The organism is Alterluteimonas muca, from assembly GCF_021191595.1.
GTDB lineage: Bacteria > Pseudomonadota > Gammaproteobacteria > Xanthomonadales > Xanthomonadaceae > Luteimonas > Luteimonas muca.
The window spans coordinates 564,796-622,466 of record NZ_JAIWPS010000001.1 but is presented as its reverse complement, the minus strand read 5'-3'; the positions used below and the strand labels follow the sequence as shown (position 1 = coordinate 622,466).

Below are 57,671 nucleotides of genomic sequence, written 5' to 3'. Positions count from 1 at the left end.
GTGCTTGCCATGCTCACCGCAAGCGTGGTGCTGGCCCGCGAGGCCTCGCTGGCGGTGGCGGCGGTGAACCACGAGATGGACGATGCCCACGCGCGCGCGAATCGCCTGCGTCGTCCACCACCGGCCCCCTGACCCGGCCCCCGCAGCGCCTCAGAGCGGCGGCTTGCCGCGCTTGCGGCGGAAATAGTTCGTCAGCCGGATCCCCGCCTCCCCGGCCAGCACGCCGCCGGTGACGTCGATGCGGTGGTTGTGGCGCGGATCGGCGAGCAGGTCGAACACGCTGCCGGCGGCACCGGTCTTGGGATCGGTGGCGGCGTACACGACGCGGGCCACGCGCGCATGCACCATCGCCATCGCACACATCGCGCAGGGTTCCAGGGTCACGTACAGCGTGGTGCCGAGCAGCCGATGGTTGTCGAGCCGACGGCCGGCTTCGCGCAGCGCCACGATCTCGGCGTGCGCGGTGGGATCGCGCTGGCTGATGTTGAGGTTCCAGCCTTCGCCCAGCACCTCGCCGTTCACCGACACCAGCACCGCGCCCACCGGGATCTCGTCGTGCTCACGCTCCGCACGCTCGGCCAGTGCAAGCGCGTGACGCATCCAGCGCTCGTCATCGTCCGTGTGCGCGGTGGCTGCTGCGGTGATCCGGGGTTCGTCGTTCAAGACAGCGCCGGGGCGACGGAAGGGGACTGGAATTCTAGGTTCTTCTCTGGATCCCGGCGCGCTTTGCTGAGAGTCCTGGCGGCCCGCCGCGGCCACAGGGGGATGCCCAGCCGGATACTCCGCGTCCTGCTCCCACATCCGGCCGCCGGCCATCCATGGCCGGCTCTGGACATCCCCCTGCGTCCGCGGCGGGCTCCGAACTGTCGTGGCATGGGGAAGAAGATCGAAAGCGAAGAGCACCCGAGCTGCACACGCAGACGGTCCCGCGGTGACCGCCCTGCTCTTTGTACCGAAGCGTGGGCAGGCAAGAGCCCGTCGCGTGCACCGGGGGGTATGCTCCCAGCCGGCCATGGATGGCCGGCGGCCGGCCGTGGTAGCTGGACGCGAACTCCGGCCGGGGAAGCACACCCCCGGTGCGCGCGACGGGCAGCGCGGATCACAACGGAGCGACTCCAGATGCATCCAGCTGCATGTCAGCCTGAGTGCGCAGCCGCGACGACGGCATAGGGCACGGCAGAGCTCACGTCTGCCTCACCTGCCGCAGTTGCTCTTCCCGGCCTCGACGGATGTGGTGGCGCGTGTCGAGGCTCAGCCGGCAGCCCACAGGCGCACGAGCGCGCCGTCCCGTCCCTGCACCGGATCCTGCGGCGGCACCGGGACCGCGGCGATGCGTGCGCGGATTCCGTCCGTCGGCGGTGCGGTCCGCAGGTCGTAATCCTGCTGCCCATCGGGATAGCCGCCGACGACCAGGAAGTCGGGGCTGCAGCGCACCCGGCAATGACCGGTGCCCGCCGGAAGCACGACCACGTCGCCGGCACCGATCTCCACCCGCTCGCCATCGGGACTGCCCAGCAGCACCGTCGCGCTGCCACGCGCCACGCCCAGCACCTCGTGCGAGGTGGAGTGGTAGTGGTGGTAGTCGAAGATGCCCGCGCGCCACTGTGCCGGCCAGCCGTTGGCGGCGAACAGCCGCTCGAACGCCGAGGCCGTCCCCTCCCCGTCGGCACCACGTGCCACCGCGCGGTACAGCAGCACCGGCAGCCGCGGATTGTTCGGGACCCGGTCCGTCGGGGCCAGCAGCAGGGTGTCGGGTGCGGAAGGCATGTGGGCGTCGCTCATCGGTGGTGCCGGCGATGGTGGTCCACCCCGGCGTCGACGGCATGTGGACCGTCGCGCGCCCGTCAGCCGCGCGCGCCTGCGCCGGCCGTCACTCCCACTCGATCGTCGCCGGCGGCTTGCCGCTGATGTCGTAGACCACGCGCGACACGCCACGCACCTCGTTGATGATGCGGTTCGACACCCGGCCGAGGAAGTCGTACGGCAGGTGCGCCCAGTGCGCGGTCATGAAGTCGATGGTTTCCACCGCGCGCAGCGCGATCACCCATTCGTAGGCGCGCGCATCGCCGACCACGCCCACCGACTTCACCGGCAGGAACACCGCGAACGCCTGGCTGACCTGGTCGTACAGGCCCGAGCGCATCAGCTCCTCGATGAAGATCGCATCGGCACGTGCCAGCAGCTCGGCGTACTCCTGGCGCACTTCGCCCAGGATGCGCACGCCCAGACCGGGACCGGGGAACGGATGCCGGTAGACCATCTTGTGCGGCAGGCCGAGTTCCACGCCCAGCCGGCGCACCTCGTCCTTGAACAGCTCGCGCAGCGGTTCCACCAGGCCCATCTTCATGTGCTCGGGCAGGCCGCCGACGTTGTGGTGGCTCTTGATGACGTGCGACTTGCCGGTCTTGCTGCCGGCCGACTCGATCACATCCGGATAGATCGTGCCCTGCGCCAGCCACTTGGCGTTGGCGAGCCTGCCGGCCTCCTCGTCGAAGATCTCGACGAACAGGTTGCCGATCACCTTGCGCTTGGCCTCCGGGTCGGTGACGCCGGCCAGCGCCTGGAAATAGCGCTCGTGCGCATCGACGCGCACCACGCGTACGCCCAGGTGCTCGGCAAAGGTGGCCATCACCTGGTCGCCTTCCTGGAAGCGCAGGAGGCCGGTATCGACGAACACGCAGGTCAGCTGGTCGCCGATCGCCTTGTGCAGCAGCGCGGCGACCACCGAGGAGTCCACGCCACCCGACAGCCCGAGGATCACCTCGTCGTTGCCGACCTGCTCGCGCACGCGCGCAATCTGGTCGTCGATGATGTTGGCCGCGGTCCACAGCGTGCGGCAGCCGCAGATGTCGACCACGAAGCGCTCCAGCAGCGCCCGCCCCTGCCTGGTATGCGTGACTTCCGGATGGAACTGCACGCCGTACCAGGGCTTTTCGTCATGCGCGAAGGCGGCGACAGGCACGCGGTCGGTGGTGGCTGTGATGGTGAAGCCGGGCGGTGCCTGCGAAACGTGGTCGCCATGGCTCATCCACACATCGAGCCGACGCGGCGTGCCCGGATGGTCGTACACGCCTTCGAACAGGCGGTCCTGGCCAACGATCGTGACCTCGGCATGGCCGTATTCGCGCGCATCGGCGGCCTCGGTGGCGCCACCGAGCTGCTTGGCCATCGTCTGCATGCCGTAGCAGATGCCCAGCAGCGGCAGGCCGCTGTCGAAGACCTCCTGCGGTGCAGCGGGGCAGCCATCGACCGTGGTCGATTCCGGCCCGCCCGACAGGATGATGCCCTTCGCACCGAAGCCCGCGATCTCGGATGGATCGTGGTCCCAGGCCCAGACCTCGCAGTAGACGCCGATCTCGCGGATCCGGCGGGCGATCAGCTGCGTGTACTGCGCGCCGAAATCGATGATGAGGATCCTGTCTGAGTGCAGATCGGTCATTGCGGGTCGGGCTCGGGAGGTGCGGGCGTGGAAGAGGATGGCGACTGGCCGGAGCCGCCGAAGGTGCAGGCCTGGCGCTCGGCGTCCCAGCTGCCGCCATTGCCGGTGCACGAGCGCACGACCTCGTGGCCGCGATACCACTGGAACGCGACCAGCACGAGGGCGACCAGCGCCAGCACGGCCATGCCGGTGCCGAGCCGGCGTTTGCGCGGCGGGCGCGGCGTGGAGGGCGGAGCGGATCTGGAGGAGCGGTCGGGACGGGCCATCTCAGCCCATCCGGTAGTTCGGCGGTTCCCTGGTGATCTGCACGTCGTGGACGTGGCTCTCGCGCTGGCCGGCGCCGGTGATATGCACGAACTGCGGCTTCGTGCGCATCTCGTCGATGCTTGCGCAGCCGACGTAGCCCATGGTCGCGCGCAGCCCACCGATCAGCTGGTGGATCACGCCCGACAGCGGCCCGCGGTACGGCACGCGGCCTTCGATGCCTTCCGGCACCAGCTTCTCGGCGGACGACGTGTCCTGGAAATAACGGTCGCTCGAACCCTTCTCCATCGCGCCCAGGCTGCCCATGCCGCGGTAGCTCTTGTAGCTGCGGCCCTGGTAGAGCTCGGTCTCCCCCGGGGTTTCCTCGGTGCCGGCGAACAGGCCGCCGATCATCACCGTCGACGCACCGGCGGCGAGTGCCTTGCCAATGTCGCCCGAATAGCGGATGCCGCCATCGGCGATCAGCGGGATGCGGTCCTGCAGCGCCGAGGCGACCATGTCGATCGCGGTGATCTGCGGCACGCCCACGCCGGCGACGATGCGCGTGGTGCAGATCGAACCCGGGCCCACGCCGACCTTGACCGCGTCGGCACCGGCGTCCATCAGCGCCAGCGCGGCATCGCCGGTGACGATGTTGCCGCCGATCACCTGCAGCTGCGGGTAGCGCTTCTTCACCCAGGCCACGCGATCGAGCACGCCCTGCGAATGGCCATGCGCGGTATCGACGATGATGACGTCGACGCCCGCGGCGGCCAGCCGCTCGATGCGCTCCTCGGTATCACCACCCACGCCGACCGCGGCGCCGACCAGCAGGCTTTCCGAGAGGTCCTTGGCGGCGTTCGGGTTGTCCTGCGCCTTCTGGATGTCCTTGACGGTGATCAGCCCGCGCAGCTGGAAGTCGTCGTTGACCACCAGCACCTTCTCGATGCGGTGGCGGTGCAGCAGCTCGATGACCTCGTCATCGCTGGCGCCTTCCTTCACCGTGACCAGCTTCTCCTTGCGGGTCATGATGTTGCGCACCGGGTCGTCGAGCTTCTTCTCGAAGCGCATGTCGCGGCCGGTGACGATGCCCACCAGTTGGTCGCCGTCGACCACCGGCACGCCGGAGATGTTGCGCGCGCGGGTGAGCTTGAGCACTTCGCCGATCGAGGTCTGCGGGCCGACGGTGAACGGTTCGCGGATGACGCCGGCCTCGAAGTTCTTGACCTGCAGCACCTGCGCCGCCTGGCGCTCGGGAGACATGTTCTTGTGGACGATGCCGATGCCACCGAGCTGCGCCATGGCGATCGCCAGGCGCGCCTCGGTGACCGTATCCATGGCGGCGGACACGATCGGCATGTTCAGGCGCAGGTCGCGGGTGAGACGGGTGGCGAGCGAGACGTCCTTGGGCAGGACGGTGGAATGCGCCGGGACCAGCGAGACGTCGTCGTAGGTCAGTGCTTCGGCCTGGATGCGCAGCATGGGCGTTCCGCAGGAGAGGAAGCGCGCCATTGTACCGCCTCGGCGGCGGCTACGCAGGACGCCGGAAGGTGCTGCGGCCACGGATTACACGGACATACACGAATGAAGCGGTCGGCCGTGCGGGCCTGTGCCGGAACGAAGCCGAACCGCCCGGATCCCGCACCGAAACTCCCGCCCGATCCGCCTTCATCCGCGTCGATCCGCGGCGGGACGCTCAGGCGTCCGACGCCTCCGCGGCCTCGAGCGTGTTCTGCATCAGCGTGGCCACCGTCATCGGCCCCACGCCGCCGGGCACCGGGGTGATCCAGCTGGCGCGGCGGGCAGCGGCAGCGAAGCCGACGTCGCCGACCAGGCGGCCGTCGTCGAGACGGTTGATGCCGACATCGATCACCACGGCACCCGGCTTCACCCATTCCCCGGGCACGATGCCGGGCCGCCCCACCGCGACCACCAGGATGTCGGCTTCGCCCACGTGGCGCTCGAGCACCCCGGCCGGGGTGAACTTGTGGCAGCTGGTCACCGTGCAGCCTGCGATCAGCAGTTCCAGCGCCATCGGCCGGCCGACATGGTTGGACACGCCGACGATCGTCGCGCTTTGCCCACGCACCGCGCGGTCGGTATAGGCCAGCAGCGTGGTGATGCCGCGCGGCGTGCATGGGCGCAGGCCGAACTGGCGCAGCGCCAGCCGGCCGACGTTCTCCGGGTGGAAGCCGTCGACGTCCTTCAGCGGGTCGATGCGCTGGATCAGGCGGCTGGCATCGGCAATGCCCGGCAACGGCAGTTGCACGAGGATGCCGTCGACATCGGTATCGGCGTTGAGCCGGTCGATCAGCGCCTCGAGTTCGGCCTCGCTGGTGCCCGCCGGCAGGTCGATGTCGATGGCGCGGATGCCGACCTTCTCCGCGGCGCGGCGCTTGTTGCGCACGTACGACTGCGACGCCGGGTCCTGCCCCACCAGCACCACGGCAAGCGTCGGCCGCGGCCTTCCCGCGGCGACCCGGGCATCCACCCGCAGCCGCAACTCGTCGAGCAGCGAGTCGGCGATGCGGCGGCCATCGAGGATGCGGGCGGTCTGGTCGGGCGCTGGAGTCATCGGGCAGGTCGGATACGCGGTGGCGCATTGTCGCCGATGGTGGCCGCGGTTTGCAGGCGCCGCGTACGCGCGCGATGCTGGCGTTCCACCCCGAAGCGCCCTCGCGATGACCGATACCACCACCGAAATCGAAGCCGCGGCGTTCCGCCACTTGCTGCAGCACCTCAACCAGGACCGGCCGGACGTGCAGAACATCGACCTGATGATCCTCGCCGGCTTCTGCCGGAACTGCCTGGCCGACTGGTACCGCGAGGCGGCGGACGCGCGCGGCATCGCGCTCGACAGGGAGGCCGCCCGCGAACGCGTCTACGGCATGCCGTTCGCCGAATGGAAGGCGCGCCACCAGCGCGAAGCGACGCCGGAGCAGCTGGCCGCGTTCGAGGCGGCCCGGCAGGCGCATCCTTGATCCACACATGCGTACCGCCCTCTCCCTGGCCGCATTGCTCGCGCTGCTCTACATCGGCGTGTGCCTGTTGATGTACGCGCAGCAGCGCAGCTTCATCTACTTCCCGCAGGCCACGCGCTCCAGCGCTGCCACAACGGATTTCGCCCTCGATCGCGGCGATGCCACCCTGCGCGGCTGGATCGTCAATCCCGGGCGGGAGGACGCGGTGCTGTACTTCGGCGGCAACGCCGAACGCGTCGAGCACAACCGCCGCGACTTCGCCGCGTGGCTGCCGGCGCACAGCGTGTATCTGCTGGCGTACCGCGGCTACGGCGCCAGCGACGGCAGCCCGGACGAGCCGGCCCTCGTCGGCGATGCACTCGCGCTGTTCGACGAGGTTCGCCGCCGCCATCCGCAAGGGCGGATCGCGGTGATCGGGCGCAGCCTGGGCGGTGGCGTCGCCGTGCAGCTGGCGGCGCAGCGTGAGGTCGACCGGCTGGTGCTGGTGACGCCGTTCGACAGCCTCGCCGCGGTCGCCGCGACCCACTATCCGTGGTTGCCGGTGCGCCTGTTGATGCGCGACCGCTACGAGTCCGCCTCCGCCCTGCCAGGCTATGCGGGCCCGGCGCTGGTCCTGCGCGCGGGGGCCGACACCGTGGTGCCGGCGGTGCACGCGGACCGCCTGGTGGCGTCGCGCCCGCAGCACACGCAGGTGCTCGACTTCCCGCAGGCGGGCCACAACGACATCCACCTCGATCCGGGCTACGGCGACGCGATCTCGCGTTTTCTGCGACATCCGGGAGCCGCAGCGGACCCGGCCGGGATGGATCAGTCCGCGCCGCCCGCTGCCGCACGCGGGCAGCGCGGAACCCGGGTATCGCCGGCGACGCAGTAGACGCAGCACCCGGCAGGCGTCCCCGCCGGCTGCACCGGGAATCCGGCCGGCAGGGCCCGGGCGGGCGCGGCCGGCGGCGGCGGGGGCGGCGGCACCAGCGCTGCCAGCGCCTCCCCGGGCCTGAGTTGCAGCAGCACGGTCCAGTCCTGCCGGTTGGCGTTGCAGTGCGCGGGGTGGTCCGGGCTGCACGGCAGGTCGGCAGGCTGGCGCACCGGGAGGTCGCGGAATTGGCCGCCCGGGGTCAAGGGCAGCATGCGCATGGTGACGCCGTCGAACACGTTGCCACCCACCAGCCACGCCAGCCCACGGTGCGGCTGTGCATCGACCACGATGTCGCAGTGCATCCCCAGCCCTTCGTCGCTCGCGGCCAGCAATTGCGCAAGGCCGGCGAAGCCGAAGGTCCGATCGGCGGAGCGCGCATAGCACAGCAGGTCACCACGCGCGGGGCGCGCCGCCTCGGGCGCGACCACGCGATATGCGTTGGCCTCCGGCTGGCGATAGGCATCGCGCACGTAGGACACGTGGCTGGCGGAGACATTGAATCCCGGCAGCCCGGCCTGGCGCACCACCCAGGACACGAACGCCGCCGACCACGGCGTGTCGATGAGGAAGGTCCGGCACGCCGGCAGTGCTGCATCACCCATGCCTGCGTATTCGCACTCCGCAGCACCGGATCGATGCGCCACGGCAGCAAGCAGGCCGCTGCCACGCCAGTAGCCGGCCACGCGGCGCCAGGCCTGCTCGCCATTGGCCAGCTGGCTGACCTCGGCTTCGCGCACGCTGGAACCGCCCACGCGGCCATCGGCATCGATGAACGGCCGGTACCAGAGCTGGTGTTCGTCGCAGGCGATCGCCGCGACCCGCGTGGCGAAATCGACAGCCCCGGTCTGCGCACGCAACAGCGGACAGGGATCCGCGGCACTGGCAGTGCCCGGCACCAGCAGGCAGGCCTGCAGCAGCAACAACAACCACCAGCGCGACGACATGCGGAACACCTCGATGGATCGGAGCGGAACCCGATCCTGCCGATGCCGTCGTGAAGAACGCCGACAGGCGCTGGCGCTCAGCTCCCGCCGGCGCAGAACGCCGCGTAATCGATATAGCCCGGGAATGCACGTCCCGGCGCGCACAGCGGGCAGTCGGGGTCGGCGGCAAGCCGCGTTTCGCGGAAACGCATCGCCAGCGCATCGAAGTGCAGCAATCGCCCGCGCAACGGCTCACCGATGCCCAGCAGCAGCTTCAGCGTCTCGGTTGCCTGCAGCAGGCCGATCACGCCGGGCAGCACCCCCAGCACGCCGGCCTCGGAACAGTTGGGCGCGGCCTCGGGCGGCGGCGGCTCCGGGAACAGGCAGCGGTAGCACGGCGCCTCGCCGCGGCGGCCGCCGGTGTCGAACACGCTGGTCTGGCCTTCGAAGCGGTGCACCGCGCCGTAGACCAGCGGCTTGCCGAGTTTCACACAGGCATCGTTGACCAGATAGCGCACCGGGAAGTTGTCGGCGCCGTCGATCACCACGTCGACACCTTCGAGAAGCGCTTCGACATTGGCGCTGGTGACGCGCTCGGCCACCGGTTCGATGCGTGCGCGCGGGTTGAGCGCCGACAGCGCGGCCGCGGCCGATGCGACCTTGGCATGGCCGATGCGTGCGTCGGTATGCAGGATCTGCCGCTGCAGGTTGCTGCGGTCCACCACGTCGTCGTCGACGATACGCAGCCGGCCCACACCGGCGGCGATCAGGTAGTACGCGGCCGGCGAGCCCAGGCCGCCGGCGCCGACCATCATCACGTGGGCGCGTTCGAGCCGTCGCTGGCCTTCCACGCCCACCTCGGGCAGGCGCAGGTGGCGCGCATAGCGCTCGTGGAAATCGAGGTCGACATGCGCGGCCGGCGCTGCCATCGGCAGCCCTTCGGCCTGCCAGCGGCTGGTGCCTCCGACCACCGACGCGAGCCGGTGGTAGCCGAGCGCCTGCAGCCGCTGCGCGCCCTGCAGCGAACGCGCACCGGACTGGCAGATCAGCAGCAGTTCGTCACCGGCCTCCGGCGCCGCCCCGGCGATGCGCGCATCCAGCTCGCCCAGGGCGATGCCGGTGGCGCCATCCGCCATTCCCAGCTCGCGCTCGTGCTGTTCGCGCACGTCGACAAGCCGCGCGCCGGCGCGCTGGCGTCGCAGCGCTTCGCGCGGGGTGATTTCCTCGATGCTCATGGTGCGATTATCGCCCGCAGCGCCGCAACCGGCGGTTAGCGGCCAGCGCCGCGCGGCGGAGGCGCGCGGCGACTCAGTACGCGATGACGTCCACGACCGTGCCCGCCGGATAATGCCGCGCACCTTCGTCGAGCACGATCAGCGCGTCGGAATCGGCCGCCGCGCGCATCCGGTGCGAAGCATCGGCCGGGTTCGGCTCGACATGGAGCATGCCGTCGCCGTTGTCGCGCAGGCGGCCGCGCAGGAATTCCAGACGCTCGTGTTGCTTGTCCCAGTCGCGCGACAACCGTGCGCTTCGCAGCGGGCGTGGCGCCCTGCCCTGCAGGCCGTCGGTGAGCCGGCGCCCCAGGGTGAGCCACGTGGCCAGCACCGATACCGGATTTCCCGGCAGGCACAGGAACAGCGCATTGCCGAGCGTGCCGCCCTCGGCGAACAGCACCGGCATCCCGGGTTTCAGGCGCGCCTTCCAGAACACGATGCGTGCGCGCTCGCGCAGCAGCTGCGGCAGGTGGTCCTTCTCGCCGGCGGACACGCCACCACAGGTCAGCACCAGGTCGAAGGCGTGGCCGGCATGCAGCAGTGCCGAGTAGGTCTGCGCGGGGTCGTCGGGCAGCGTGGGCCATGCGGTCGGTTCGAGGCCGGCTTCGCGCAGCAGCGCCATCAGCTGCACGCGGTTGGCGTTGTAGATCATCCCCGGCTCGAGCGGCATGCCGGGCTCGGTGAGTTCGTCGCCGGTGGTGAACACCGCCACCGTCGGGCGCCGGCGCACCGCGACGTCGGTCATGCCCTGGGCAGCGCACAGTGCCAGGCGCGTGGCGGTCAGCACGTCACCCTGGGCCACCAGCAGGTCACCGACGCTGCAGTCCTCCCCGGCGCGGCGGACGTAGCGACCCGCGGTTTCGCCGCGTGGAATCCGCACGTGGCCGTCCACCAGCGACACGTCCTCCTTCATCACCACGCTGTCGGCGCCAGGCGGCAGCGGTGCGCCGGTGGTGATGCGCACGCACTCGCCCGGCGCCACCGCCAGCTGCGACACCGGCCCGGCGAACCGGTCGCCGACCAGCAGCAGGCCCGTATCGGCCGCGAGAGCGATGTCCGCATGCCGGTAGGCGAAGCCATCCATCGCGGCATTGTCGAACGGAGGCTGCGGCAGCACGGCGTGCAGGTCTGCGCCGAGCACGTGGCCATGTGCGCGCGCAAGCGGCAGGCGCCCGACGGGCAGGCGATACGTCGCCGCGACCGCGTCGATCAGCCGGCAGGCTTCGGCATATGCCACGCGGGTGGGAAAGTCGTCGCGCGCGGGCATCATCGTGCCGTGGTCACTTCCGCTTGACGTGGCGCATCAGGCGCCGGCGCTGGGCGACCTGGCGATCGCTCAGTTCGTTCTTGCGGTCCTTGTAGGGGTTGTCGCCTTCCTTGAACACGAACCGCACTGGCGTACCCACCAGCTTGAAGCGCTTGCGGAAGAAGTTTTCCAGGTAGCGGTGGTAGCTCTGCGGCAGCGTCTTCAGGCGGCTGCCGTGGATCACCACGGTCGGCGGATTGGTGCCGCCGGGGTGCGCGAAGCGCAGCTTCGGCACGTGGCCACGCACGGTGGGGGGCGGGTTCGCGGTATACGCCGCCTCCAGCGCCTTGGTGACCTCGGAGGTGCCGAGTTCGCGCGTGGCCGACAGGTGGGCGCGGTGGATCGCCTTGAACAGTTCACGCAGGCCGGAGCCGTGCACGGCGCTGATGCGCACGTGCTCGGCCCACGGTACGAAGGTCAGCTTGCGCGACAACAGCGCTTCCACCTGCTCGCGCTGGTAGGTGGTCAGGCCATCCCATTTGTTGACGGCGACCACCAGTGCACGGCCGGCATCGAGCACCGCACCCAGCACGGTCGCGTCCTGGTCGGTAACACCTTCGTTGGCGTCGAGCATCACCACCGCCACCTGGCATTCCTCGATCGCCTGCAGGGTCTTGATCACCGAGAACTTCTCGACCGCCTCCTCGACCCGGCCCCTGCGGCGGATGCCGGCGGTATCGATCAGCCGGTACAGGCGGCCGTCGCGTTCCATGTCCACGGCGATCGAGTCGCGCGTGGTACCGGGTACGTCGGAGGCGATCATCCGCTCCTCGCCCAGCAGGCGGTTGACCAGGGTCGACTTGCCGACGTTCGGGCGGCCGATGAAGGCGATGCGGACGCGCTCCGGATCCTGGTCCAGGACCTCGCCGCTACCCTCCTCCGGCAAGCGCTCGAGCACGTCGTCAAGCAGGTCATCCAGGCCGAGGCGGTGCGCCGACGACACCGCGGTGGCGTCTTCGAAGCCGTAGCGCGAGAACTCGGCGATCGCCTGGCGCGCATCGATGCCGTCGGTCTTGTTGACCACCAGCAGGGTCGGCCGCGAATGCCGGCGCAGCCACTGCATCAGTTCGTCGTCGAGCGACGACGGGCCTTCGCGGCCATCGACCACGAACAGCACCAGGTCGGCTTCCTCGGCCGCGGCACGTGACTGCCGCGCGGTGGCGCCGGCAAGGCCTTCCTCCTCGCCACCGATGCCGCCGGTGTCGACCAGCACGAACGGACGCTCCGGCATCAGCCGGCAGATGCCGTAGTTGCGGTCGCGGGTGACCCCCGGCTCGTCGTGCACGAGCGCATCGCGGGTCCGCGTGAGCGCGTTGAACAGCGTCGATTTGCCGACGTTGGGGCGCCCGACCAGGGCGACGAGAGGCAGCATGTGGGCAATCCGCGAAAAAGACGGGAGATGGAAACGGCATCGGCCGCAGCGATGCGGCCGATGACCATCTTAGGGATCCTGACGCCCGCGCGCAGGATCCGGAGGAGCGCGAGGCGGGGTTACTGCCCGATGCGCCAGGCGCTCAGGTCGCCGTCGACGTTCTGCACCACGAGGATCCCGTCAGCCACCACCGGGGTGCCACGCAGGGCATCACGGCCGGCCCGGGCGCGGGCGGCGAACTGCCCGCTGTCGAGCTGCAGCCAGTGCAGGTAGCCGTCGTAATCACCGACCACCACATAGTTGTCATGGACCACGGCCGAGGAGAGGTCGCGACGGGCCAGGCCGTCCTGCTGCCACATTGCCGATCCGCTGCGCTTGTCGAGACCCCACACCGTACCGGCCGGGTCGGACACCGCCAGCAGGTTCGGTGCCAGGCCGAGGCGGCCGGAGCCACCGCGGTCGCTCACCCACAGCGGACGGCCGGTCGGGCCGTCGATCGCCATCGTGGTGCGCTTGTAGCTGGTGGCGAACACCGCGGTGCCGTCGAGCACCGGGGTGCCGTCGATGTCGGCCATGCGCTCGAGCTCGGTGCGGCCATCGGGCGCGCCCACCAGCTGCTCCCACAGAACACGGCCGTCGGCGATGCTCAGGGCGACCATGGTGCCGTCATCGTTGCCGACGAACACCACACCCGGGCCCAGCAGCGCGGAGCCGTGACCGCGCACGGTCAACGTCGGCAGCTCGCGCACCCAGAACCAGCGCCGCGCACCGGTGGCGGCGTCGAACGCGGTCACCCGGCCGTCGTTGGAGCGCACGATCACCGTGCCCTGTCCGATCACCGGTGCGGCCAGCACCTCGTTGCCGACCTGGGCCTGCCAGCGCTCGGCACCGGTGGCCGCGTCCAGCGCGATGACTTCGCCATCCAGCCCGCCCACCACGACCAGGCCGTCGCCATGGCCGGGCCCGCCGGACAGCCGCAGGTCGGACGGGTAATGCCACACCTGCGACCCGCTCTGCAGGTCGATCGCGCGCACGCCACCGCGCACGGCCGCGGCGTACACGCGGCCATCGCCGACTGTGGGCGCCTGGCGCACGCCGATGCGGCCCTCGCCCTTGCCCGCGTTCGCGGTCCAGATCCGGGTGGGCGTGGCAGTGGCGGTGAACTCGACCAGCGGCGCCGGATCGGTGGTGTTGGGCTTGTCGTCGTCGTCGCTGAACCAGCCGCGGACGGTGCCGCAGCCGCTCAGCGCAACGGCGCCCAGAAGGAGGATCGCGCCACGCAACGCGGCAGAACGCTTGGCAGACTTCATCAAGAGGCCTCGTCGGGGGTCGGTTCGCCGCCTGCGGCAGCGAGCTTGATTTCGATCAGGCCGCGGCCGGGAGAGGCGACGTCGGTCTGCGCGAGGGCGCGCGTATACGCCGTGCGGGCCTCGGCGTCCTGGTCGAGCGCGGCGTGGGCATCGCCCAGTGTTTCCAGCCCGGTGGCATCGCTTGCATCGCGCAGCAGGGCAACAGCCTCTTCGGCGCGCCCGGCATCGATCAGCAACAGGCCGAGTCGCTGGCGGCGGATGGGTTCGAGTGCGGGGTCGTTCGCATCCGCGCCCTGCAGCGTCTGGATGGCCGCCTCGTGCTGCCCGGCCTCCACCTGCGCACGTGCGAGGTCCAGCGCGGCGAGCACGCCGTAACTGCCGCCCTGCAATGCCGCGACCTGGCGCTGGGCGTCGGCGAGATCGCCACCCGCCAGATCGGCGACCATGCGCTGGTAGGTCATGCCGGCGTCCACGCGCTTGGCGTGCTGGTTGCCCTGCCACCAGCGCCAGCCGCCCACCAGCGCGAATGCCACCACGATGCCTGCGAGGATGCCGAAGCCGTTCTCGCGCAGCCAGGTACGGACGCGTTCACCCTGTTCGTGTTCGTCCGGAAGATCGTCGATCGCCATGCTGTCTCTCGCCGCACGCGGGACGTGCGACCTGTTGTTCTTCTATGGAGCCCGCATGTGCACGCGGGCCGGTGGGATACGCCCCGCGGGCGTGCGGATCACTCCGTGACCGGCGTGAGCGAGCCGTCGGAGGATACCTCAAAGCGGGCCACGTTCGCCCGCTTGAATCCGTCGAGATCCTGGATCTCGCCATTGCGGCGGACCTCGACGCCACCCGCATTGCCGAGCACCACGCGGCCCACCTGGCCGGGCTCGTAACTGCGGGAATCACCGGCGCGCAACAGCGCCTGCTCGATTTCGCGGCCATCCGGGCCGATCACCTGCACCCAGCTGTCGCCGCGGAACTCCAGCGAGAGCGACTGCTGCGGCGCGGCCGGCAGTGCCGGTGCGGTGCGCTGCACCGGAGGGGCCATCGACGCCACCAGCGGGCGCTGCGGCGTGCGTGCGGTGGCGGCCGGCGACGGCGTACCGGTGCCGTCGCCGATGCTCGACGGATCGACGTCCAGTGCGATCACGGCCTGGCCACCGCCGTCGACGTGCTGGCGGGTGACCATCCACACCGGCACCGCGATCGCGGCGGTGATCACCACGTACACCACCTTGCGCGCCGCCTGCTCGACATAGCGCTGCAACGGCGAGGTATAGGTGCGCGGCTGCAGCCGTGACGGCTCCAGCGGCTGTTGCGCCTCCGGCGGCAGCAGGCTGTCAGCCGGCACCCCGAGCACGCGCGCATAGCTGCGGATCTGGCCACGGATGAAGACAGGCGCCCCCAGCCTGCTCCAGTCGGACGATTCGAGCGATTCCACCACTCGTGCGGGTACACGCATCCTTGACGCGACGTCGGCCACGCTCAGGCCGGCACGTTGGCGGGCGTCCCGCAGGCGGTCCCCGTGGCCATCAGAGTGGCCTGGATTCGCTGCAGATGTCATAGCTGACTGCTTTCCCCGGATGATTCGGACAGCGCGCGCGGAAATTCCCTTTCCAGGCGCTGACGATAGCGTTCGGCGGCGGCCATGTCGCCGAGGCTTGTTTCAATCTGTGACGCAAGTAGAAGCGCACCGGGTGTTGGAGGCGCTGCCGCGAGGCGGCGCTCGGAAAACGCCCGTGCTTCGAGAAAACGGCCACTACGGTACTGGTATTCGGCCATTGCTGACAATGCCACGCTGTTGGCCGGGTCCAGATCCAGGGCGACCCGCAGGTCGCGCTCCACCCTGCCCGGCTGCCCGCCGGCCTCCGCGCAGGCGCCGGAGTTGGCCAGCGCGTCGGCCACCCGGCCATAACGCGGGTCCGCGATCGCGCGGTCGAAATACACCATCGCCTCGGCGGCCCGTGCGTTCCCGCACAGCCACGCGCCGTAGTTGTTGAGCACCAGCCCGTTGTCGGGCGCCGCGTCCGCGGCGCGGCGGTAGTACTCCCCCGCGGCGCCGGCCTGTCCCCTGCGAGACTCGACAAGCGCCAGCAGCGTCAGCGCATCGGCGGACTTCGGATCCACCCGCAGGGCGTCGCGCGCATGACCCACGGCGGCGTCGAACTCCCCTGCAACCAGCGCGCGGTCGGCGCGACCCACGTGCGCGGCGGCCTCGGTGCGACGGCGGTCATCGGCGGTGGTGCGGAAGCTGTAGTCGGGTGCCACCTGGCGGGTCTTGCCGCGGCTGGCATCGGCCTTGATGAAGGTGAGGCGGGAGCAACCGGTGGCGACAAGCGCGACCGCGGCCGCAAGGAAGAGGATGCGTACGACTGCCTCAGGCGGCCGCATCGGCATTTCCCTGTGCTTCCAGCTGCTTCCTGAATTCGGCCTGGCGGCGGGTGCGGTCCGCGACCTGGCCCTTGAGCTGGCCACATGCCGCATCGATGTCGTCGCCACGGGTGCGGCGCACCGGCGCGATCATGCCGGCGTTGTTGAGCTGCTTCTGGAACGCGCGGATCACCTCGTCGTCGGGCCGCGCGTAACGCGTGCCCGGGAACGGATTGAACGGGATCAGGTTGATCTTCGCCGCATCCTTCATCTGCACCGCGCGATCGAACGCGCGCAGCAGCGCCACCAGTTCGCGCGCGTGCTCGGGCTGGTCGTTGACACCCTTCATCAAGGTGTACTCGAACGTGACGGACTCGCCCTTCCTGCGCAGCGCGTAGCGCACGCAGGCATCCATCAGTTCGGCGATCGGATATTTCTTGTTGAGCGGAACCAGCCGGGTGCGCAGTTCGTCGTTGGGCGCGTGCAAGGACACCGCGAGCGAGACGTCGCTCACCTCGCCGAGCCGGTCGATCATCGGCACCAGGCCGGCAGTGGACAGCGTCACCCGCTTGTTGGCCAGGCCATAGCCGAGGTCGTCGCGCATCACGCTCATCGCGCGTACGACGTTGTCGAAATTCATCAGCGGCTCGCCCATCCCCATCATCACGACGTTGGTGAGCTTGCGCTGCCTGTGCGGCACGTTGCCGAGATGGCGCGCCGCGATCCACACCTGGCCGATGATCTCCGCCGTCGACAGGTTCCGATTGAAGCCCTGGGTGGCCGTGGAACAGAACTGGCAGTTCAGCGCGCAGCCCACCTGCGAGGAGACGCACAGCGTGCCGCGGCCCTTGTCGGGAATGAACACCGTCTCGATGGCATTGCTGCCATCCATGCCGACCAGCCACTTGTGGGTGCCATCGACCGACGGCTTGTCGAACTGGATCGCCGGTACGCCGATCTCGGAATGCGTCTCGAGCTTGGTGCGTAGCGCCTTGCCGAGATCGGTCATCTCCTCGAACGTGGTCACGTGCCGGTGATGGATCCACTTCATGACCTGATGCGCACGGAAGCGCTTCTCGCCGAGGGTCTCGACGAAGAAGAGCTCGAGCCCTTCGCGGTCGAGCTCGAGGAGGTTCTGCCTGGTGGCGGAGTCGGTCACTGGATTCCAGAGTTCGTAAGCGGGGTGTTGCCACGGACCATGCGGCTGGAGGCCGCGCAGTCCGTGGCGGTGCAACTCAACGCGCGTGGACGTCGGTCGATGCGAAGAAGTAGGCGATCTCGACCGCCGCGGTCTCCGCGGCATCCGAACCGTGCACGGCGTTGGCGTCGATGGAGTCGGCGAAGTCGGCGCGGATCGTGCCGGCTGCGGCTTCCTTCGGGTTGGTCGCGCCCATCAGCTCTCGGTTCCTGGCGATCGCGCCCTCGCCCTCGAGCACCTGGATCATCACCGGGCCGGAGATCATGAACTCCACCAGCGCGTTGAAGAACGGACGCTCGCGGTGCACGGCATAGAAGCCCTCGGCTTCCTTGCGCGACAGCTGGGTCATGCGTGCGGCAATGACCTTGAGGCCGGCCTTCTCGAAACGGCTGTAGATCTCGCCGATGACGTTCTTGGCAACGGCATCGGGCTTGATGATGGACAGGGTGCGCTCCAGCGCCATGGACGATCTCCGGGATAAGGGTCGCGCGAACGGCGACCGTAAATTGGGTTTCATGGAAAAACCCGCGTCGGCGCGCGGGTTTAGCCGATCTGGCTGGGACGGATTCTAGCTCAGAACCGCACACTTTTGAAGGCATTGGATGGGCGAGCGCCTCCCCGTTTGACCGCCGGACAGGCTGGCACCTAACATCCAAACAAGCGTTTGATCATGTGAGCCCATGTCCACCCAGTTCTCGACCAAGGAACGCATCCTCGGCGCGGCGGAAGAACTCTTCGCCCAGCAAGGGTTTGGCGCGACCTCCCTCCGCCAGGTCACCAGCCGCGCCGACGTCAATATCGCGGCGGTGAACTACCACTTCGGGAGCAAGGAGAACCTCGTCAACGAGGTCTTCCGCCGCCGGATGGACGAGATGAGCGGCCATCGCCTGTCGATGCTCGAAGACGCGCGGCGCACCCGCCCCGGCGAGCTGGAGGCGATCCTTGCCGCATTCGTCGAACCAGCGTTGGCCCTGGCGGCCGGCCGCAACGGGGGTGGTGCGTTCATCCGGGTGATCGCCCGGGCATACGCCGAGCAGAACGATGGGCTGCGCGGCTTCCTGTCCGAGCGCTACGGGCATGTACAGCGCGAATTCGCCCGTGCGATTGCCGAGTGCGTGCCGGGACTGGCCAAGGCGCAGCTCTACTGGCGACTGGACTTCCTCGGCGGCGCGCTCACCTATGCCATGGCCGACTTCGGCCTGATCCGCCGCCCGCCCGGGGTGGACGAGGACACCCATCGACGCCGCGCCGCCGCGGAGCTGATCCGCTTCGCCGCCGCAGGTTTTCGCAGCTGACCGCACCGGCGCCCGGTCTCCACCGTGCGTCGCTACCGTTACATATCAAGGAGTTGGGAACAATGTCTGAGAAACTGCTTGTCCGTCGCGCAGCGGTGCTGGGTGCCGGCGTCATGGGCGCCCAGATCGCCGCCCACCTGACCAACGCGGGCATCGATACGGTGCTGTTCGACCTGCCAGCCAAGGAAGGGCCTGCCGACGGCGTGGTGCTGAAGGCGATCGCCAACCTCGGCAAGCTCAGCCCTGCCCCGCTCGCGAGCAAGGCACTGGCTGCGGCGATCACGCCGGCCAACTACGACACCGGGCTTGAGCAACTGCGCGGGTGCGACCTGGTGATCGAAGCGATTGCCGAACGGATGGACTGGAAGCAGGACCTGTACCGGAAGATCGCGCCGTTCGTGGCCGACCACGCGGTGCTGGCGTCCAACACCTCGGGCCTGGGCATCAACGCGCTGGCCGATGTGCTGCCGGAGCAGCTTCGCCACCGCTTCTGCGGCGTGCACTTCTTCAACCCGCCGCGCTACATGCACCTGGCCGAACTGATCCCGGCGAACACCACCGACGCCTCGGTGCTGGAAGGCCTGGAAACCTTCCTGACGACCCAGCTCGGCAAGGGCGTGGTGTATGCCAAGGACACGCCGAACTTCATCGGCAACCGGATCGGCGTGTTCTCGATCCTGGCGACGATCCACCACACGCGCGAAGCCGGTCTCGGCTTCGACGAGGTGGACGCGCTGACGGGACCGCTGGTCGGCCGCCCGAAGTCGGCGACGTATCGCACCTCGGACGTGGTCGGCCTCGACACCATGGCCCACGTGATCCGGACCATGGCCGACACCCTGCCGGACGATCCGTGGCACCGGTATTTCCAGGCGCCGGACTGGCTGCAGGCACTGATCGGCAAGGGCGCGCTGGGCCAGAAAGCCGGTGCCGGCATCTTCCGCAAGGTCGGCAAGGACATCCACGTCCTGGACCTCGGGCAGCAGGACTACCGCCCGGCCGACCGCAAGGCGGCCGACGAGGTGGTCGAGATCCTGAAGACCCGGAACCCCGCGGAGAAGTTCGCGAAGCTGCGCGAAAGCCAGCACCCGCAGGCGCGCTTCCTGTGGGCGGTGTTCCGCGACCTGTTCCACTACAGCGCCTATCACCTGGCCGATATCGCCGAGACCGCGCGCGACGTCGACCTGGCGATCCGCTGGGGCTACGGCTGGTCGCTCGGGCCGTTCGAGACCTGGCAGGCCGCCGGCTGGACGCAGGTGGCGCAGTGGATCGCCGACGACATTGCGGCGGGCAAGGCGATGAGCGATGCGCCGCTGCCGGCCTGGGTGCTGGATGGCCGCGAAGGCGTGCATTCGGCCGAAGGCAGCTACAGCCCGGGCCGGGATGCGGTGGTGCCGCGTTCGACGCTCGCCGTCTACGGCCGCCAGCGTTTCCCCGATCCGGTGCTTGGCGAGTCGTTCGACCAGGGCACGACCGTGTTCGAGAACGACGGCGTGCGCATGTGGCACGACGGCGACGGCATCGCGGTGGTGTCGTTCAGGACCAAGATGCACACGGTGTCCGACCAGGTGCTCGACGGGCTGCAGGAAGCAGTGGCGATCGCCGAACGTGACTTCCAGGGGCTGGTGATCTGGCAGCCGAAGGAACCGTTCTCGGCCGGCGCCGATCTGGCCGGTGCGCTGGGCCTGCTGCAGGCCGGCAAGGTCGACGCGTTCGAAGCGATGGTGGCGAACTTCCAGGCGACCAGCCAGCGGATCAAGTACGCGCTGGTGCCGGTGGTCGCGGCAGTGCGTGGCCTGGCGCTGGGCGGTGGCTGCGAATTCCAGATGCACTCGGCGCGCACGGTGGCGCACCTCGAAAGCTACATCGGGCTGGTGGAAGCCGGCGTCGGCCTGCTGCCGGCCGGCGGTGGCCTGAAGGAACTCGCGGTGCGCGCGTCGCAGGCCGCGGGGCCGGGTGGCGATGTGTTCGCGGAGCTGAAGAAGACCTTCGAGACCGTGGCGATGGCCAAGGTGTCGACCTCGGCGCTCGAGGCAAAAGAACTGGGTTTGCTGCGTTCCGATGACCGCATCGTGTTCCATGCCCACGAGCTGCTGCACGTGGCAAAGGCCGAGGCACGCGCGCTGGCGGAAGGCGGCTACCGGCCACCAATGCCGGCCCGCCGCATCCAGGCCGCCGGCGACGTTGGCATCAGCACCTTCCGGATGCTGCTGGTCAACATGCTCGAAGGCCGCTTCATCAGCCCCTACGACGACGAGATCGCGACCCGCATCGCCACGGTGCTCAGCGGTGGCGACATCGACCGTGGCGCACTGGTGGACGAGGAGTGGCTGCTGCGGCTCGAGCGGACCCACTTCGTCGAGCTGGCCCAGCAGGAAAAGACCCAGGCGCGCATCGGCCACATGCTCAAGACGGGCAAGCCGTTGCGGAACTGATCCGGCCCGGCGCGCCAGGCGCGCCGGCACGATCGTCACCGCCACCTCAGAATCCGGAGAATCCAATGAGCAAGCAGATCCAGGACGCCTACATCGTCGCCGCCACCCGTACCCCGGTGGGCAAGGCGCCCAAGGGCGTGTTCCGCAACACCCGCCCCGACGACATGCTGGCCCACGTGCTGAAAGCGGTGATCGCGCAGGCACCGGGCATCGACACCAACCGCATCGACGACGCGATCATCGGTTGCGCCATGCCCGAAGGCGAGCAGGGCATGAACGTGGCACGCATCGGCCTGCTGCTGGCCGGCCTGCCCGACACCATCGCCGCGCAGACCATCAACCGCTTCTGTTCGTCGGGCCTGCAGGCGGTTGCGCTGGCGGCCGACCAGATCCGTCTTGGCAATGCCGACCTGATGTTGGCCGGCGGCACCGAATCGATGTCGATGGTGCCGATGATGGGCAACAAGGTCGCGCTGTCGCCGTCGGTGTTCAAGGACGACCACGTGGCCATCGCCTACGGCATGGGCATCACCGCCGAGAAGGTCGCCGAGGAATGGAAGGTCTCGCGCGAGGACCAGGACGCCTTCGCCCTCGCCTCGCACCAGAAGGCGCTGGCCGCGCAGAAGGCCGGCGAATTCCGCGACGAGATCTCGGCGCTGGAAGTGGTCTCGCGCCAGGCCGACCTGGCCGGCAATGCGGTTCGTGTGAAACAGCTGCTCGTCGAGCACGATGAAGGCCCGCGCCCGGACACCTCAAGCGAAGGCCTGGCGAAGCTGCGGCCGGTGTTCCGCAACGGCCAGTTCGGCGGCACCGTCACCGCCGGCAACTCGTCGCAGATGAGCGACGGCGCCGGCGCGGTGCTGCTGGCGTCGGAACAGGCCATCAAGGACTACGGCCTGACGCCCCTCGCCCGCTTCGTGAGCTTCTCGGTGGCAGGCGTGCGCCCGGAGGTGATGGGCATCGGCCCCATCGCGGCGATCCCCAAGGCGCTCAGGCAGGCCGGTCTCACCAAGGACCAGCTGGACTGGATCGAACTCAACGAAGCGTTCGCCGCGCAGGCGCTGGCGGTGATCCGCGATTCCGAACTGGACCCGGACAAGGTCAATCCGCTGGGTGGCGCCATCGCGCTGGGCCATCCGCTGGGCGCCACCGGTGCCATCCGCACGGCGACGCTGCTGCACGGTCTGCGTCGTCGCCAGCAGAAGTACGGCATGGTGACGATGTGCATCGGCACTGGCATGGGCGCGGCGGGGATTTTCGAAGCCCTCTGATCCGCACGCTGGCGGTTCACGAAAAAGGCGCCGCAACGGCGCCTTTTTCATCGGGTCGGCAGGCGCGGGTCAGGCGTCGCCGGTCTCCGCGTCGGCCAGCGCCTTGCGCATCGCGGCCAGGGTGGATTCGCGCAACTTCGGGTTGTCGAGCGCGAAACGCATATTGGCTTCCACGACCCCCTGGTGCTGGCCGCAGTCGAAGCGCGTCCCCTCGAACCGGTAGGCCAGTGCCGGCTTCTTCTGGAGCAGTGCGGCGATCGCGTCGGTGAGCTGGATCTCCCCGCCCGCACCGGGTGTCGTGCTTTCCAGCAGTTCGAAGATGCTGCCGTCGAGCACGTAGCGACCGACCACGGCCAGCGTCGATGGCGCGACGTCGGGCGACGGCTTCTCCACGATCTCCGAGATCCTCCCCGAGCGATCCGCGAAGTCCCCGGTCGCCACGATGCCGTAGCTGCCGGTGGCACTGCGGGGGACATCCTCCACCGCGATGACGCTAGCGGACTCGCGCTCGGCAAGGTCGGCCATCTGGCGCAGTGCGCCATGGCCGTTGCGGTTCCAGATCAGATCGTCGGGCAGCAGCACGGCGAACGGCTCGTCGCCGACGATCGGCCTGGCCTGGAGCACCGCGTGCCCGAGCCCGAGTGCCTCGGCCTGGGTCACGAACACCGCACGTACACCCCTAGGCAGCACATGGCGGATCAGTTCCAGCTGTTCCAGCTTGCCGGCACGCTCGAGCTTCTGTTCGAGCTCGTAGGCCTTGTCGAAGTAATCGGCCACCGCGTGCTTGTAGCGGTTGGTGACGAAGATCAGGGTGTCACAGCCCGCTTCGATCGCTTCATCGACCGCGTACTGGATCAGCGGCCGGTCGACGATCGGCAGCATCTCCTTGGGAACGGTCTTGGTGGCGGGAAGGAAACGGGTGCCGAGTCCGGCGACGGGAAATACGGCCTTTCGGATGCGCTGGGTCATGTCCTGCGTGCGTGTCTGGCGGGGAATTCGACCACCGTGCGGGACTTGTGCGTGTCGGGGATATCCGCGGGAATGAACTCCGGGACCGACGCGCGCAGGGTCACGGCGAGCTCCGCGAGATCGTAGCGTTCCGACGCGTGACGGAGGCGTTGGGTCGCGGCAAGCACGTCCTCGCTGCGCACCGCGCGGGCCTCGGCCTGCAGGATCTTGGGATGCGAGGTCGGGCGATAGCGTTCGTCGGCGTGGAACAGGGTCTCATGCAGCTTCTCGCCGGGCCGCAGGCCGGTATAGACGATGGCGATGTCGCGCTGCGGATGCTTGCCTGCTAGGCGGATCATCTGCTCGGCCAGCAGGCGGATCGAAACCGGCTCGCCCATGTCCAGCGTGTACACGGCATGCCTGGAGCCGATTGCCGCCGCCTGCAGGATCAGCAGACAGGCTTCCGGGATGGTCATGAAGTACCGGGTGACATCCGGGTCGGTGACGGTCACCGGCCCACCCGTGCGGATCTGCTCACGGAACAGCGGGACGACGCTGCCTGCGGAGTCCAGCACGTTGCCGAATCGCACGGTCACGAAACGCGTCTGCGTCGATTCCGCGAGCGACTGGCAGACGGTTTCGGCCAGCCGCTTGGTGGCACCGAGCACATTGGCGGGATCGACGGCCTTGTCGGTCGAGATCAGCACGAACGACCCGACTCCCGCCGCCGACGCTTCGCGGGCAACGGTCTCGGTGGCCAGCACGTTGTTGCGTACCGCTTCGCGCAACTGGCCCTCGAGCACCGGGACCTGCTTGTACGCGGCGGCGTGGAAGACCGCCTCGGGCGTGGACAGCGAAAGCGCGTGGCGCATCACCGCAGGATCGCCGCAGTCGCCCAGCACCGGCAGGCACTCGATATGCGGGAAATCACGGCCCAGTCGCGCCTGGATGGTCGCCAGCGCAAGTTCGTCGACGTCGACGACGGTGATCTGGCGTGCACCATTGCGCGCGCACTGCCGGCACAGTTCCGCACCGATCGAGCCACCACCGCCGGTCACCAGCACGCTGCGACCACCGAGCCAGCTGCGGATGGCCTGCCAGTCGGGCAGCACCGGCTGCCGCCCGAGCAGGTCTTCGATCGCGACTTCCTTGAGCTCGCCCGGCAGCGACTGCCCTTCGAGCAGGTCGTCGAGCCGCGGCACGGTGCGGAACGGGAGTCCGGTTTCCTCGCACAGGGCGACGACGCGACGCATGTTCGCCGCGTCGAGCGACGGCATGGCGATGATCAGCAGCCGCGCCGCCGTCTCCGGGGCGATGCGGGCCACATCCTCCACCCGTCCCAGCACCGGCACGCCCTGCAGATAGCTGCCACGCAGCTTGGCGGCATCGTCCAGGAATCCAACCGCCTGGTAGGCGCCGGTCCGGCGCAGGTCGCGCAACAGGGCCTCGCCGGCCTGGCCGGCACCGAGGATCAGCACGCGCACGGCACTCTGGTCGGTACGCGCCAGGCTGTGGTCCTTCCAGCTCCGGTACAGAAGACGCGGCATGCCGAGCAGCGCCGTCAGCGCGACCGGATAGAGCACCAGCACCGTCCGCGGCACCAGCTCGAGGCGGTTGTAGAGAAACAGCGCGATGAGGATCGCGAGCAGGCCGAAGACGCTGGCCTTGAGGATGTTGACGAGGTCGGGGACGCTGGCGAATCGCCATACCCCGCGGTACAGGCCGACGCGCCACAGCACCAGGCCCTGTGCCGCCACCACGATCAGGGTGGCGGTCGACCACAGCGGCGTCTCCATCGGCACCGGCTGCATCGACAGGCGGAACTGGTGCAGGACGATCCAGCACAGCCAGACCATGAAGAGGTCATGGGCAATGATGCCCGCGCGGGGCAGCCATGCGCCGGCGCGTTCGTGCCAGGAGATCATGTGCGGGGGCCTCGTGCTGTCATCCGGCGCTCAAAGTCCTGCAGGTACCACCACCAGCAGGCCCCCATTCCCTGCCAGGCTGCAACGGCGGCGCACATCATAAACCCAACTGCGCGATCATTCCCCCCGAGCATCCACGCAAGCCACGCTCCACCCGCACTCCATAGGCCGTATGCAAGCGTGGTGACGGTATGGCCATGACGCCGGGCCGATGCCTGATAGGCATGCTGGACATGGGGTTCCCACCATCGCTCGCGTCGGAGGATGCGCCTTGCCAGCGTGAGTGACGCATCAACGAGGAACGCACTGGCGGGCAGCAGCAACAGCATCGCATCGCCGCGCCCGGGCCCGTCGGCGCCACCCAGTGCGACAAGTCCGGCCAGCAGTGCCAGCAGATAGCCCAGCGCGCCGCTTCCGACATCGCCAAGGAAGATGCGCGCACGCGGAAAGTTGAAGGGAATGAAGCCGATGCAGGCGGCCATCAGCAGCCAGCCCGGCATCCACCCCTGGGCACCCGGCCCCGCGAGGACGGCGGCCGTCGCGGCCACCAGCGCGGCCTGGCTCGCCGCCAGACCATTGATGCCGTCCATGAAGTTCCAGACGTTGACCAGCACCACCGCGGTGACACCGAGGACCACGCACGTGGGCACATCCAACCCGGCGCCATGGAGGCCAGCGGCCAGCAGCATTCCCGCGACCACGTGTGCCGCAAGCCGCAAGCGCGCCGACAGCGGACGGTGATCGTCCCACCAGCCCATTCCCGCGACGAGGGCCAGGCCCAGCGCCATCGGCAGCGCGACCGCCGCCTGCAACCCGTGTTTTCCGGGCCACAGCAGAGCCACAAGCATCACCACCACGATCGCGACGCCGCCACCCCTGGGAGTCGCGGCCTGGTGGCTGCGCCGCTCGCCGGGCTGGTCGACCAGGTGCCGTGCCAGCGCATACCGGCGCGCAAGCCAGGTCAGGGCCGCGGCCAGCAATGCCGCGCAGCCGATGAGCGCGAATGCGGTCAAAACGTCAGACGACGGCGTAGTTGAGCAGCGGCTTGATGGTGCCCCATTCCTTGCAGCTCGGGCACTGCCAGTGGTGGCTGCGTGCACCGAAGCCGCACCGGTTGCAGCGGTAGCTGGGATTGCGCACCAGCAACTGGTCGGTGATGTGCTTGAGGTCGCGCAGCGTGTGCGCAGGGTTGCCGCCCTCGCCCGCCAGGGTGAGATCGATCAGCGCCGCCTCGCCTCGCACCGAAGGCCGGTCCTTCAACTGGTCGGCCAGATACTCGCGCGCGACGTCCACGCCCTGATCGGCCTCGATCAGCCGTGTCAGTGCCAGCACCGGAGCGATGCCGCGGTAATGCTCGGCCATCTCGCTCAGGAAGGATTTCGCGCCCGGGGCATCGCCGATCCGCTCATAGGCGGTCATCAGCTGCGGCATGATCTCCGGGAGGAACTCGGTATCGTGGCGGCCCGCGCGCTCGAAAGCCTTGATGGCGGCGGCGTAGTTGGCGGCATCGAATTCCAGGCGCCCCGACAGGATGCCGGCACGCACGGACTTGGAGTCCGCCGCATATGCCCGCGCCACCGCGGCGCGCGCACCGTCGAAATCACCGCTCGAGCGCAGCCGCTCGGCCAGCTCGCATTCGAAGTGCGCGATCAGCCGGCCCATCGGCTCGCCCGTCACCGCCTCGTAGCGGGTCGCGTTCTCGATGGCCTTTGGCCAGTCACGCTCGGCCTGGTAGATCGAGATCAGGTGTTTGAGCGCCTGCGGTGCACGGTCATCGAGTGCGGCGAGCTCGGTGAACACCGTCTCGGCGCGATCGAGCAGCCCCGAGCGCATGTAGTCCTCGCCCAGCGCGAGCAGTGCCTGCACGCGCTGCTGGTCGCTGAGGTCGGCACGCTCCACCAGCCCCTGGTGCAGGCGGATCGCACGGTCGACCTCGCCACGACGGCGGAACAGGTGCCCCAGTGCGACCTGGGTCTCGAAGGTGTCCTTGTCGAGCTCCGCGATATGCAGGAACAGCTCGATCGCCTTGTCCGGCTGCTCGTTGAGCAGGTAGTTCAGGCCACGGAAATAGGTGGTGGACAGGCGGCTGACCTGGGTGTCGCTGTGGCGTTCCCCACCCCGCCTGCCGATGATCCAGCCGCTCAGCGCAGCCAGCGGCAACAGCAGGAAGAACAGGAACCACTCGCTGATGAAGGCCATCGGATCGACTCCTTTCAGTCCACGCGCCGGGCGCGGTCGGGCGCCACGCGTTCTGCGAACGTCGCGCCGAAGTATGACGTGAATGGGCACCTGCCATTACCGGCAGGACGACCCGGGCCGCTCAGCCCTCGCCGGGCAACGGGATCACGCCGCTGACGCGCTCGCGCAATTCCTTGCCTGGCTTGAAATGCGGCACGTGCTTGCCGGGCAGCGCCACGGCGTCGCCGGTCTTGGGATTGCGGCCGGTACGCGGCGGCCGGTAATGCAGCGAGAAGCTGCCGAACCCGCGGATCTCGATCCGCTCGCCCTGCGCCAGCGAGGCCCCCATCATCTCGAGCAGCGACTTCACCGCCAGGTCGACGTCGTCGGCCTTGAGGTGGGCCTGCCGCCCCGCGAGGATCTCGATGAGTTCCGACTTGGTCATATCCCCGGTCTGACGCTGGATGCGAAACGGCGGCCCGGACACCCGGGCCGCCGTTCGCGTGCTTCGACTTACTCGCCCTTGCCCTGCAGCTGCTCGCGCAGCAGTGCACCGAGCTTGGTGGTGCCGCTCGACGCTTCCGCGGCGTTGCGGTTGTACTCGGCCAGGCTCTCGGCGGTTTCCGCCTCGTCCTTGGCCTTGATCGACAGCTGGAGGGTGCGGCCCTTGCGGTCCATGCCCACGAACTTGGCTTCGATCTGGTCGCCGACCTTGAGCACCTGCGACGCGTCGTCGACGCGCTGGTCGCTGATGTCGCGGGCCATCACGTAGCCTTCCACGCCCTCGGCGAGGTCGACCAGTGCACCCTTGGCATCGACTTCGCGGACGGTGCCGGTGACCTTCGAACCCTTCGGATGCGAGGCCATGAACTGGCCGAACGGATCCTGCTCGAGCTGCTTGACGCCGAGGCTGATGCGCTCGCGCTCCGGATCCACCGCCAGCACCACTGCCTGCACGGTGTCGCCCTTCTTGAGGTTGCGGGCCACGTCGTCGCCGCTGGTGTTCCAGCTCATGTCGGACAGGTGGATCAGGCCGTCGATGCCGCCGTCCAGGCCGATGAAGATGCCGAAGTCGGTGATCGACTTGATCTGGCCCTCGACCTTGTCGCCCTTCTTGTGGATGGCCGCGAAGGTCTCCCACGGATTGGACGTGACCTGCTTGATGCCCAGCGAGATGCGACGGCGCTCCTCGTCGACGTCGAGCACCATGACCTCGAGCTCGTCACCGACCTGAACGACCTTCTGCGGGTTGACGTTCTTGTTGGTCCAGTCCATCTCGGACACGTGCACCAGACCCTCGACGCCCGGCTCGATCTCCACGAACGCGCCGTAATCGGTGACGTTGGAGACCTTGCCGAACACGCGGGTGTTGGACGGGTAACGGCGGGCGATGTTGTCCCACGGATCCTCGCCCAGCTGCTTGAGGCCCAGGCTGACGCGGTTGCGCTCGCGATCGTACTTGAGCACGCGCACGTCGAGTTCCTGGCCCACTTCCACGACTTCGGACGGATGGCGCACGCGCTTCCAGGCCATGTCGGTGATGTGCAGCAGGCCGTCGATGCCGCCGAGGTCCACGAACGCGCCGTAGTCGGTGAGGTTCTTGACCACGCCCTTGAGCTTGGCGCCCTCGACCAGCTTCTCCATCAGCGCCTCGCGCTCCTCGGAGTGCTCGCTCTCGACCACCGCACGGCGGGAGACGACGACGTTGTTGCGCTTGCGATCGAGCTTGATCAGCTTGAACTCGAGTTCCTTGCCCTCGAGGTACACCGGGTCGCGGACCGGGCGCACGTCGACCAGCGAGCCCGGCAGGAACGCGCGGACGTCCTTGATGTCGACGGTGAAACCGCCCTTGACCTTGCCGCTGATCTTGCCGGTGATGGTCTCGTTCTTTTCGAGCGCTTCTTCCAGCTCGTCCCACACCATCGCGCGCTTGGCCTTCTCGCGCGACAGCACGGTCTCGCCGAAGCCGTTTTCCAGGGAGTCCAGCGCCACCTTGACGGTGTCGCCCACGGCGATGTCGATCTCGCCGTCGTCGTTACGGAACTGCTCGATGGGCACGATGCCCTCGGACTTCAGGCCGGCGTTGATCACGACCACGTCGGTACGCACGTCGACGACGGTACCGGTGACGATGGCGCCGGGCTTGAGCTTGGCGAGGTTGGCCTGGCTCTGCTCGAACAGTTCTGCGAATGATTCGGTCATTGGAGTTACTCGGTGAGGACACGGACACGCGGTGCCGGCGGGAACTCCGCCTGCGGACCACGGTCCACCCGTAGGTCGGCCGGTGCGGGATGCGGTGGCCGTTGCAGTTGGTGGATTTCCGTCGCGGCGCGGATGCACCGGACGGGCTGTTCTGCCGTGCGGGACGGCGTGGGCGGAATCTATCCCCGCACCACCGCCAGCACGCGCGCGACCACCTCGTCGATGCCGACGCCGGTGGTATCGATGCGGACGGCGTCATCGGCCGGCCGCAGCGGCGCCACCGGACGGTTCGCGTCGCGGGCGTCACGTGCGAGGATCTCGCGCAACAGACCGTCCAATGTAACGGAAACCCCCTTGCCGATCAACTGTTTATAGCGCCTCCCGGCACGCTCTTCGGCGCTCGCGGTCAGGAATACCTTCCAGCGCGCATCGGGAAAGATCACCGTGCCCATGTCGCGGCCGTCCGCCACCAGCCCCGGCTGCTGCCTGAACGCGCGTTGCCGCTCCTTGAGCGCGGACCGGACCTCCGGGATCGCGGCGATCGCCGAGGCCGCGGCGCCCGCGGTTTCGGTGCGCAGTTCGTCGGTGGCATCGACGTCGTTGATCAGCACCCGCGGCTCGCCGCCGGGTGCGTCACGGAACGAGATCCGGGTGTCGAAGGTGCAGCGCACCAGCGCCGCCGGGTCGGCCAGGTCGATATCGCTCCAGCCGGCCGCCACGCCCACGCCGCGATACAGCGCGCCCGAATCGAGGTAGTGCCAGCCGAGCTCCCCGGCCACCGCGCGGCTGATCGTGCCCTTGCCCGACCCGGAGGGGCCATCGATGGCAAGAACGGGCGCGGTGGGATCGGACAGGGGCATGGTCGGGCTCGGCTGTAGAATGGCGCCATTCTAATGCCGCGCCCGGCAATGCCCGCCCGGCATCATCGACTGTTGCCGCAGCTGCGGAATGTCCGCTAGAATCGCGGGTTTCCTGTCGTCATCACTTTCCCTGAGGTTCCATCATGAAGGTCCTGTCCTCCCTGAAGTCGGCGAAGACCCGCCACCGTGACTGCAAGGTCGTTCGTCGTCGTGGCAAGGTCTTCGTGATCTGCAAGTCCAACCCGCGCTTCAAGGCCCGCCAGCGCTGAGGCGTGCGGCGGCGCTCCAGGCGCCGATGGGTTGACGATCGGGCCGCCCTGTTGCGGCCCGCGTCTTTTGTGCGCCCGCAACGCCACGCGGCCGGTGTTGCACCCTACAATCGGCCGTCCCGTTCAGGAGCCGTGCCATGCAAGTCCGCAGCATCGCAGCCGTGTCGTGCCTTCTCCTCCTCATGGCAGGTCCCGCATCCGCGGACGTGCTGCTGATCGAACGTGTGCAGGCGCAATCGCAGATCGCCCTGCCGACCCACGGCATGCGCATGGCCGAGGTCGAGGCGCGTTACGGCGCGCCGGCGGAACGCCTGGACCCGCGTGGTGGCCAGAAGCGCGACTGGCCGACGATCAACCGCTGGGTGTATCCGGGCTTCACCGTGTATTTCGAGCGCGACCGCGTAGTCAACGCGGTACTGAACAAGGCCGCGTCCAACGAGATCGGGCCCAAGCCCGCCATCCGCTGACCGCGCGCGTGCTTCCCGAGCCGGCCCCAGCGGCCGGCTCTTTCGTTTGCAGGATCCGAAATGACCGACACCACCCGCTTCCCCGCCGAATGGGAACCGCAGGATGCAATCCTGCTGGCCTGGCCACACGCCGGCACCGACTGGGCCGATCGCCTGGCCGAGGTCGAGGAGACCTATATCGACCTGGTCGCGGGGATCACCCGCTTCCAGCAGGTGCTGCTGTGCGTGGCCGATGACGACGTGGAGGCCTATGCGCGGGCACGGCTGGCATCGGCGCGCATCGACATGGCGCGCGTGCGCTTTCTGACGGTGCCCTACAACGACACCTGGCTGCGCGATTCCGGTCCGATCACCCTGCGCACCGGTGAAGGCTTCCGCCTGCTGGACTTCCGCTTCACCGGCTGGGGCGGCAAGTTCGAGGCCAGCGACGACGATGCGCTGGTGCGGCGGCTTGCGGCGATGGGCGTGTTCGGCGGCAACGAGGTGCGGACGATCGACTTCGCACTCGAGGGCGGCGCCATCGAGACCGACGGCCAGGGCACCCTGCTGACGACCTGGAAATGCCTGCGCGAACGCCACCCCGGCCTGTCCCAGCAGGAACTGGATGCACGGCTGATGGAGCCGCTGGCCCAGGACCGCGTGCTGTGGCTGCGCCACGGCTACCTGGAAGGCGACGACACCGACGCCCATGTCGATACCCTCGCCCGCTTCGCCGCGCCTGACGCCATCGTCTACCAGGCCTGCGACGACGCTGGGGACGCCAGTCATTACGAGGAACTGCGCGCGATGGGCGAGGAGATCGCCGCGCTGCGCACCCGCGATGGCAGCGCGTACCGCACGTTTCCGCTGCCGTGGCCGCGGCCGATCCATGATGGTGACCGCCGCCTGGCCGCCTCGTACGCCAATTTCCTGATCCTCAACGACGCGGTGCTGATGCCGGGGTATGGCGATGCGGCCGACACGCGCGCGCGTGAGGTGGTGGCCGCCGCGTTCCCGGGCCGCGAGGTCGTGCAGATCGACTGCCGCCCGCTGATCTGGCAGAACGGCAGCCTGCACTGCCTGACGATGCAGCTGCCGGCGGGGCTTCTCGGCTGACACCGGTTCGGCCATCCGCGCGCCGCGGCTGCACTAGCGCACGCGCACGTACTGTTGCCACGGCGTCGCTGATCAAGGGGCGTACAGCCCTCGGGGATTAGACTGTCCGCATGAAGACCAACACTCTTTCCGTCGCGCTCATCCAGGAGCGCAACCACGGCGACGCCGCCGCCAACCTCGCCGTTATCGAGCAGCGCGTGGCGGAAGCTGCGGCCGCCGGTGCGCGCCTGGTGTTGCTGCAGGAACTGCACAACGGTTCGTACTTCTGCCAGCACGAGTGCGTGGACGAATTCGACCTGGCCGAGCCGATCCCCGGGCCCAGCACGGACCGGCTGTCCGCGTTGGCGAAGCAGCATGGCGTCGTGCTGGTCAGCTCGTTGTTCGAGCGTCGTGCGGCGGGTCTGTACCACAACACCGCGGTGGTGTTCGATGCCGACGGCAGCATCGCCGGCAAGTACCGCAAGATGCACATTCCCGACGACCCGGGCTTCTACGAGAAGTTCTATTTCACCCCGGGCGACCTTGGCTTCCAGCCGGTCGATACCGCGGTGGGCCGTCTCGGCGTGCTGGTGTGCTGGGACCAGTGGTACCCGGAAGCCGCCCGCCTGATGGCGCTGGCCGGCGCGGAACTGCTGCTGTATCCCACCGCGATCGGCTGGGACCCGGCTGACGGGCAGGCCGAAAAGGATCGCCAGCGCGATGCGTGGATCCTCAGCCACCGTGGCCACGCCGTGGCCAATGGCCTGCCGGTGCTGTCGTGCAACCGCGTCGGCCACGAGCCGTCGCCGCTGGGCGCATCCGGCATCGATTTCTGGGGCCACAGCCATGTGCTCGGTCCGCAGGGCGAATTCCTCGCCCAGGCCGGCATCGGCCCGGAGATCCTGCTCGCCGAAGTCGACATGAAACGCAGCGAGGACGTGCGCCGGATCTGGCCGTTCCTGCGCGACCGCCGCATCGACGCCTACGGCGACCTGCTCAAGCGCTACATCGACTGACCCGCTCCCGGGAACGGAACACCCTTGATGACCGAAGCCGTGTCCCGGCTGTGGCACAGCCAGCCGCACGCCATCGTCGAACGCGACGGCGTGCGCTATACCCTCCTCGGCACCGCGCATGTTTCGCGCGCCAGCGTCGACGCGGTCGAGGACGCCATCGACAGCGGCGGGTTCGATACCGTCGCGGTGGAACTCGATGCAGGCCGCCTGCAGGCACTGACCGACCCCGACACGCTGGCCAGCCTCAACCTGGTCGACGTCATCCGCAAGGGTCGTGTGGCGATGTTCGCCGCCAACCTCGCCCTGGCCGCGTACCAGCGCCGGCTGGCGGAACAACTGGGCATCGAGCCCGGTGCCGAGCTCAAGCGCGCGGTGGCGGTGGCGCGCGAGCGCGGGCTGGCGGTGGAACTGATCGACCGCGAGGTCGGCCTCACGTTCCGCCGTGCGTCGAGCCGCCTCGGCTTCTTCGGCAAGCTCAAGCTCGCCTCCAGCCTGCTCGCCGGGCTGATGAGCAGCGAGGAGATGGGCGAGGACGAGATCGAGAAGCTCAAACAGGGCGACATGCTGGAGTCGAGCTTCGGCGAGTTCGCGCAGACCAGCCCGGCGTTGTACGAGAGCGTGATCGCCGAGCGCGACCGCTACATGGCCGCGCGCCTGCGCGAGGTGCCGGACGGTGCACGTGAGGTCCTGGCCGTCGTCGGTGCCGGGCATCTGGCCGGGCTCGCGCGCCATCTCGCCGAGGACGCCGACCGCCCCGGCGACCTGCGTGCGCAGCTCGAATACGTGCCGCCGAAACGCAGCATGCGCTGGATCACCACGGCGGTGATGGTGTTGATCCTGGCGATGATCGGTTGGGGGTTCTGGCATGGCGGCGCCGAACTCGGCCGGCAGATGGTCACCGACTGGGTGGTGATCACCGCGGGCTTCGCGGCGCTGGGCGCGATCGCCGCGGCGGCACATCCGCTGGGCGTGCTGGCCGCCGCCATTGCCGCGCCACTGAAGCCGTTCCGCCCACCCGGGGTCTCGCCGGGCCTGTTCAGTGCCCTGATCGAGGCGCGGCTGCGCAAGCCCGCGTACGGCGACTTCCTGGCGCTGCGCGATGATGCGGTGACCCTGCGCGGCTGGTACCGCAACCGGGTGTCGCGGACGATCCTCAACTTCATCCTGACCAACGTCGGCTCGAGCATTGGCGTGTGGGTGGCGGGCCTGCGCATCGCGCGGCAGATGTTCAGCTGACCTGCCGGCAGGCCTGGCGCCACTGTCGCCAGGACCTGACGCCGATCGTGGGCGCGGATCGGATCGTCTGTCCGTGACCGTGGAGCGGACGTCGCCGTCCGTTCACCGGACCTCAGCCCGCATCCGCCGCCAGAGGTGGCGCCACGCCCTCGCCGCGACGCCGGCGTGCGCGCTGCAGCACCCGGGTCGTGCCGCCGGCGAGATCGTCCAGCAGCGCGTAGATGGTCGGCAGGAACAGCAGACTGACCACGGTGGAGAACGCCAGCCCGCCCGCCACCGCACGTGCCATCGGCGAGTACGCGAGGCCGCCGAGCACCACGGTGTCGCTGAGCGAGATCGGGATCATCGCCAGGATCGCGGTGCCCATCGTCATCAGGATCGGGCGCAGGCGCTCGCGGCTGCCTTCCACCAGTGCATCGGTGCGGCACATGCCGCGGCGGCGCAGGTTGTTGATGTGCTCGACCATGATGATACCGTTGTTGACCACCACCCCCATCAGCACCAGCACGCCGATGAAGGCCATCACCGTGAACGATGTTCCGGTGATCCAGAACAGCCAGAACACGCCGAAGATCGAGAACAGCACGCAGCTCATGATCGCGGACGGAAACAGCAGCGACTCGAACACCGCCGCCATGACCACGTAGATCATCACCAGTGCCAGCACGAAGTTGAACAGCATCTGCTTCATCGCCTGCTGGTCCTCCTCGAACCCGCTGCCGGAGAAGCTGTAGCTGTAGCCGGCCGGGAACGACATCGCCGACAGCGTCTGCTCCATTGCCCTGCGCGCGTCCTGCATGGTCGCCTTGCCTTCCAGGTTGGCCTGGATCGCCAGCGTCGTCTGGCGGTCGGTGCGGCTGATCTGGCTGGCACTGGGCACCAGCGTCACGTCGACCATGCTCATCAACGGCACGGTGCGGCCATCCGGCGAACGCACCGTGAAAGTGGCGATGTCCTCGGCCGAGAAGCTCTCGGCGCCGGCGAATCGCGCCCATACCGGCACCTCGGTCTCGCCGCGGCGGAACTCGCGCAGCTGGATCCCGCGCAGCGCCATGCCGACGAAGCTCGACACCTGTTCGGCGCTGAACCCGTAGGCGGCAGCGCGGTCACGGTCCACCCGCACGGTGAGCTCCTGGTTGGTGTCGCCGGCGTCGACGCGCACGTCTCGCAGCTCGCGCCTGCTTTCGAGCACCGGCAGGATGTCGACCGCAAGTTCGCGCAGCGCCTGCGCCGAGTCGCCGACCAGCAGCACCTGCACGTTCTGCCCGGCGCCACCGCCCTGGCCGCCATCGCCCGCGCCCTGGATGCCGATATCCGCCCGCGCAGACTTCGGAAGTTCCCTGCTGAGCTGGTCGCTCTTGGCGCGCAGGTCGACCTTGCCATCGCCGAACGTGACCACGGTGCCGGCGTCGCCCTGCTCGCCGTACCAGGAATAGATCTGGGTGATGCCCATCCGCTCGCGGTTGTCGTCGAGGAAGTTCTCGACGCGCGCCACTTCCTGCGAACGCTGCTCGCGGTTGTAGCTGCCCTTCCACTGGTAGTAGACGGTGACCTCGTTGCCACCCTGCGAGTCGCCGAACATGTTCATCTGGGTCTTGACCATCGGCACGATGCTGACGGCCACGACCAGCACGATGCCCGCGACGGTCCAGCCACGGTGCTCGAGCGTCCAGCGCAGGAAGCCCGCGTAACGACGCTGCAGGCGCGGAATGAACCCGTGGGGGCTGGCGACCGCCGGTGGCGTGCGCATGCGCGCCGACAGCATCGGGATCAGGCTCACGGCGACCAGCCACGAGGCCAGCAGCGACACTGAAATGGTGATCGCGAGCTGCGCCATGAAGATGCTGATCTGGTTGGTCTCGCCCAGCAGGTTCGGCAGGAACACGATGCAGTGGCACAGCGTGCCGGCCGACAGCGCGATGGCCACGTTGCGGGTGCCCACGATCGAGGCATGCGCCGGGCGGTCGGGGTAGCGTTCGCGCTCCTGGTAGATGCTCTCCACCACCACCACCGCATTGTCGACCAGCATGCCGACGGCCAGCAGCAGGCCCATCAGCGTCAGCACGTTGAGGGTGACGCCGAAGAAGTGCATGAAGCCCAGCGTCATCACGAAGCAGATCGGGATCGCCAGCGTGACCATCAGCGTGGACGGCCAGTGCCTGAGGAAGAAGAACAGCACGATGATCGACAGCAGCAGGCCGATCGCGCCGGCCTCGGCGAGTTCCAGCAGCGAGCCGGTGACCTCCTCGCCCATGTTCTGGATGACCTTGACGTCGATGCCCTCCAGCCCCGGCTCGCTGCGCGCCCGGTCGATCTCGGCCAGCGCCTCGCGCGACACCTCGACCAGGTTGGCGTCGCGTTCCTTGAAGATGTCGATGCCCACCGCGGTGCGCCCGTCCAGCCGGCGACCGTAGTCCATGCGCTGCGGGCGCAGCCGCACGTCGGCGACATCACACAGGCGCAGGCCACTGTTGTTGATCGACATCTCGCGCAGCTGTTCGAGATCATCGATCTCGCCGACCGGCTGCACGCGCAGCCGCTGGCCGCCGTCCTCGATCAGCCCGGCGGAGACCGAGAAGTTGGCCGCTTGCAGCCGCTGCGCGAGTGCATTGAGTTCGACCCCGTGCGCGCCCAGCCGCTCCGGGTCGATCGCAATCTCGACCTCGTTGGGCGGTGCACCGCTGATGTCCACGCGGGCGACGCCGGGCACGCGCTCGATCCGCCGCTTGAGCTGGCGGTCGATCAGGTCGTAGGCACCGGTGAGGTCGGTATCGCCGGCAAGGCGCACGCGCAGCACCGGCTGGTCCGAGGTCGAGAACTTGAAGACGAAGTAGCGCCTGAAGTCGTCGGGGAGTTCGCCACGGATGGCGTCGATGCGCTCGCGCGCCTCGGACGCGGTGATGGCCACGTCGCGCTCCCAGTCGGAGAACTCCATGATGACCGACGCGCCCTCGGAGTCGGCGCGACCGCGCAGCCGCTTGATGCCGGTCATCGTCGCCAGCGTCTCCTCGGCCGGCCGCAACACGTTGCGCTCGACCTCTTCCGGCGTGGAGCCGGCATACGGCAACTGCACGAACAGGAACGGCGCGGAGACATCGGGCAGCGCCTCCAGCGGCAGCCGGAACGACGCGATCAGCCCGACCACGAACAGCGACACGAACAGCATCACCGTGGTGACCGGGCGGCGCAGGCTGAGTTCGGCGACGCTCATGCGTGCTGCGCCTCCGCCGAGGCAACCAGCGCGGCGTCGGTGGCACCACGTGCACGCAGGCCGCGCGCGCGATACCAGGCATCACCGCGACGGTCCATCAGGTCGTAGACCACGGGGATGACCAGCAGCGTCAGCAGCGTGGACACGATGGTCCCGCCGATCACGGTGATGGCCATCGGCGAACGCACCTCGGCGCCCTCGCCCAGCGCCAGTGCCAGCGGCAGGAAGCCGAACACCGTGCACATCGTGGTCATCACGATCGGCCGCAGGCGCGAACGCGCGCCCTCCACCATCGCCTCGCGCTTGGGCACGCCCTCCTCGCGCAGCTGGTTGACCTTGTCGATCAGGATGATCGCGTTCTTGACCACCAGGCCGACCAGCAGGATCAGGCCGATGAACACCACCACCGAGATCGTGTTGCCGGTCACCAGCAGTGCCAGCACCGCACCGACCACCGCCAGCGGAATGGTGAACAGGATGACGAACGGGTGCAGCAGCGATTCGAACTGCGAGGCCATCACCAGGTAGACCAGGAAGATGGCCAGCGCGAACGCGAACAGCAGCGAACGCAGCGAACTCGCGAGCTCCTCGCCCTGGCCGCCGATATGCATCGACACGCCTGCGCCGAGGCCGGTACCGGCCGCGTTGGCGTCCGCCACCAGCCGCTGCACGTCCGACACCGCAGTGCCGAGGTCGATGCCGCGCAGGTTGGCCGACACCACCGCCACGCGCACCTGGTCGGCACGACGGATCTCCGCCGGGCCGGTGGTCGAGACCACGTCGGCGACTGCCGACAACCGCACCGGTCGTGCGGCCTCGGGGTTCACCACCAGGTTGCGGATCGCTTCCACCGAGCCGCGCTGGTCCTGCTGCGCGCGCACCAGCACGTCGATCTTGCGGTCGCGGAAGTTGTAGCGCGTCGCCACCTCGCCACGCACCGAGCGCACCACCGCATCGGCGATCTGCCGGGTGGTCAGGCCGAGCGCACCTGCACGCGCCTGGTCGAACACGATCTGGATCTCGGGCGCACCCTGCTCGACCGTCGACTTGACGTCGTCGTAGTTCGGGCTGGCCCGCAACAGCTCCGCCATCCGCTGCCCGGCGACGGCCAGGCTGTCGAGGTCCTGGCCACGCAGTTCGATCTCCAGCGGCGTGGAGAAACTGAAGAGCGCCGGCCGGCTGAAGTCCACCTGCACACCGGGATAGCGCGCCATCGTCGCGCGCAGGGCATCGCTGAGCGTGCTTTCGAGCGCGCGGCTGCCGCCATCGGCCATGACCACGGTGAGCTTGCCGACGTTCTCGCCGCTGTCGGTGGGGCTGGCGTCCAGGCGGGTGCCCGAGCCGCTGTAACCGAACAGCACGTCCACGCCATCGTCGTCGGCGTGCGCACGCTGGATGTCGGCCATCACCCGGTCGGTCTCGCGCAGCGGCGTGCCGGGCGGCAGCTTCATGGTCATCTCGAAGCGGTCCTGCGCCAGCTGCGGGATCAGGTCGTTGCCGAGCATCGGCACCACCGCAAGGCTGGCGAGGAATGCCACCGCTGCAACCCCCAGCACCAGCACCGGCCGCGCCAGCGCGGCAGGCAGCAGGCGCAGATAGCCGCGCTCGGCGCGCTCGTACGGCGCCATGGCGACGTCACTGGCCTTGCGCATGATCGGGCCGACCACCGCGACCACTCCGCGCCAGGCTCGTACCACCAGCCACGCGATGCCGAACCACAGCCCGCGCACCGAGGCTCCGACGCCACGCCCGGTGGCGGCCACCGGCTTCTGCCAGCGATGCTCCGGCCGCCACTGCGGATGCGGCGCCTCGTCCGGGAATTGCATCGGCGACCTGGCACCGAGCGCGCTCAGCATCGGGATCAGCGTCATCGCCACCACCAGCGAAATCGACACCGCGAGCGCGATGGTGATCGCCTGGTCGCGGAACAGCTCGCCGGCGATGCCTTCGACGAACACCAGCGGCAGGAACACCGCCACCAGCGTCAGCGTCGAGGCCACCACCGCCATGCTGACCTCGCGGGTGCCCTCGATCGCGGCGGCAAGCACGCCGAGTCCGCGCTCGCGCGCCTTGGCGATCGACTCCAGCACCACGATCGAATCGTCCACCACCAGGCCGGTGGCCAGCGCCAGGCCGCTGAGCGACATGACGTTGAGGCTCAGGCCCATCTGGTCCATGAAGAAGAACGTGGTGATGATCGACACCGGCAGCGACAGCCCGATGACGAACGTGCTCCAGCCGCTGCGCAGGAACAGGAAGATGATCAGGACCGCCAGCGTGCCGCCCAGCACCGCATCGAACTTGACGTCGGAAATCGCCGCGCGGATGAACTTCGCCTGGTCGTCGACCACCGTGAGTTCGATGCCGGGCGGTACTTCCTTGCGCAGCCGTTCGAGGCGCGCATGCACCGCATCGGCGGTGGCGACGGTGTTGGCGTCGCCCTCCTTGTAGATCGCCAGCTCCACCGCCTCGCGCCCGTCCAGGCGGATGATGGATTCGCGCTCGCGCCAGCCCTGGCGCACCTCGGCGATGTCGCGCAGGCGCACCGGACGGCCATCGGCCACCGCACGGCTGCCACCGCTGCCGGCACTCTGCGCCTGCATCGCGGCCGCCATGACCGCGGCATCGCCGGACGCCGCAGCGATCCGTGCGACCTCGTCGGCGCCGCCGCCGCCGCTTGCGGCGGCCGACTGCGTGGCGACCAGCATTCCGCGGATTTCCTCGACGTCGGCGAACTGGTTGACCGTGCGTACGAGGTAGCGCTGGGTGCCCTGCTCCAGGCGCCCGCCGGAGAGATTCACGTTCTCCTGCTTGAGCCGCTGGATCACGTTGTCGATCGGCAGACCGATGCGCGCAAGCATCTGGATGTCGAGTTCGACCTGGATCTCGTCCTCGAGGCCACCGCCCACGCGTACCGCGGCCACGCCCGTCACCGGCTCGAGCTTCTTCTTCAGACCGTCATCGGCATAGCGGCGCAGGCCGGTGAGCTGGCGCACGGCGTCGCCCTCGCCGGTCGCGCTCAGCGCCACGCGCAGGATCGGCTCGGTCGAGGGGTTGAAGCGCAGCACCACCGGCGGCGCCACTTCAAGCGGCAGCTGCAGGGTCTCCAGCTTGTCGCGCACCTCGAGGCCGGCCTGGTCCATGTCGGTGCCCCAGGCGAACTCGAGCACGACATCGCTCTGCCCGGTACGCGAGACCGACTTCATCTTGCGCAGCCCTTTCACCACGCCCAGCGCTTCCTCCACCGGCTGGCTGACCAGCGTCTCGATCTCCGACGGCGCGGCACCGGTGTATTCGGTGCGCACGGTCAGCGTCGGGAAGCTCAGGTCGGGCAGCAGGTTGACCTTGAGGTTGCCCAGGGCCAGCAGGCCGAACAGCAGCAGGCTGACCGTCACCATCGCCACGGTCACCCGGCGCCGGGTTGAGAACTCGATCACCCCGCCGCGGGCGTGCGGCCCCGGGCCGGAGCCTGCGGGGGCGCCAGCCATGTCGTCGTCGATCCGGTTCATTGACGTTCGCCGCTGCTGTCGTTGGATGCGTCGGCCGCCGCTGCCGCCACACGCGGGCCGATCACCTGCACCAGGCCGCCGTCGCGCAGGGCCACCTTGCCGGCGGTCACCACCGCGTCGCCGGGCTCGAGACCCTTGCGGACCTCGACGAAGTTGCCGTCGATATAGCCGAGCTCGATCGGCGTGCGCACCGCCTTGCCTTCGCGCACCACGTACACCGAGGGCTCGCCCTCGTCGTCGAGCAATGCCAGGCGCGGGATCGTGAGCGCGTCGGCGCGCTCGTCGTAGTCGATGCGGATGCGGCCGAACATGCCCGGCTGCAGGTTGTCGCCGGCGAACGCGCAGATCACCCGGAACGTGCCGCTGCCCGCATCCACCACCGGCGCCACGCGGTCGACCGTGCCGACGAACTCGCGGCCAGGCAGTGCGTCCACCTGCAGGCGCACCGGCAGACCGGCGCGCAGGGTGGCGAGTTCACGCTCGGGCACGTTGAGCGTGGCCTCGAGGCGCGAGTTGTCGATGATGCGCAGGATCGGCGTGTTGATCTGCACGAAATTGCCGGTCTTGATCGACCGCGAGGCCACCACGCCGGAGATCGGTGCGACGACGTTGGTGTACGACAGCTCGAGCTGCGCGAGCCGGTAGGCCGCCCGCACATTCTCGAGGTCGTACTTGAGCTGCTCGTGGTCACCGGCGCTGATGAGCTGCTGCGAAGCCAGCCGGTCGGAGCGGTTGAAATTGCTCTCCAGCTTGCTCAGCTGCGCCTGCAGCTGCGCCAGGTTGAGGCGCGCGCGGTCGGGGTCGAGCCGCACCAGCGGTTGCCCCGCGCGGACGACATCGCCTTCCTCCACCAGCACCTGCAACGCGACGCCGGAGGTCTTAGCGACCACCTGGGCTTCGGCCTGCGCTTCCAGTGGCGCCGTGCCGGTGTAGCTCGCCGCGATCGCACGCCGCGAGGCTTCCGCCGTTTCCACCGGCACCGCGGTGGCGGCCGGATCGGCCTGTTCCTTTGCCGCGGCATCGCCCGACCCCTTGCCGCAGCCCGCGAGCAGGGCGATCAGGAAGACCATTCCGATGGCCGTCAGGCCCTGGCGCCGGCGCGTGGCCGCTACACGATACGAACGCATGTCCGTGGATCCCCGAAAACGTGTGATTGGTGTTGTAGTTATGTATATCACCAGGACCCGGCGACACCATCCGCCGAAGGTCATGGTGACTCGTGGCGAGCCACCCGCCGCCGCAGGCGACGACCTGTTGGTCCGCCCGATGCGCCCGAAGTTCCGGTTCCCCATCCGGCATCGTGGGTGACCAGCGGCACCCCCGCTCCGGTCCCGTGATGCCGGGCGCGCATCGTAAGCCATCACGCCCGGGCCGACGCAGCTCCATGGCGCCACCAACGCCGCCACGTGCCGCGCCTGGCCATGCCCGCAGCGGGATGGTGGCCCCGGACATCGATGGCCGCGCATCTTGGGATGCACGGTGAACGCAGGCTATACTCGGGCGATTGCGCGCCAGGGGAAGCGGGTGCCCGATCCCTTCCGGCCCACGCCACGCGAACCCAGCCAACAGGAATGCGGAACAACATGATGCGACCGCTACTTGCCGCCTGTATTGCCCTTGCCGCCGCCAGCGCGGCCCATGCGCAGCAGCCGCAGCCGGCCACCGGCACACCCGACCTCGAAAACGGTCGCATGCTGACCTACACGTGCCACGGCTGCCACGGCGTTCCGAACTACAAGAACGCGTATCCCAACTATCGCGTGCCGAAGATCGGCGGCCAGCCCGAGCCCTACCTGGTCAACGCGCTGACCGAATACCGCAACAGCGGTCGCCGGCATCCGACCATGGAAGTGCAGGCAAAGAGCTTCTCCGACCAGGACATCGCGGATATCGCGGCGTTCCTGTCCAGCCTGCAGCAGTGAGCCGCGCCATGACCCGTCTGCATCTCATCGCCCTTCCGATCGCCACCGCCCTGCTGCTGTCGGCCTGCTCCGGCAGCAACGACAGCGAGCATGCCGCCACCGCCCAGAACCGTTCCTCGTCCGCCGGCCTGCCCAAGGGCCGCGTGGAACAGGGCGAAGCGCTGGCGCACACCAAGGGCGAGGCCACCGGCCAGTCCTGCATCGACTGCCACGGCCCCGACGGCAACGAGCCGCTCGACCCCACCTACCCGAAGCTGGGCGGCCAGTACGCCGATTACCTCGCGCACGCGCTGATGGCCTACCGTGCCGGCGAGCGCTCGAACGCGCTGATGGCCAACCAGGCTTCCGGCCTCAACGACCAGGAAATCGCCGATCTCGCGGCGTACTTCGGTTCGCGCCCGTCGCAGATCGTCACCCTGGAAGCGGCGCACTCGCAGCGCTGAGGGACAACACGCCGCAACGACACCGACGGAGCCGCAAGGCTCCGTCGTTCGTTGGGGGCTTACCAGGCGTCGTTGCCTTCCTGCAGTTCGGGCTTCCACGGAATATCCGGTGGCTGCCGCGCCTCCGCTTCGACGTCCTGCATGTTGGGGTCGGTGACTCCGCAGCGCCCCCCCAGGGCCAGCAGCGACACGTCGCAGCGGATCGACTTGCTGGTGCCGGGAATCGGGATCAGAACGGTGCGCACGCTGCGTCGCACCCATTCCTCGAGCAGGTTCTCGTGGGGCACCCAGAAGGGGTCGAGCGAGGTCGGTTCGAAATCCGAAGACGGACGGCGCAACCAGGTGCCCATGCGGTCGATCTTCTCGTAGTCCTCGGTGATCGTGCCCGGGGGCAGGCCGCCACCAACGCGCCCGCCGGCACCCGGCGGGAGCTGTGGGCGCCCGTCGCGGTTGAACAGACCCGCAGTGCCGGCCTGTCCACCCGGACGATCCTGCGCCGCGGCATCCCAGTCGTCACCGGGGCGTGCTGACTGGACCGCCCCGGGCGCCGCTGACGCGGTCGCGCCGGCACCGACTGCGATGGCATCGGGCCGGGTGCCCGCCTCGCTGGACGGGGTCGCGCCCGCGCTGGCGCTTGCGGAGGACAAGGGCGTCGACGCCGCAGCGTCGGCACTGGCGGCCCCCTGCCCTCGCGATGTCTCGCGCAGCGCGATCTCGCGCACGGGAGCCGCCGGCGCATCGCGCTCGACGACGGGCGCCTGCACGGTCGGTGCCGCGATCCGCGCTACCTCGGGCCGACGCACCGGTACCACCACCTCGCGTTCGGCCAGCTCCACCACCGGCGGTTCGATACGCGGCGCGGTGTCCACGTCCACCGGCCGCAGCATGGGCAGCGCGGGCTGCGCCAGCTCCACCGGGTCCTGCACCGGGATTTCCCGGTCCCGCAACTCGACCGTGCGCTCGCGCAACGTCGGCTGCGGTACCGGAACCTCCGGCGGAGGTGGAATCACGAACGTGGTATCCGGGGTGGGCGTTTCGGTGACCACCAGCGGTTGCTCGGCGACCACCGGCTGCGGTTCGGGCTGCGGGGTCGGCGGCGGCAACTCCTGCGCGACGCTCGCCGTTGCCGGTTCCGGCTGTGCCGTCGGCGGGGGTGGCGGAGCCGACGATGCCAGCCGCGGCGCATCGGTCCGGTCGGCGTCGGTCGATGCAGGCGGGCCGGCCCCTTCGTCGCGCGGGGTGCCTTCGCCGATCCAGGTCACCTCGACGACGCTGTCGTCGCCGACCTGGCTCGGGCCTGCCCACGGCGGCACGATCAACAGCCAACCGAGCAGGAACAGACCGAGCAGATGCAGCACGCCGGAGACCGCGCCGGACAGCCGCCGCGTGCCGCGCTCATCATCGGGAGCCGGTTCCCAGTGTTGCCGCCACAGGGTGGTGAACACCTGCCAGCGGTTTTCCAGCACCTCTCCCGGCGGCAGCGGGCGCGGCTCGCGCGCCGCCAGCAGCGCGACCATGTCGGCAGCCGCCGCGCCGCGCACCTGGCCGGGACGCGCGCGCAGCGTGTCCAGCCATGCCTGCCAGCCGGGCGGGAACACGCCGGCCGGCAAGGGTGGACGGATGGAGCGGCGCTGGCGCCTGTGCAGCGCGGAAATCAGTTCGGCGGAGGAGAACACTCGCGCCGGGGCCCTGTCAGGCGACGTCGCGCGGCACGTACGGCGCGTCGCCGGTGTCGTGGTCGGTGGCGTCGCGCACGGCGGTCACCCCCGGCACCTTCTCCATCAGGGTCTTCTCGATGCCCTGCTTGAGGGTCACGTCGGCCATTCCGCACCCATGGCAGCCGCCCCCGAAACGCAGCACCACCACGCCGTCGCCGGTCACTTCCACCACCGATACATGGCCGCGATGCTGGGCCAGCTGCGGGTTGATCTCGTGCTCCACAAGCCAGCGGACGCGCTCGACCAGCGAGGCCGAATCCGCCGGCACCTCGCCCTTGATCTTCGGGGCGCGGATCTGCAGCTGGCCGCCGGTGGCCTGCGTCGCGTAGTCGATCTCGGCGCCGTCGAGCCAGCGCACGCTCGCGGCTTCCAACCACAGCGTGAAGCCCTCGCAGTCGACGGCCCACTCGTCGCCCTGCAGGTCGCCGGGTTCGGCGAACTCGAGGCGCACATCGGCGCGCGAGGTGCCCGCGTGCATGGCGGCCAGGCGGACGCCCAGGCCGGGAAGGCCTTCGCGTTCGATCAGGGTACGGAAGTGGGTCTGCGCGCTGTCGGAGATCTGGATCATCGGCGTATTCTAGCCCTCCCGTCACACCTTTTCCGGAACGCCGGCGTGCGCGGCACTGCGCCGTTGGCCTGCGGTTGGATTACCGAGGAGCCCGCCATGTCCGATCTCGTGCCGCTTGCACAGGCCCATTGCATCCCCCGCAGGGGTGTCGAACACCGGCTTCCCGAAGCGCGCCTGCGCGAACTTTTGCCGGAACTGCCGGAATGGGAACTGGCCGAGAACGGCCACGCACTGGTGCGCACGTTCCGCTTCGACGACTACCACCGCACCATGGCCTTCGTGAACGCACTGGCCTTCATCGCCCATCGCGAGGACCACCACCCCGACCTCGGCGTGCACTACGACCGCTGCGTGGTGCGCTGGTCGACCCACGATGTCGGCGGCCTGTCCGAGAACGACTTCATCTGCGCGGCAAAGGCCGACGCGCTGCTGGGCTGACAGCGGCTCCGCCGCGGATCGGCCCAAGGGGGCACGGATCACGCGAAACGGTGGCTCGCCATCCGGATGCGCCTTCCCGGACGGTCGCTCCATGGCCGATCTGCGCGCCGTAACCTGGACCGATAACGCCGGGCGCGCGAGGGGCGTATCGACCCCCGCTTCATTGTCGCCACCCGCCACGCGTTGCCGTGACCCGCGTTCATCCGCGTCAACCCGCGGCGGCCGGCTCAGCCGCCCAGCGCATCCAGTGCGGTCGCGAGCTCCGGCGCCAGCGGCGCATGCAATACATAGGGAACGCTGCCGCCCTCGAGCGCGAACTCCATCGATGCGGCATGCAGGGCCAGGCGCTTGAGCCCGATCTGCTCGCGCAGCCGGCGGTTCACCTCGGGATCGCCGTACTTGTCGTCGCCGGCCACCGGATGGCCGATGTGCTGGGCATGCACGCGGATCTGGTGGGTGCGGCCGGTCTCGATGCGTACCTCGCACCAGGAGTGACCGCCACGACGTTCCAGCACGCGGAAGTGGCTGACCGACGGCTTGCCGGCGTCGTTGACCTGCACATGGCGCTCGCCGCCCTGCCGCAGGCCGACATGCAGCGGCGCATCGACCGTCATGGTGCCGTCCGGCATCCGCCCGACCAGCAACGCGAGGTAGCGCTTGGCGATGCCGCCGTCATCCTCGCGCATGAGCGCCTGCAGGGTGGTCAGTGCCGAGCGTTTCTTCGCGATGACCAGCAGGCCGGAGGTATCGCGGTCGAGGCGATGGACCAGTTCGAAGGGTTCGTCCGGCCGCAAGGCGCGTAGCGTCTCGATCACCCCGAAGCTGATCCCGCTGCCGCCGTGGCTGGCAATCCCCGACGGCTTGTTCAGGGCCAAGAGGCGGGCATCCTCGTACACGACCGCCGATTCGATCGCCTGCAGCAGCCCCTTCGCCGGGCGATCGCTGCCACCTGCCTCATCCAGCCGCACCGGCGGGATCCGCACCTCGTCGCCGCCGGTAAGCTTGCGCTCGGCCTTGGCACGGCCGCCATTCACGCGCACCTGGCCGGAGCGCACGAGCTTGTAGACAAGGCTGCGCGGTGCGCCCTTCAGCTGGCCGAGCAGGAAATTGTCGAGACGCTGGCCGTCACGGTCGTCGGGCACCCGGACAGTGCGGGCGCCACCGGCGCGTTGGGGCGGTTCTGAATGGGACATCGGCGATTTTGATCTGCTACACTCGCCGCGCGAGATAAGGGTTTGATTTCGCAGGGAGTTGCGGGCTGTGCGGCCGAAATGGCCGGCGCCGCGCGCGGGGGCCGAAAGCCCACCTTCCTTCGATTCCGATGCAGTGCGCGGCCACCGCCCCCGGGGCGGACATGTTAGCGGCTCATTGGCAGACCCGGCCATCGTCCGGCCCGCGAGGTTCCGGTGTAATGAACATGACCCGCGTGGCGGACGGCCCAGCCGACCCGCCTCCGGCCTTCAAACAGACAACGAAGAACAAGCGCTCCCGCGGTACGCCGTGGTGTCGCAGCGCTGGAATACCCAAGGCCGCGCCGCCAGGCGCCGGGGCATCCCATTGCCCTGCCCCCCGGGCTTGTCCCGGGTGACGCGGTCCAAGTCTCCAGAGGCGAGACGCCCCCGGCGTTCCGCGCGGTGTAGCGCGCGAGGAACGCACCCATGAAACGCATGCTGATCAACGCCACGCAGGCTGAAGAACTGCGCGTGGCCACCGTTGACGGACAGACGCTCTACGACATCGACATCGAGCAGCCGTCCCAGGAACAGCGCAAGTCCAACATCTACAAGGGCCGCATCACCCGGCTCGAACCTTCGCTGGAAGCCGCCTTCGTCGATTACGGCGCGGACCGCCAGGGCTTCCTGCCGCTGAAGGAAATCTCGCGCGACTACTACCAGGCGGGCGTCGACCATCGCAACGCCGGGATCCGCGAGCTGCTGCGTGAAGGCCAGGAGGTCGTGGTCCAGGTCGAGAAGGAGGAGCGCGGCAACAAGGGTGCCGCCCTGACCACGTTCATCTCGCTGGCCGGCCGCTACATGGTGCTGATGCCGAACTCGCCCACTGCCGGTGGCGTGTCGCGCCGCATCGAGGGCGAGGACCGCGCGGCGCTGAAAGAGGCGATGGACAAGCTCAACATCCCCGACGAGATGGGGGTGATCATCCGCACCGCCGGCGTCGGCCGTGACGCCGAAGAGCTGCAGTGGGACCTCGACTACCTGCTCAGCATCTGGAAGGCGATCTGCGACGCCGCGCTGTCGAAGCCGGCCTCGTTCCTGATCTACCAGGAATCGCGCCTGATCACCCGCGCGCTGCGCGACTACATGCGCGCCGACATCGGCGAGATCCTCGTCGACACCCCGGAGATGTACGAGGAGGCGAAGGAGTTCGTCGAGCAGGTGATGCCGCACAACCTGCGCAAGCTCAAGCACTACACCGACGACACCCCGCTGTTCAACCGTTTCCAGATCGAATCGCAGATCGAGAACGCCTACGAGCGCACCATCCGCCTGCCGTCCGGCGGCGCACTGGTGATCGACCAGACCGAGGCGCTGACCGCGGTGGACGTCAACTCGGCGCGCGCCACCCGTGGCGGCGACATCGAGGAAACCGCGTTCCACACCAACCTGGAAGCCGCCGACGAAGTGGCCCGCCAGCTGCGCCTGCGTGATCTGGGCGGCCTGGTGGTGATCGACTTCATCGACATGTCGTCCTCCAAGCACCAGCGCGAGGTCGAGAACCGCCTGCAGAACGCGCTCAAGTACGACCGCGCGCGCGTGCAGCTGGGCCGGATCTCGAAGTTCGGCCTGCTGGAGATGAGCCGCCAGCGCCTGCGTGCAAGCCTGGGCGAGTCCAGCCAGATCGTCTGCCCGCGCTGTGATGGCCACGGCCGCATGCGCAGCATCGAATCACTGTCGCTGTCGATCATCCGCGTGGCCGAAGAGCACGCGATGAAGGACAACACCGGCCAGGTGCTGGTGCAGGCGCCGGTGGAGATCGCCAACTACCTGCTCAACGAGAAGCGCGGCGCGCTGGCCGAGATCGAGAAGCGCCATGCCGCGCCGATCGTGATCGTCGCCGACGAGCAGCTGCACACCCCGCATTACGAGGTCACCCGCATCCGCGAGAACGAGCTCGGCGAGGAAACCAGCAAGCCGAGCTACCAGCGCGGCACCCCGCGCAAGCTCGCGACCATCGCGCTCAACAAGAACAACCTCAACGTGCCGCCGCCGGCCGTCACCAACGTGCGTCCGGCGCAGCCGGCGCCGGTGCGCGAGCCGCGCGAGGAGACCCCCGCCCCGGTGGCAGCGGCTGCGCCCGCGGCGCCTGTCGCGGCACCCGCACCGGCACCCGCGCCCGCCGCGGGCCTGGTGGGCTGGTTCAAGCGCCTGTTCGCCTCCGAGCCGGCGGCGCCTGCCACGGGCAACCGTGGCAACCGTCCGCAGGCGGATCGCGACGAGGCCTCCGGCGACCGCAATGGTCGCGGGGGCCGACGCGGAGAGCGCCGACAGGGGCGCGACGGTGGCGGCAATGGACGCCGCGACGAGCGGCGCGGTCCCAAGCCGGCGCAGGCCGAGCGCAACATGCAGCAGGGTGGCCGTGATGCGCGCAACGCGCAGTCCGAGCAGCGTCCTGAAAAGGGCGAGAAGGCCGCCAGGGGTGCGCAGGGCGCACAGCAGGCGGCCGCCCAGGCGCAGCAGAACGGACAGCAGAAGCAGCCGCGCCCGCCGAAGCAGCCGAAGCCCGCACCGCAGCAGGGCGGACGCAGGTCCGAGGCGGCCGACGCGGGGGCACCGCGTGGGCAGATCGAGGAGCCGCGTCGCGACGACGTCGCGGTGACCGCCGCGGCGACCGAGGCCACCAGGCCGATGGCCGCAAGCCCGGTCGAAACCGTCGAGGCCAGCACCGCATCGCCTGCAGTCGATACCAATGTGCCGCTCGCAGCGGACGTCGCCGAGGCGGCCCCGGGCACGACCGGCAGCGACGCCGGGTCGGCACCGGATGACGGCAATGGCGAGGGTGATGGTGGCAGCCGTCGCCGTCGCGGACGTCGCGGTGGCCGCCGCCGTCGTCGCGGCAACGGCGAACAGGCCGCAGCTGGCGAGGACGGTGCGATGCAGGACGACGATGCCGCGTCCGATGGCCCGACGGCCGCCGTCGATGGCTCGCAGCCCGAGTTCGACTTCGACGACATGCCGGCAGCGACCCCCGAGCGTGCCGCCGCGCCGATGCAGGACATCGCGTCCGGCACCGAACCTGCGCAACGTGCTGCCGCCCGCGTGGCCGCCTCCGCCGTGGCGATGACCGCCGCGGCTGCAGCCTCGGCACCGCAGCAGGCAATGGCGCCTGAAGCGGAAACCGCGAAGGCGAACCCGCAGCCGGCACCGCCTGCCTTGCAGGATCGCTACAGGTCCAACCATGACCGTGGTGGTCCCGAGGTCGAGCCAGAAGCCGTGGAGGCCACCACTGACGCCGAGCTGCCCTCGCTGGCGGAGCCGGTGGCCAGCGAGCCTGCCACCGCAGCGCCGGCCGACGCACCCGCGCCTGCCCACGCCCAGCCCGTGGACGTCGCCGATGCCGGGGCCGCACCGTTGCCGGCCAGCACCACGCAGACCGGGACGGCGTCGCCGGCCGACGCCTCGACTGTGCAGCAGGTCGCCGCGCAGACGGAGCCTGCGGTCGGTGAACCGGCGCCGATCCAGCCGGAACCCGTGACCGAGGTGGCCGAAGTGGCTGATGCCACCGAGCCGCCGGTCGACGCTGCGGTTCCGGTTGCGGTCGTCAATCCGACGCCTGCCGATGACGCGGTGGCCGGCAGCGAAGCCGCGCCGGAGATTGCCACGGCACCCGCAGCCGCGGAGCAGCCTGCAGCACCGGCGATGCCTTCTGCGCCGGCGACCGATCCGGTGATGCCCGGCCTGTTCGACGCGAAGACCGGTGATGCGCCGGACCCGCTCGGCAGCAGCGCTGCCGACGCCGACGCCGAGGCCACTGCAGACGGCGTGCAGGCCGGGGAACAGGCCGGGGAACAGGCCGGTGTCGACGGCGACGGCAGCGGGCATGCCGCGACCGTGCAGGAGACCGGCGCCGATACACGTCCGCCGCGCGACGCCTGATCATCGGCAAGGCAACACGAAAAGGGCGGCCTTCGGGCCGCCCTTTTTCGTTCCGTCCAATCGGCTAGAGCGCGTGCGTCGGGTCCGCCAGGCCGTACTGGCCGGCGAGACGTGCCAGCGCGATGGTGTCCTGCAGCTGCAGCTTGACGAACATCCGCGTCTTGTGGGTGTTGACGGTCTTCGCACTGAGGCTGAGCCGGCGCGCGATTTCCTCCTGCCGCAGGCCCTGGATCAGCAGCATGGCGATCTCGAGTTCACGCGCGGACAGCTGGTCGAACGGGCTGTCGTCGCCGGCCAGCGCGGACAGCGCCATGTTCTGGGCGATGCTGGTGGCCAGATAGCGCTTGCCGGCAGCGACCACGCGCACCGCGCGCAGCAACTCGCTGGCATCGCCGGCCTTGCCGACGTAGCCGGACGCGCCGGCATCGATCAGACGTTTTGGCATCGGGCCGTCCTCGAGCACCGACACCACGATTACCCGCGGTCCGTATTTGCCGCGCACGATCCGCTCGGTCACCTCCAGCCCGCTCAGGCCCGGCAGGTGCAGGTCGCACAGCACCACGTCCGGCGTCAGGCGCCGGATCTCCGGCAGCGCGGCCTCGCCGGTCTCCGCCTCACCCACCACTTCGATGTCGACTTCGCTGGCCAGGATCATGCGCATGCCGGTACGGACAAGCGCATGGTCGTCTACCAGAAAGACACGGATGGTCATCCTTGGCCCCTCCCTCTGCTTTCCCCGCGCACGAGGCTAGCGGTGGACACGGGGGATCGCAAGGCGGATCTGGCGGAAGCGGTGGGATTCGAACCCACGAACGGTTTCCCGTTGCCGGTTTTCAAGACCGGTGCCTTCAACCACTCGGCCACGCTTCCGAAACTTCCTGTCCATCAGGGCGGTTTGACCAGTGGCTGCGCCACTGTTCCCTCCGGCTTGCGCCTCCGGGTCAAGACCGCTGCCTTGAACCACTCGGCCATCTCTCCGATATCGCTCACTGCCGGTTTGACCAGCGGCTGTGCCGCTGTTCCCTCCGGCCTCCGGGTCAAGACCGGTGCCTTCAACCACTCGGCCATTTTCCCGGACTGTACCGGTCAGGATATTGTCGCATGCGTGGCCGGCGCGGATGTACCACGCGCGCGCGGCTCGCCCGTCTTCGCGCGATGCTTGCAGTCCAGGCTCGATTCCTCGAGCAGCGGTGGCAGCCGTTCGGCGAGGTAGTCGATGAACACCCGCACCGCTGGCAGCAGGCCACGACGCGACGGAAACACCGCATGTGCGATGCCCTGCGGCAACGTCCAGTCGGGCAGCACCACTTCGAGTTCTCCGCTGCGCACCGCGTCGGCGCAGATGGTCTCGGGCAGCATGGTGATGCCGAGCCCCTGGCGGGCCAGCGACATCAGCATCGGGAAGTCGAAACCCGCCACCCGCGGCTTCAGTTCGATGCGCTGCACCTGGCCGTCGCCGCCGTGCAGTTCCCAGCGCTGCTTCACCTCGTCCTCGCCCATCGTCATGGTGACGTGCTCGCGCAGGTCCTCGGGCTCGCGCGGCCGCCCGGCCCGCTTCAGATACTTCGGGCTGGCGACCAGCAGTTCCTGGATATGCCCGAAACTGCGCATGACCAGGCTGCCGTCGTCGTCGAGCCTGGAACGCACGCGCACCGCGATGTCGAACCCTTCGTTGATGACGTCCACGCGGCGGTTGTTCACATGCAGCTGCACCCGCACCTGCGGATAGCGGGCGAGGAAGTCCGGCAGCAGCTTGGGCATCGACTGCTGCGCGATCGATACCGGCACGCTGACGCGCACCAGGCCACGCGGTTCGGCACTGAGGCGATCGACCACCTCGCGTGCGGCGGTGGCCTCGGCCAGCATCGACTGCGCGTGGCGGTACACGCTCTGGCCGACGTCGGTCACGGCAAAGCGGCGCGTGGACCGTTGCAGCAGGCGCACGCCGAGCTCGTTCTCGAGCTGGCTGATGCGCCGGCTCAGTCGCGATTTCGGAATGCCGAGCGCACGTTCGGCCGCAGCGAAACCGCCGTGATCGACCACCACGGCGAAATAGTAGAGGTCGTTGAGGTCCTGCATGCGCGGCGCCTGATGGAACGATGGGCGCAATCGAATCACGTTTATCCCGTGCGCACAACAAATGTTGAACGTCGCCGCGCTGGATGGGCATGGCGGTTTGAGCGGATGAAGTCGCGCGGTGGCCGGCTCTTCATTTCCCGCATCAAGTCGGGTGCGGTCCTGCAGGCTGACCCCCTGGGGTGGTCAGGGCGCCCGCACCGCTTCATGCACCTGTGCGCCGGCCGCGCGCGCGTATCCGAGGTCGCGCGAACGTATCCAATGCGCGACCTGCGGATAGTAGTCGTGCACGTGGCCGGTCGTGCGGACCGCCGCTCCCGTCCGCCCGGTGAGGACCATCCCGTGATCGGCGCCCGGATAGATCGCGAGGTCGATCGGCAGGCCCTCTGCCTGCAGGGCGCAGATCCGCGAGACCGTCACCTCCGGCGGTGCCTCCGTGTCGTTGGCGGCAATCATCCAGAACTGCGGCACGTGGAGCGAACGCACGACGGGCAGTGGGTCGTGGTTCCAGGTGGTTCCCCGGTTGCGCATCGGGCCGAACATGCGCAGCAGGATGCCGGGGTAGCGGAGGAGCTCGGGTGTGAACTCCCCTTCCAGATCTTCATACCAGGGCTCCTCGCGGTACTGGCGGCGCAGCCGTTGGAGTTCGGAAAAGCCGTGACTGAAGTTGGACGCGATGACCGCGCCCGCGGCATCGGAGAGGGCCGCACCCCTCGCCTGCTCGACCTCGCCCCAGCCCGCGTGCGCGAGGCTCTGCATGACCTCGAGCCGGTCCTCCTCCAGCGGTGTCACGAGCAGACCATAAAGGGCGACGACGAAATCGACATCCGCCCGGCTCGCGGCCAGCGGTGCTACCCAGCCGCCCTGGCTGATTCCCAGAAAGCCGGTGCTCGACGCGCGATCGCCTGCGAGCCGACGCGCTTCGGCAAGCGCTGCGCGGGCGTCGGCGGCGAGCACGTGGAAATCCTGCGTGTACCTGCCCTCCGACGCGCCCGTGCCTCGCTTGTCATACACGAATACCGCCACATCCTGCGCCGCCAGTGCCCAGGGATAGGCCTCGTACTCGCGCGAGGAGTAATCCCCCGATCCATGCACGAAGACTGCAAGTGGAACCGCCTCGCCGCCCGGCGGCATCAGCAGGCGACCTGCAAGCGTTACGCCATCGCTTTCGAAACCGGTCTCGACCACCTGCACGTGGGCCCTGGCGAATGACGCCGGCGCCTCGGCAGGCCCCAGGCGCAGCTCACCGCCGGCGCAGTTCGCGAGGTCCGCGATGAATCCATCGGGCTCGCCGGTCCATCCCAGGGTCGAGCGCCACTGCCCGTCCTCTTGCTGCAGCGCTCCGGTCCGGCCATCGAGCATGCGCCAGCGGTAGCCGTCGTTGGTGGTGGGAGTAAGGACCAGCGTCTCCCCGTCTGCCGCGCGGTAGATGCCGCTCCGGCACACGCGCGCGCCAGCCTCCCCGTGGACAGCGTTGCCCGAGCACGCCGCGAGAAGCACCAGTACGACAAGGATGATGGAATGCTTCAACGCGACGATCCCCCGGTTTTACGCGGCGCGCAGGCTACCAGAGCCGGCGCGTCGCGCGGCCGTCGGCTCCGGCCCGGCACCGCGCCTCCGCCGACGCCCCCCGGGAACGCGGTGAGCCACGCCCGACGGCGGTTCTTCGTCGCGTCGAATGGCGTTGGCACGCTTCCGGCAGCAAGCCAGTGAGCATCGCGACACGGTCCCCGCCAGGCGGCAACAACTGCAAGAACCGGTGCATGTTCCGTCCCGCGCACGGCACGTGCGCCGCGCCACGCCACGCGGACTATGCGATGACGTCCGCGCCCCCCATCCACGGGCGCAGGGCCTCGGGAATCGCGATGCTGCCGTCGGCGCGCTGATAGTTCTCCATCACCGCGATCAGCGTGCGCCCCACCGCGAGGCCCGAGCCGTTGAGCGTGTGCACGAGTTCGGGCTTGCCGGTGTCCGGGTTGCGCCAGCGCGCCTGCATGCGCCGGGCCTGGAAGTCGCCGACGTTGGAGCACGAGGAGATCTCGCGGAAGGTCTGCTGCGACGGCAGCCAGACTTCGAGGTCGTAGGTCCTGCGTGCCGAGAACCCCATGTCGCCGGTGCACAGCAGCATGCGGCGATACGGCAGACCGAGGCGCTCAAGCACGGTTTCGGCGCAGCGGGTCATCCGCTCGTGCTCGGCCTCGCTGTCGTCCGGACGCGTCACGGACACCATTTCCACCTTCTCGAACTGGTGCTGGCGGATCATGCCGCGGGTGTCGCGGCCATGGCTGCCGGCCTCGGCGCGGAAGCACATCGAGTGCGCGGTCATGCGCAGTGGCAGGTCCGCGGCTTCGACGATTTCGTCGCGCACGATGTTGGTGAGCGGCACCTCGGCGGTGGGAATCAGGTAGCGCGTGCTGTCGCCCACCCGGGTGGCGAACATGTCGTCGACGAACTTGCCGAGCTGGGCGGTGCCTTCCATGGTCTCGGCATTGACGATCAGCGGCACGCTGGTTTCCTCGTAGCCGTGCTCGTTGACATGCAGGTCGAGCATGAACTGCGCGAGCGCGCGATGCAGTCGCGCAAGGCTGCCGCGCAGTACGGTGAAGCGTGCGCCGCTGAGCTTGGCGCCGGCATCGGCATCCAGCCAGCCGTGGCGCGTGCCCAGTTCCACGTGGTCGCGCACATCGAAATCGAACTGCGGGATCGCACCCCGGCGGTGCTGTTCGACGTTGGCCGACTCGTCCGCGCCCAGCGGCACGCCGTCATCCGGCAGGTTGGGCAGCGTGCGCACGATGGCGTCGATCTCGCCGCGGATGGCCTCCAGCCGCGCTTCACTTGCCTTGAGCTCGTCGCCGAACCCGGCCACTTCCGCCAGCAGCGCGGCGACATCCTCGCCCTTCGCCTTGGCCTGGCCGATCGCCTTGCTGCGGGTGTTGCGCAGGTTCTGCAACTCCTGCGTACGCACCTGGATCTGCTTGCGCTCGGCCTCCAGTCGTTCGAGGACAGCTGCATCGAACTCGAAGCCGCGCGTTTCGCGCAGGCGTCGGGCGATTTCATCGGGGCGGGCGCGCAGCAGGGATGGATCGAGCATCGGAACGTCCAGGCGGATGGCAATGACAGGCGATTATCGCCCGAGGGACCAGCGGCCGCATCCGCAGCGTGTGCAAGAATGCGGCGACGTCGACCGTCACTGGAAGAACTCCGCCTTGCGACTTGCCCGTTTGCCGTTGCCTGCCCGGACCGCCATCGCGATGGGCATCGCCTTCGCCGTCGGCCTGCTGCTGTTCGCCCTGGTCTATTTCGGCAACCGTGCGCCGGTGCTGCCGGGCGCGGACGTCGACCGTGAAGCACCCGTGCAGCCGCGCGCGTCCGGTGCACTGCCGGCGCCGCAGCCGGCCAGCGCGGATCCCGACGTGCCCGGCCTGTATGGGCCCGCGCCCGTGGATCCGGGCATCGCCGGTATGGCGCGGCCCGCAGCGGCGGTAACGCCGGCGCCGCAGGTACCCGGCGCGGCCGCCGACGCACCACCCTCCGCTGCCGCCGCGACGGCGCCCACCACCCGACCGGTCGCAGTCCGCCGGCAGCAGCCGAGCTACCCGCGCACGTCGTTGCGGCGTGGGCAAAGCGGCGAGGTGCTCGTGCGCGCACGGGTGGGTACCGATGGCCGTCCGCGCGACGTTGGCGTGGCCCGCAGCAGTGGCCACCCGGCACTCGACCGTGCGGCGGTTCGGGCGGTCGAGCGCTGGCGTTTCGAGCCGGCGCGGCGTGACGGCCAGCCGGTGGATGACGAGGTGCAGGTTCCGGTGGAGTTCGTCAGCGGGCGCGGATAAGTACGCGTGCGCACCCGTAACGCGGCCCGCACATCCGCTGTGGAACGCTCGACGCCCCACCTGAACAGGGGTCACCCATGAACGATCCACGCCGCACGGACGATGTCCGCCAACCCGCTGGCGAGCCGCCGCGCGAGTCGCTGCCGCGCAAGAGCTCCAGCCCCCTGCTGTGGATCCTCCTGCTGATCGCGCTGATCGCGGTTGGCTGGTACTTCTACAGCCAGCGCGGCCCCGTCAACGCGCCGGAGGCGCCGCCCACGCCGATCGGCACCAGCCCGGAGATCGGCGACGGCACCGCCCCGCCCCCGGCCAGCGAGCGCCCACGCCCCGAGCCCGCACCCGC

The 57,671-nt window shown here is 69.2% G+C and carries 50 protein-coding genes and 1 tRNA gene (2 of these 51 only partly in view); 17 read left to right on the top strand and 34 right to left on the bottom strand.

Features of this window, described 5'->3' with window-relative positions:
* On the top strand, positions 1-132 hold the end of the coding sequence (locus LDO11_RS02775) for a DUF2721 domain-containing protein (RefSeq protein WP_232140242.1). 360 nt of this gene lie to the left of the window's left edge; the window shows 132 of its 492 coding nt (coding positions 361-492); the start codon falls outside the window, past its left edge; it ends in the stop codon at positions 130-132.
* 18 nt (positions 133-150) lie between these two features.
* Here the strand turns inward: LDO11_RS02775 and tadA are convergent, their stop codons facing one another.
* From tadA to folD, 6 genes are all read right to left on the bottom strand, one after another.
* Positions 151-645, bottom strand: a complete 495-nt coding sequence (gene tadA, locus LDO11_RS02770) for a tRNA adenosine(34) deaminase TadA (protein ID WP_343226092.1) — start codon at positions 643-645, stop codon at positions 151-153.
* Positions 646-1,251: 606 nt separating this feature from the next.
* A complete protein-coding gene (locus tag LDO11_RS02765; RefSeq protein ID WP_232140241.1) occupies positions 1,252-1,782 on the bottom strand; it encodes a cupin domain-containing protein in 531 nt (176 codons plus the stop codon).
* Between the two features lie 88 nt (positions 1,783-1,870).
* A complete protein-coding gene (guaA, locus tag LDO11_RS02760) occupies positions 1,871-3,439 on the bottom strand; it encodes a glutamine-hydrolyzing GMP synthase (RefSeq protein ID WP_232140240.1) in 1,569 nt (522 codons plus the stop codon).
* Positions 3,436-3,705 carry a hypothetical protein gene (locus LDO11_RS02755; RefSeq protein ID WP_232140239.1) on the bottom strand — a complete coding sequence of 90 codons (270 nt, stop codon included), beginning with the start codon at positions 3,703-3,705 and terminating at the stop codon, positions 3,436-3,438. The genes guaA and LDO11_RS02755 overlap by 4 nt, the downstream gene beginning before the upstream one ends.
* Position 3,706: 1 nt before the next feature.
* Positions 3,707-5,164, bottom strand: a complete 1,458-nt coding sequence (gene guaB, locus LDO11_RS02750) for an IMP dehydrogenase (RefSeq protein ID WP_232140238.1) — start codon at positions 5,162-5,164, stop codon at positions 3,707-3,709.
* A 214-nt stretch (positions 5,165-5,378) separates the two neighbouring features.
* Positions 5,379-6,257 carry a bifunctional methylenetetrahydrofolate dehydrogenase/methenyltetrahydrofolate cyclohydrolase FolD gene (gene folD / locus LDO11_RS02745; protein WP_232140237.1) on the bottom strand — a complete coding sequence of 293 codons (879 nt, stop codon included), beginning with the start codon at positions 6,255-6,257 and terminating at the stop codon, positions 5,379-5,381.
* 106 nt (positions 6,258-6,363) lie between these two features.
* Between folD and LDO11_RS02740 the strand changes: the two genes are divergently transcribed.
* Positions 6,364-6,663 (top strand): DUF1244 domain-containing protein, encoded by a 300-nt coding sequence (locus LDO11_RS02740; RefSeq protein ID WP_232140236.1) that lies wholly within the window; start codon positions 6,364-6,366, stop codon positions 6,661-6,663.
* Between the two features lie 7 nt (positions 6,664-6,670).
* Positions 6,671-7,537: an alpha/beta hydrolase gene (locus tag LDO11_RS02735; RefSeq protein ID WP_232140235.1), complete on the top strand. Its 867-nt coding sequence runs from the start codon at positions 6,671-6,673 to the stop codon at positions 7,535-7,537.
* Here LDO11_RS02735 and LDO11_RS02730 read toward each other — a convergent pair.
* The 10 genes from LDO11_RS02730 to ndk form a co-directional block, all read right to left on the bottom strand.
* The gene (locus tag LDO11_RS02730) at positions 7,471-8,523 is read right to left on the bottom strand and encodes a DUF2272 domain-containing protein (protein ID WP_232140234.1); all 1,053 of its coding nucleotides are present in this window, start codon (positions 8,521-8,523) and stop codon (positions 7,471-7,473) included. The genes LDO11_RS02735 and LDO11_RS02730 overlap by 67 nt on opposite strands.
* A gap of 77 nt (positions 8,524-8,600) precedes the next feature.
* Entirely contained in the window at positions 8,601-9,737 is a 1,137-nt protein-coding gene (moeB, locus tag LDO11_RS02725) for a molybdopterin-synthase adenylyltransferase MoeB (RefSeq protein ID WP_232140233.1), read from the bottom strand.
* A 73-nt stretch (positions 9,738-9,810) separates the two neighbouring features.
* Positions 9,811-11,043 carry a molybdopterin molybdotransferase MoeA gene (locus tag LDO11_RS02720; RefSeq protein ID WP_232140232.1) on the bottom strand — a complete coding sequence of 411 codons (1,233 nt, stop codon included), beginning with the start codon at positions 11,041-11,043 and terminating at the stop codon, positions 9,811-9,813.
* Positions 11,044-11,056: 13 nt separating this feature from the next.
* On the bottom strand, positions 11,057-12,454 hold the full coding sequence (gene der, locus LDO11_RS02715; protein WP_232140231.1) for a ribosome biogenesis GTPase Der: 1,398 nt from the start codon (positions 12,452-12,454) through the stop codon (positions 11,057-11,059).
* A 119-nt stretch (positions 12,455-12,573) separates the two neighbouring features.
* Complete coding sequence (gene bamB, locus LDO11_RS02710; RefSeq protein WP_232140230.1) at positions 12,574-13,764, bottom strand: outer membrane protein assembly factor BamB; 1,191 nt, start codon at positions 13,762-13,764, stop codon at positions 12,574-12,576.
* Positions 13,764-14,393, bottom strand: coding sequence for a YfgM family protein (locus tag LDO11_RS02705; RefSeq protein ID WP_129135793.1), 630 nt, complete (start codon positions 14,391-14,393; stop codon positions 13,764-13,766). Before LDO11_RS02705 ends, bamB begins: the two co-directional genes overlap by 1 nt.
* 98 nt (positions 14,394-14,491) lie before the next feature.
* On the bottom strand, positions 14,492-15,322 hold the full coding sequence (locus tag LDO11_RS02700) for a helix-turn-helix domain-containing protein (RefSeq protein ID WP_232140229.1): 831 nt from the start codon (positions 15,320-15,322) through the stop codon (positions 14,492-14,494).
* Complete coding sequence (gene pilW / locus LDO11_RS02695) at positions 15,319-16,149, bottom strand: type IV pilus biogenesis/stability protein PilW (RefSeq protein ID WP_232140228.1); 831 nt, start codon at positions 16,147-16,149, stop codon at positions 15,319-15,321. The genes LDO11_RS02700 and pilW overlap by 4 nt, the downstream gene beginning before the upstream one ends.
* Positions 16,136-17,287 carry a dual-specificity RNA methyltransferase RlmN gene (gene rlmN / locus LDO11_RS02690; RefSeq protein ID WP_232140227.1) on the bottom strand — a complete coding sequence of 384 codons (1,152 nt, stop codon included), beginning with the start codon at positions 17,285-17,287 and terminating at the stop codon, positions 16,136-16,138. Before rlmN ends, pilW begins: the two co-directional genes overlap by 14 nt.
* A gap of 76 nt (positions 17,288-17,363) precedes the next feature.
* Positions 17,364-17,789, bottom strand: a complete 426-nt coding sequence (gene ndk, locus LDO11_RS02685; protein WP_232140226.1) for a nucleoside-diphosphate kinase — start codon at positions 17,787-17,789, stop codon at positions 17,364-17,366.
* 217 nt (positions 17,790-18,006) lie between these two features.
* Here ndk and LDO11_RS02680 point away from each other — a divergent pair, with 217 nt between their 5' ends.
* From LDO11_RS02680 to LDO11_RS02670, 3 genes are all read left to right on the top strand, one after another.
* Entirely contained in the window at positions 18,007-18,621 is a 615-nt protein-coding gene (locus tag LDO11_RS02680) for a TetR/AcrR family transcriptional regulator (protein ID WP_232140225.1), read from the top strand.
* 62 nt (positions 18,622-18,683) lie between these two features.
* On the top strand, positions 18,684-21,056 hold the full coding sequence (locus tag LDO11_RS02675) for a 3-hydroxyacyl-CoA dehydrogenase/enoyl-CoA hydratase family protein (protein ID WP_232140224.1): 2,373 nt from the start codon (positions 18,684-18,686) through the stop codon (positions 21,054-21,056).
* A 65-nt stretch (positions 21,057-21,121) separates the two neighbouring features.
* A complete protein-coding gene (locus tag LDO11_RS02670) occupies positions 21,122-22,327 on the top strand; it encodes an acetyl-CoA C-acyltransferase (protein ID WP_232140223.1) in 1,206 nt (401 codons plus the stop codon).
* A 69-nt stretch (positions 22,328-22,396) separates the two neighbouring features.
* Here LDO11_RS02670 and galU read toward each other — a convergent pair whose 3' ends face one another.
* From galU to cmk, 7 genes are all read right to left on the bottom strand, one after another.
* Positions 22,397-23,296, bottom strand: a complete 900-nt coding sequence (galU, locus tag LDO11_RS02665; RefSeq protein ID WP_129135785.1) for a UTP--glucose-1-phosphate uridylyltransferase GalU — start codon at positions 23,294-23,296, stop codon at positions 22,397-22,399.
* On the bottom strand, positions 23,293-25,200 hold the full coding sequence (locus tag LDO11_RS02660) for a polysaccharide biosynthesis protein (RefSeq protein ID WP_232140222.1): 1,908 nt from the start codon (positions 25,198-25,200) through the stop codon (positions 23,293-23,295). The genes galU and LDO11_RS02660 overlap by 4 nt, the downstream gene beginning before the upstream one ends.
* Positions 25,197-26,057, bottom strand: a complete 861-nt coding sequence (locus LDO11_RS02655; RefSeq protein WP_435574582.1) for an MraY family glycosyltransferase — start codon at positions 26,055-26,057, stop codon at positions 25,197-25,199. The genes LDO11_RS02660 and LDO11_RS02655 overlap by 4 nt, the downstream gene beginning before the upstream one ends.
* A 160-nt stretch (positions 26,058-26,217) precedes the next feature.
* Positions 26,218-27,399, bottom strand: coding sequence for a lipopolysaccharide assembly protein LapB (gene lapB / locus LDO11_RS02650; protein WP_129135782.1), 1,182 nt, complete (start codon positions 27,397-27,399; stop codon positions 26,218-26,220).
* Positions 27,400-27,520: 121 nt separating this feature from the next.
* Positions 27,521-27,823, bottom strand: coding sequence for an integration host factor subunit beta (locus LDO11_RS02645; RefSeq protein ID WP_129135781.1), 303 nt, complete (start codon positions 27,821-27,823; stop codon positions 27,521-27,523).
* A 68-nt stretch (positions 27,824-27,891) separates the two neighbouring features.
* A complete protein-coding gene (gene rpsA / locus LDO11_RS02640) occupies positions 27,892-29,580 on the bottom strand; it encodes a 30S ribosomal protein S1 (protein WP_232140221.1) in 1,689 nt (562 codons plus the stop codon).
* A gap of 179 nt (positions 29,581-29,759) precedes the next feature.
* The gene (gene cmk / locus LDO11_RS02635) at positions 29,760-30,440 is read right to left on the bottom strand and encodes a (d)CMP kinase (protein WP_435574581.1); all 681 of its coding nucleotides are present in this window, start codon (positions 30,438-30,440) and stop codon (positions 29,760-29,762) included.
* Between the two features lie 143 nt (positions 30,441-30,583).
* On the opposite strand from cmk, the gene ykgO reads away from it, so the two are divergent.
* The 5 genes from ykgO to LDO11_RS02610 all read left to right on the top strand — a co-directional run bounded on the left by ykgO (position 30,584) and on the right by LDO11_RS02610 (position 34,502).
* Entirely contained in the window at positions 30,584-30,709 is a 126-nt protein-coding gene (gene ykgO, locus LDO11_RS02630; RefSeq protein ID WP_005913193.1) for a type B 50S ribosomal protein L36, read from the top strand.
* A 137-nt stretch (positions 30,710-30,846) separates the two neighbouring features.
* Positions 30,847-31,176 carry a hypothetical protein gene (locus LDO11_RS02625; RefSeq protein WP_232140220.1) on the top strand — a complete coding sequence of 110 codons (330 nt, stop codon included), beginning with the start codon at positions 30,847-30,849 and terminating at the stop codon, positions 31,174-31,176.
* 60 nt (positions 31,177-31,236) lie between these two features.
* Positions 31,237-32,271: an agmatine deiminase family protein gene (locus LDO11_RS02620; protein WP_232140219.1), complete on the top strand. Its 1,035-nt coding sequence runs from the start codon at positions 31,237-31,239 to the stop codon at positions 32,269-32,271.
* Between the two features lie 110 nt (positions 32,272-32,381).
* A complete protein-coding gene (locus LDO11_RS02615) occupies positions 32,382-33,266 on the top strand; it encodes a carbon-nitrogen hydrolase (protein ID WP_232140218.1) in 885 nt (294 codons plus the stop codon).
* 27 nt (positions 33,267-33,293) lie between these two features.
* Positions 33,294-34,502, top strand: coding sequence for a TraB/GumN family protein (locus LDO11_RS02610; RefSeq protein WP_232140217.1), 1,209 nt, complete (start codon positions 33,294-33,296; stop codon positions 34,500-34,502).
* Positions 34,503-34,614: 112 nt separating this feature from the next.
* On the opposite strand, the gene LDO11_RS02605 is transcribed toward LDO11_RS02610, so the two are convergent.
* Genes LDO11_RS02605 through LDO11_RS02595 form a run of 3 tightly spaced genes read right to left on the bottom strand, consistent with a single transcriptional unit; the run spans position 34,615 to position 42,349 of the window.
* Positions 34,615-37,713: an efflux RND transporter permease subunit gene (locus LDO11_RS02605; protein WP_232140216.1), complete on the bottom strand. Its 3,099-nt coding sequence runs from the start codon at positions 37,711-37,713 to the stop codon at positions 34,615-34,617.
* Positions 37,710-41,222 (bottom strand): efflux RND transporter permease subunit, encoded by a 3,513-nt coding sequence (locus LDO11_RS02600; protein ID WP_435574580.1) that lies wholly within the window; start codon positions 41,220-41,222, stop codon positions 37,710-37,712. The genes LDO11_RS02605 and LDO11_RS02600 overlap by 4 nt, the downstream gene beginning before the upstream one ends.
* Positions 41,219-42,349, bottom strand: coding sequence for an efflux RND transporter periplasmic adaptor subunit (locus tag LDO11_RS02595; RefSeq protein WP_435574579.1), 1,131 nt, complete (start codon positions 42,347-42,349; stop codon positions 41,219-41,221). The genes LDO11_RS02600 and LDO11_RS02595 overlap by 4 nt, the downstream gene beginning before the upstream one ends.
* Before the next feature lie 459 nt (positions 42,350-42,808).
* On the opposite strand from LDO11_RS02595, the gene LDO11_RS02590 reads away from it, so the two are divergent.
* Positions 42,809-43,144: a c-type cytochrome gene (locus LDO11_RS02590; RefSeq protein ID WP_232140329.1), complete on the top strand. Its 336-nt coding sequence runs from the start codon at positions 42,809-42,811 to the stop codon at positions 43,142-43,144.
* Between the two features lie 8 nt (positions 43,145-43,152).
* The gene (locus tag LDO11_RS02585) at positions 43,153-43,587 is read left to right on the top strand and encodes a c-type cytochrome (RefSeq protein ID WP_232140215.1); all 435 of its coding nucleotides are present in this window, start codon (positions 43,153-43,155) and stop codon (positions 43,585-43,587) included.
* A 59-nt stretch (positions 43,588-43,646) separates the two neighbouring features.
* On the opposite strand, the gene LDO11_RS02580 is transcribed toward LDO11_RS02585, so the two are convergent.
* Both LDO11_RS02580 and LDO11_RS02575 read right to left on the bottom strand, forming a co-directional pair.
* Positions 43,647-45,263 (bottom strand): hypothetical protein, encoded by a 1,617-nt coding sequence (locus tag LDO11_RS02580; RefSeq protein ID WP_232140214.1) that lies wholly within the window; start codon positions 45,261-45,263, stop codon positions 43,647-43,649.
* Between the two features lie 16 nt (positions 45,264-45,279).
* Positions 45,280-45,873, bottom strand: a complete 594-nt coding sequence (locus LDO11_RS02575; RefSeq protein ID WP_129135771.1) for an NfuA family Fe-S biogenesis protein — start codon at positions 45,871-45,873, stop codon at positions 45,280-45,282.
* Positions 45,874-45,969: 96 nt separating this feature from the next.
* Here LDO11_RS02575 and LDO11_RS02570 point away from each other — a divergent pair, with 96 nt between their 5' ends.
* Positions 45,970-46,311 (top strand): 4a-hydroxytetrahydrobiopterin dehydratase, encoded by a 342-nt coding sequence (locus LDO11_RS02570; RefSeq protein ID WP_232140213.1) that lies wholly within the window; start codon positions 45,970-45,972, stop codon positions 46,309-46,311.
* Between the two features lie 227 nt (positions 46,312-46,538).
* On the opposite strand, the gene LDO11_RS02565 is transcribed toward LDO11_RS02570, so the two are convergent.
* Positions 46,539-47,504 carry an RluA family pseudouridine synthase gene (locus LDO11_RS02565; protein WP_232140212.1) on the bottom strand — a complete coding sequence of 322 codons (966 nt, stop codon included), beginning with the start codon at positions 47,502-47,504 and terminating at the stop codon, positions 46,539-46,541.
* A 465-nt stretch (positions 47,505-47,969) separates the two neighbouring features.
* Here LDO11_RS02565 and LDO11_RS02560 point away from each other — a divergent pair, with 465 nt between their 5' ends.
* Positions 47,970-51,422, top strand: a complete 3,453-nt coding sequence (locus LDO11_RS02560) for an Rne/Rng family ribonuclease (RefSeq protein WP_232140211.1) — start codon at positions 47,970-47,972, stop codon at positions 51,420-51,422.
* Positions 51,423-51,486: 64 nt separating this feature from the next.
* On the opposite strand, the gene LDO11_RS02555 is transcribed toward LDO11_RS02560, so the two are convergent.
* From LDO11_RS02555 to serS, 5 genes are all read right to left on the bottom strand, one after another.
* A complete protein-coding gene (locus tag LDO11_RS02555; RefSeq protein ID WP_129135768.1) occupies positions 51,487-52,134 on the bottom strand; it encodes a response regulator in 648 nt (215 codons plus the stop codon).
* 70 nt (positions 52,135-52,204) lie between these two features.
* Positions 52,205-52,292, bottom strand: a tRNA-Ser gene (locus LDO11_RS02550).
* Between the two features lie 216 nt (positions 52,293-52,508).
* Positions 52,509-53,501, bottom strand: coding sequence for a LysR family transcriptional regulator (locus tag LDO11_RS02545; RefSeq protein WP_232140210.1), 993 nt, complete (start codon positions 53,499-53,501; stop codon positions 52,509-52,511).
* Between the two features lie 183 nt (positions 53,502-53,684).
* Positions 53,685-55,028, bottom strand: a complete 1,344-nt coding sequence (locus LDO11_RS02540; protein WP_232140209.1) for an alpha/beta hydrolase family protein — start codon at positions 55,026-55,028, stop codon at positions 53,685-53,687.
* Positions 55,029-55,308: 280 nt separating this feature from the next.
* On the bottom strand, positions 55,309-56,589 hold the full coding sequence (serS, locus tag LDO11_RS02535) for a serine--tRNA ligase (protein WP_232140208.1): 1,281 nt from the start codon (positions 56,587-56,589) through the stop codon (positions 55,309-55,311).
* Positions 56,590-56,704: 115 nt separating this feature from the next.
* On the opposite strand from serS, the gene LDO11_RS02530 reads away from it, so the two are divergent.
* Positions 56,705-57,328: an energy transducer TonB gene (locus tag LDO11_RS02530; RefSeq protein WP_232140207.1), complete on the top strand. Its 624-nt coding sequence runs from the start codon at positions 56,705-56,707 to the stop codon at positions 57,326-57,328.
* Positions 57,329-57,405: 77 nt separating this feature from the next.
* Positions 57,406-57,671, top strand: the 5' end (the start) of a protein-coding gene (locus LDO11_RS02525; protein WP_129135763.1) for an energy transducer TonB. 307 nt of this gene lie beyond the right edge of the window; only the first 266 of its 573 coding nucleotides appear in the window; the start codon lies at positions 57,406-57,408; its stop codon lies beyond the right edge, outside the window.

Coding starts and splice junctions, on each gene's coding strand:
- LDO11_RS02595 (WP_435574579.1), bottom strand. CDS start 42,349: ATGCGTTCGTATCGTGTAGCGGCCACGCGCCGGCGCCAGGGCCTGACG.
- LDO11_RS02735 (WP_232140235.1), top strand. CDS start 6,671: ATGCGTACCGCCCTCTCCCTGGCCGCATTGCTCGCGCTGCTCTACATC.
- LDO11_RS02730 (WP_232140234.1), bottom strand. CDS start 8,523: ATGTCGTCGCGCTGGTGGTTGTTGTTGCTGCTGCAGGCCTGCCTGCTG.
- LDO11_RS02575 (WP_129135771.1), bottom strand. CDS start 45,873: ATGATCCAGATCTCCGACAGCGCGCAGACCCACTTCCGTACCCTGATC.
- LDO11_RS02600 (WP_435574580.1), bottom strand. CDS start 41,222: ATGAACCGGATCGACGACGACATGGCTGGCGCCCCCGCAGGCTCCGGC.
- LDO11_RS02620 (WP_232140219.1), top strand. CDS start 31,237: ATGACCGACACCACCCGCTTCCCCGCCGAATGGGAACCGCAGGATGCA.
- LDO11_RS02625 (WP_232140220.1), top strand. CDS start 30,847: ATGCAAGTCCGCAGCATCGCAGCCGTGTCGTGCCTTCTCCTCCTCATG.
- guaA (WP_232140240.1), bottom strand. CDS start 3,439: ATGACCGATCTGCACTCAGACAGGATCCTCATCATCGATTTCGGCGCG.
- LDO11_RS02755 (WP_232140239.1), bottom strand. CDS start 3,705: ATGGCCCGTCCCGACCGCTCCTCCAGATCCGCTCCGCCCTCCACGCCG.
- guaB (WP_232140238.1), bottom strand. CDS start 5,164: ATGCTGCGCATCCAGGCCGAAGCACTGACCTACGACGACGTCTCGCTG.
- ndk (WP_232140226.1), bottom strand. CDS start 17,789: ATGGCGCTGGAGCGCACCCTGTCCATCATCAAGCCCGATGCCGTTGCC.
- LDO11_RS02570 (WP_232140213.1), top strand. CDS start 45,970: ATGTCCGATCTCGTGCCGCTTGCACAGGCCCATTGCATCCCCCGCAGG.
- LDO11_RS02605 (WP_232140216.1), bottom strand. CDS start 37,713: ATGAGCGTCGCCGAACTCAGCCTGCGCCGCCCGGTCACCACGGTGATG.
- LDO11_RS02670 (WP_232140223.1), top strand. CDS start 21,122: ATGAGCAAGCAGATCCAGGACGCCTACATCGTCGCCGCCACCCGTACC.
- LDO11_RS02740 (WP_232140236.1), top strand. CDS start 6,364: ATGACCGATACCACCACCGAAATCGAAGCCGCGGCGTTCCGCCACTTG.
- LDO11_RS02610 (WP_232140217.1), top strand. CDS start 33,294: ATGACCGAAGCCGTGTCCCGGCTGTGGCACAGCCAGCCGCACGCCATC.
- moeB (WP_232140233.1), bottom strand. CDS start 9,737: ATGAGCATCGAGGAAATCACCCCGCGCGAAGCGCTGCGACGCCAGCGC.
- LDO11_RS02585 (WP_232140215.1), top strand. CDS start 43,153: ATGACCCGTCTGCATCTCATCGCCCTTCCGATCGCCACCGCCCTGCTG.
- ykgO (WP_005913193.1), top strand. CDS start 30,584: ATGAAGGTCCTGTCCTCCCTGAAGTCGGCGAAGACCCGCCACCGTGAC.
- LDO11_RS02565 (WP_232140212.1), bottom strand. CDS start 47,504: ATGTCCCATTCAGAACCGCCCCAACGCGCCGGTGGCGCCCGCACTGTC.
- LDO11_RS02645 (WP_129135781.1), bottom strand. CDS start 27,823: ATGACCAAGTCGGAACTCATCGAGATCCTCGCGGGGCGGCAGGCCCAC.
- LDO11_RS02680 (WP_232140225.1), top strand. CDS start 18,007: ATGTCCACCCAGTTCTCGACCAAGGAACGCATCCTCGGCGCGGCGGAA.
- LDO11_RS02765 (WP_232140241.1), bottom strand. CDS start 1,782: ATGAGCGACGCCCACATGCCTTCCGCACCCGACACCCTGCTGCTGGCC.
- pilW (WP_232140228.1), bottom strand. CDS start 16,149: ATGCGGCCGCCTGAGGCAGTCGTACGCATCCTCTTCCTTGCGGCCGCG.
- serS (WP_232140208.1), bottom strand. CDS start 56,589: ATGCTCGATCCATCCCTGCTGCGCGCCCGCCCCGATGAAATCGCCCGA.
- rpsA (WP_232140221.1), bottom strand. CDS start 29,580: ATGACCGAATCATTCGCAGAACTGTTCGAGCAGAGCCAGGCCAACCTC.
- LDO11_RS02705 (WP_129135793.1), bottom strand. CDS start 14,393: ATGGCGATCGACGATCTTCCGGACGAACACGAACAGGGTGAACGCGTC.
- LDO11_RS02675 (WP_232140224.1), top strand. CDS start 18,684: ATGTCTGAGAAACTGCTTGTCCGTCGCGCAGCGGTGCTGGGTGCCGGC.
- LDO11_RS02720 (WP_232140232.1), bottom strand. CDS start 11,043: ATGCCCGCGCGCGACGACTTTCCCACCCGCGTGGCATATGCCGAAGCC.
- galU (WP_129135785.1), bottom strand. CDS start 23,296: ATGACCCAGCGCATCCGAAAGGCCGTATTTCCCGTCGCCGGACTCGGC.
- bamB (WP_232140230.1), bottom strand. CDS start 13,764: ATGAAGTCTGCCAAGCGTTCTGCCGCGTTGCGTGGCGCGATCCTCCTT.
- LDO11_RS02555 (WP_129135768.1), bottom strand. CDS start 52,134: ATGACCATCCGTGTCTTTCTGGTAGACGACCATGCGCTTGTCCGTACC.
- LDO11_RS02560 (WP_232140211.1), top strand. CDS start 47,970: ATGAAACGCATGCTGATCAACGCCACGCAGGCTGAAGAACTGCGCGTG.
- LDO11_RS02700 (WP_232140229.1), bottom strand. CDS start 15,322: ATGACATCTGCAGCGAATCCAGGCCACTCTGATGGCCACGGGGACCGC.
- LDO11_RS02590 (WP_232140329.1), top strand. CDS start 42,809: ATGCGACCGCTACTTGCCGCCTGTATTGCCCTTGCCGCCGCCAGCGCG.
- folD (WP_232140237.1), bottom strand. CDS start 6,257: ATGACTCCAGCGCCCGACCAGACCGCCCGCATCCTCGATGGCCGCCGC.
- LDO11_RS02545 (WP_232140210.1), bottom strand. CDS start 53,501: ATGCAGGACCTCAACGACCTCTACTATTTCGCCGTGGTGGTCGATCAC.
- LDO11_RS02660 (WP_232140222.1), bottom strand. CDS start 25,200: ATGATCTCCTGGCACGAACGCGCCGGCGCATGGCTGCCCCGCGCGGGC.
- lapB (WP_129135782.1), bottom strand. CDS start 27,399: ATGGCCTTCATCAGCGAGTGGTTCCTGTTCTTCCTGCTGTTGCCGCTG.
- cmk (WP_435574581.1), bottom strand. CDS start 30,440: ATGCCCCTGTCCGATCCCACCGCGCCCGTTCTTGCCATCGATGGCCCC.
- LDO11_RS02615 (WP_232140218.1), top strand. CDS start 32,382: ATGAAGACCAACACTCTTTCCGTCGCGCTCATCCAGGAGCGCAACCAC.
- der (WP_232140231.1), bottom strand. CDS start 12,454: ATGCTGCCTCTCGTCGCCCTGGTCGGGCGCCCCAACGTCGGCAAATCG.